A 56,465-nucleotide genomic window follows, 5' to 3' on the forward strand; every position below is an offset into this window, starting at 1 on the left:
GCGGTAGGTCTTCAGGTAGTCCCGCAGCCAGACGATGGAGTCGGCGTCGAGGTGGTTCGTCGGCTCGTCCAGGAGCAGGGTGTCGGCGTCCGAGAACAGGATGCGGGCGAGCTCGACCCGGCGACGCTGACCGCCGGAGAGCGTGTGCAGGGGCTGGCCGAGCACCCGGTCGGGGAGCCCGAGCGCGGCGGCGATGGTGGCGGCCTCGGCCTCGGCGGCGTATCCGCCCTTGGTGAGGAACTCCGTCTCCAGGCGCTCGTACTTCTTCATCGCCTTCTCGCGGGTGGCTCCCTGGCCGTTCGCCATCCGGTCCTCGTTCTCGCGCATCTTCCTCAGCACGGAGTCGAGGTCGCGGGCGGAGAGGATCCGGTCGCGGGCGAGGGTGTCGAGGTCGCCGGTGCGCGGGTCCTGCGGAAGGTAGCCGACCTCGCCGGAGCGGGTGATGGTGCCGGCAGCGGGGATGCCCTCACCCGCGAGGCACTTGGTGAGCGTGGTCTTGCCGGCGCCGTTGCGGCCGACCAGGCCGATGCGGTCGCCCTTGGCGATACGGAAGGAAGCGGACTCGATGAGTACGCGCGCGCCGGCGCGCAACTCGATGCCGGAAGCGGTGATCACGGACAGACTCCAGGGCGGGTGGGCGGCGGAAGGGACGGTCGCGGAAGCTTCGACGCCGTCTAATGCGCAAGGAGAATGGCCATGGAGGCCAGTCTAACCGGGCGGTGCAAGTGGTTGTGCCGCTGCCGGGGCGGGGGCCGCGGCCCCCGGGGAGGCTCCGGGGCGGGCCGCCCGGAGGCGATCGCGACAAAAGGGGCGAGTCATCGCGGAATGATCAATACTCGGCGCCAGGTGGCGCCGGCGGCGGGCCGGCGCCACGCCCGCACAGCCGAGGGTGATGGCTCATGCAGTTCGACGACGACGCCGATCTGGACACCTCCGAGGTCCGGGACGTGCGCGGCAGCCGCGTCCCCGGCGGCAGGGCGACCATCGGCGGCGGCATCGCGGGAATCATCGCGCTGATCCTCGGCCTGTTCTTCGGCGTCGGACCCGAGCAGCTCGGCCTCTCCTCGGGCGACACTGCCCCGGCCCCGACGGCCTCCACCCAGGCCGAGGTCGACCAGGCGTGCCGGCGGGGGTCGGATGCCAACACCCGCGAGGACTGCCGGATCGTCGCCGTGGTCAACAGCGTGCAGGACTACTGGCGTGCGGAGTTCCCGCGGCGGCAGGGGCGCTGGACCGACGCCCGCACCGTGATGTTCACCGGGCAGGTGGGCACCGCGTGCGGGGCCGCGACCGCGGCGGTGGGGCCGTTCTACTGTCCCGCCGACCGGCAGGTCTATCTGGACCTCGGCTTCTTCGACGACCTGCGGACGACGTTCGGGTCGACCGGCGGGCCGTTCGCCCAGGCGTACGTGGTGGCCCACGAGTACGGCCACCATGTTCAGAACCTGATGGGCACCCTCCAGCGCGCCCAGGACGGCCGGCAGGGTGCCAACAGCAACGCGGTGCGGGTGGAGCTCCAGGCCGACTGCTACGCCGGCGTCTGGGCACACCACGCCACGACCACCCCCGACGAGCGGACCGGCAGGCCGGTGCTGACGACGCTGACGGACGCCGACATCAGGGACGGCCTGGACGCGGCGGCGGCGGTCGGCGACGACCGGATCCAGGAGAGGTTCCAGGGCCGCGTCACCCCCGAGTCCTGGACGCACGGCTCGGCGGCGCAGCGCCAACAGTGGTTCTCCACGGGCTACCGGACCGGCGACATGGCGCGCTGCAACACCTTCGTCTGACGGTCCGGGCGGGGCTCCGGGCGTTGTCGGTGGCCGGTGCCAGACTGAGACCCAGATCACATCCCCACCGTCGAGCATGAAGGAGTGATCGGAATGGCACAGTCACCGAGCATCAGTCCGACCCTGGTCTATGCGGACGCCAAGGCGGCGATCAGGCAGCTCACCGAGGCCTTCGGCTTCACCGAGCACGCGGTCTACGAGGACGAGAACGGCCGGGTGGTCCATGCCGAGCTGATGTACGGCAACGGCATGGTGATGCTGGGCAGCAAGGGCACCGGCGGAGAGTTCGGCAAGCTGATGACGGACGCCGGGCCCGCCGGTGTCTTCGTCCACGTCGACGACGTCGACGCGCACCACGGCAGGGCCGTGGAGCACGGGGTGGACGTGGTGATGCCGCCGACCGATCAGGACTACGGGTCGCGGGACTACATGGCGCGCGACATCGAGGGCAATGTGTGGAGCTTCGGCACGTACGCCCCGGGATCGGCGTAACCGGAGGGGCCGGGACCCGGCCCCTCCGGTTACGGACGTCGCTCCTGGGCGCCGGGCCCGGAAGGGGGCTACGAGCCGCCGGTGTGCACCTGGAACGCCGCCCGGCGCACGGCCTTGGCGAGTGCCGGGTCCGGATGCGCGGCCGCGAGCGCGACCAGGACCTGGACGGTGCGGGGGTGACCGCCGGCCCGGACCTCGTCGAGGAGCGCCGGGACCGTGCCCTGGACCGCCGAGTCGAGGTGGCGCAGGAGGAGTTGGGGCTCACCGTGGTCGGCGACGGCCGCCGCGGTGTCCACCCAGAGCCAGGTGGCTTCCTCCCGGGTGAGGACCTCGGCGGCGTCCTCGGGGTCGGCCCCGTCGTACTCCGCGAGCCACAGCAGCGCGTAGGGGCGCAGCGAAGGCTCGTGCGCGGCGGCGCGGACCTCGCCCTCGGCAGGGGCGCCGACGACGCGCAGCGCCTCGAAGGCGAGGCCGCGCAGCAGGGCGTCCTCGCCGCGGGCGACACCGAGGAGTTCGGCGACGGCGCTGGAGACGGTACGGGCGGCCAGCCAGGCGCGGTACTCGGCGCGGGCCGGTCCCGGGGTGAGGCGGGCGCAGCCGCGGAGCATGTCCTCGGCCGACACCTCGATGTTGCCGGCGGGGCTCTGCGCGGCGACACAGATCTGTTCGAGCTTCACCCACACCGCCCAGTTGCCGAGCGGGGTGAGCGTGGCGGAGCCGCCCGCGTCGAGCGTCAGGGCGCCCACGGCGGACAGACCCTCCAGGGCCCAGTCGAGCAGCGGCGGCAGAGGGGCGGCCGAGGCGGCGGGGACGGGCTGCTCCTGGAGGCCGTACGGCACCTCGCAGCGCTCCTCGCGCAGTTCGGCGACGCGCTGCTCCAGCAGGTCGAGCAGCGCGGGCACCAGGACCGGGCCCGCGGAGAGCTGGAGGAGCGAGAGCAGTTGGGGGACGGCCTCGACGACCTCGGCGACCGCGGTGGGGGCGACGTCGGCGGGGGCCGGGTGGATCAGCGACCAGGCGTCGAAGAGGGCGACCCAGCCGCGCAGGACGGCCATGTCGTCGCGGTCCCAGGCGCGCAGACGCCAGCCGGGGCGTGCGGTGTCGCCGTGCAGTTCGACCAGACCGGCGAGACGGGCCCGGTCCCAGCCGGTGCGGACCTGGAGCGGAGTCAACTCCAGTGCGGCGGCGGCCCGTTCCTGCGCCCGGTCGGCGAGCGGAGCGGTGCTGGGGTCCCTTTCGACGGCCGCCCAGCGGGCGATGCGGACGGCGTCCGCGAGCACCGCCCGTGCCTGACGGGCGAGCTCCGCGGGCGGGGGTGTGCCCTCGGGGGGCCTGGGTGCCGGCCGGGTGCGCCGGGTCGTCACGGCCCGTCGTGCGGCGGCCAATGACCGCGGGCGGACAAGACGGAGTCTGGAGTTGCGCGCCAATTGCTCATCAGGCTTTCGGGACGTCACAGGGAGCAGTGTTCCCGCTGTCGGCCCGAAAGCCCAAACGGAACCTGGTGGGCCGCCTACAGGAGGGGCGTGAGGAAGCGGCGCAGCGCCTCTTCGTAGGGGGCCGGGCCGGCGTTCCACATGGCCGCGTGAGGGGCCTCGCGGACCGTCTGGAGGCTGACGAGATCGGGGCGGGCGTCCGCGAGGTCGCGCGAGCGCCGCCAGGGCGCGAGGGTGTCGTCGGGGCCGTGGAAGATCAGGGTGGGCACCGTCAGGGCCTGGGGCTCGGCGACCGCCCGCAGCCGGTCGCCGTACAGCCCCGTCCTGCCCTGTGCGGCCCGGACGGCCAGGGGCAGCAGGACGGCGGGGGTGTGGCGCGCGGAGGCCAGACCGCGCAGGGTGGCTTCCCAGTCGAGGACCGGGGAGTCGAGGACGAGGCCGCTGATCCGGTCGCGCAGACCGGAGTTTGCGGCGGCGTACAGGGCCATCGAGGCGCCGGTGGACCAGCCGTGGACGACGATCTGTTCGGCGCCGTGGCGTACGGCGTAGCGGATGGCGGCGTCGAGGTCGCGCCATTCCGAGTCGCCGAGGTGGTTGAGGCCGTCGGGGGGCCTGGGCGCGTCGGGGTCGCCGCGGTAGCCGATCCCGAGCACCGGGCAGCGCTGGCTCCGGAGGAACGGCAGCAGGTTCAGGGGGTGTTCGCGGGTGGTGCCGAGACCGTGCACGGCGATCACCCAGGTGCCGCGGATGCCCGGCACGAACCAGGCCGGCAGCGGGCCGAGTTCGCCGGGGACGCTGACCTCGGAGCAGTCGATGTCGAGCGCCTCCCGCGGGTCGCCGCGGTACAGCTGTGGCGTCATCCGGACCCGCGTGCCCGGACCGAGGGTGCCGAGGACGACCCGCTCCAGACGGCGCACGAGCGTGTCGGCCGCGTGCGGCACGTCGTCGAGCACCTGGCCGACGATGGCGTGGATGCCGGGGCCGACGAGGCCGTATCTGCCGGGGCGGCGGGACGCCAGGCTGCGCGTGAGCGTGACCTGGCCGGCGGCCACGGCGTGCACGGTGAGCTTCGGCTCTCCGGGCAGCGGGCGGCCGGGCGGCGCCTTGAGCGCGGCGTCGCTGGCGTAGCGGCCGGCCGCGAACGCGGCCGCGCCGGCACCTATCAGAGTGGTGACGGCCGCTGCCGTCGCTGTAGCCGGGCGCACTGCTCCAGTGTCGGTACCGGCGGGCCGCCCTGCCAGTGGACGGACGCCACCGGTGTCAGCGGCCCTGGCCGTAGCCCCGCAGCCGCTCCTCGACCTCGGCCAGCTGGGCGCCGGAGAGCAGGGTGGGCGTGCGGCCGGGCACCGAGGAGGCGGTCAGCCAGAGCCGGCACATCCACTCCAGCTGGGCGGTGCGGTCGTACGCCTGATCGAGCGTGTCACCGTGGGCGACGGTGCCGTGGTTCTGGAGCAGACAGGCGGTGCGGTTTTCCAGGGCCGCCCGCATGCCGGCCGCCAGCTCGTCCGAGCCGTAGAGGGCGTAGGGGGCGACGCGTACGGGTCCCCCTAGCGCCGCCGTCATGTAGTGGATCGGCGGCAGCGTGGGGACGAGGGTGGAGACGGCCGTGGCGTGCACGGCGTGGGTGTGCACCACGGCCCTCGCCGAGGTGCCGCGGTAGACCTCCAGGTGCAGCGGCAGCTCACTGGTGGGCTTGAGGTCGCCGAGGACCTGACGGCCGTCGAGGTCGACGCCGACGGCGTCCTCGGGGGTGAGCCGGTCGTAGGGCACTCCGCTCGGGGTGACCAGGACGAGATCGCCGGCCCGTACCGAGACGTTGCCCGATGTACCCACGACCAGGCCTTCCGCCGCCGTCCTGCGGGCCGTGGCCACGAGGTCGCGCCATGCCCGGTCGATGGTCTCCTGCCGCTCCGCATCGGTCATGCGGCGATCCTGCCAGGCCGCCACGGAGGGCCGGGGAGGGGCGGTGACACAGATCACGGAATGGACGTTCGACGCCGTGGAGAGGCCTGATCGCGCCACCGAGTGAAAGCGGAGCAGCGGACCCGCACTTGGAGACACCGCAAAGCCTGCCCCAGTTCATCTTCCGTTCATCCAGGTTTCCTAGGTTCCACTGGCCACTGACGTCCATAGATTGCCTGGGTAAATGGAACACATCACGCTGCTGCTCGCGATCGTGATCGTGACGGCTCTCGTGTTCGATTTCACGAACGGTTTCCACGACACCGCCAACTCGATGGCGACGACCATTTCGACGGGAGCCCTGAAACCCAAGACCGCGGTGGCCATGTCCGCCGTGCTCAACCTCGTCGGCGCGTTCCTGTCCGTGGAGGTCGCCAAGACGATCTCCAGCGGCATCGTCACCGAGTCAGGCATCACCCCGGAAGTCATCTTCGCGGCGCTGGTCGGCGCCATCCTCTGGAATCTGCTCACCTGGCTGATCGGCCTGCCCTCCAGCTCCTCGCACGCCCTCATGGGCGGACTGGTCGGCGCCACGATCGCCTCGGTCGGCGTCAGCGGCGTCAACGGCGGCACCGTCGTCACCAAGGTGCTGATCCCCGCGATCGCGGCCCCCCTGGTCGCGGGCATCGCCGCCTACCTCGCCTCCCGGCTGACCTACCGGATCGGCCGGAACACCGACGAGAAGACCACCGCCAAGGGCTACCGCGCCGGTCAGATCGCCTCGGCGGGCCTCGTCTCGCTGGCCCACGGCACCAACGACGCCCAGAAGACGATGGGCATCATCACGCTGGCCCTGGTCGCCGGCGGCGTCCTCTCCCCCGGGTCCAACCCCCCGATGTGGGTCATCCTCTCCGCCGGTCTCGCGATCGCGCTCGGCACCTATCTGGGCGGCTGGCGCATCATCCGCACCATGGGCAAGGGCCTGACCGACCTCCAGCCGCAGCAGGGCTTCGCCGCCCAGACCAGCGCGGCGAGCGTCATCCTCGCCTCCTCCAATCTCGGCTTCTCGCTGTCGACCACGCACTCCTGCTCCGGCGCGGTGATGGGCGCGGGCCTCGGCCGCAAGGGCGGCGTGGTCCGCTGGTCCACCGCCACCCGGATGTTCGTCGCCTGGGGTCTGACCCTGCCGGCGGCCGCGCTGGTGGCGGCGGGCTCGGAGTTCGTCACCCGCCAGGGCGACTGGGGCGTGGCGGCCGTCGTGGTCTTCCTGATCGGCTCCTGCGCCGCGATCTGGCTGGTCTCCCGCCGCCAGGTGGTCGACCACACCAACGTCAACGACACGAGCGCGGACGGCGAGCCCGCGGGTGTCGTGACCGCCGCCATCGCGGCCGTCACCCCGCCGCCGGCCGGCACCCCGGCCCAGGACCTCCAGACGACCATCCCGGCTCCGGCCCCCGAATCCGAGCCGGCCCGCACGGCCGCGGTGTAAGGACAGAAACAGCATGAGCATCGACTGGGCAGCTCTCGGCTCCGTCTTCGGCGTGAGCCTCGTCGCCACCGTGGCCCTGGTGGGTCTGTTCACCCTGGGCGTGGTGGGTCTGAGCAAGCAGGAATCGGCGTCCGCGCAGGGAGGATCGGCGACCCTGGCACGCACGGGCGCCTATGTGTGCTTCGCGCTCTGCGCGGCAGCGGTGACCTACGGGATCTACCTCATCGTCAGCTGACGCCACAGCGTCATCACGCGCATCCCGTGCCGGGCCGGGCACCCTTTGGGGTGACCGGCCCGGCTTTCGGGTGTGGGGCTCAGCACACTGTCCCGTCGCAGGTCAAAGGCAAGTTGACGCAGTTCGGGCGGCGTGGTGGACTGCCGGGGCCATCTACGGCGGCAGCAGAGGAAGCCGGTGCGAATCCGGCGCGGTCCCGCCACTGTCACCGGGGAGCAGTCCCCGGAAGCCAGGAACTCTCACCGCCGTTCACGTCGAACCAGGGCGCGGACACCCTGAGTGAGGACATATCGCCATGCCCGGCTGCGGTTCCGTTCCTGCTGTGAGTACGGCCCTGAGTTCACGGTCGCACCGAGGCGAGATCCCGGTCTGAACCCATGCGTGCCGACCGAGTGTTCGTGTACGGCTCCACCGCCGGCCTCGCCTGCGACCTGCTTCTCGGTGATCCCCGCCGGGGGCATCCGGTCGCGGCTTTCGGGCGGGCCGCGGAGGCCGTCGAGCGTGCGTTGTGGCGTGACCACCGCGGCCGGGGTGCGCTGCACACCCTGCTGTGCGCCGGGGGTGCGGCCGCCGCCGCGGCCCTCGTCGCACGCGGCGCACGGGGCAGTTCCGCCGCGTCCGTCGCCCTGACCGCGGCCGCCACCTGGTCGGTCGTCGGCGGGACGTCGCTCGGGCGCGAGGCCCGGGCCATCGGCGGGGCGCTCGCCGCCGGCGATGTGGAACTCGCCCGCGAACGGCTGCCGCATCTGTGCGGCCGCGATCCGCAGAGCCTGGACGAGCAGCAGATCGCGCGGGCCGTCGTCGAGTCCGTCGCCGAGAACACCTCCGACGCCGTGGTCGGCGCCCTGGTGTGGGGTGCGGTGGCGGGCGTGCCGGGCCTGGTGGGCTTCCGGGCGGTCAACACCCTGGACGCGATGGTCGGGCATCTCTCGTCCCGCTACCGGAAGTTCGGGTGGGCCTCGGCACGGCTGGACGACGTGGCCGGCTGGCCCGGTGCGCGGCTGACGGCCGGGCTCGCGGCGCTCACGGGTGCGGACGGCCGGGGGGCCGTACGTGCCTGGCGCGCCGACGCGGGCCGGCACCCCAGCCCCAACGCCGGGCCCGTGGAGGCCGCGTTCGCCGGGGCGCTCGGTGTCCGGCTCGGCGGAACGCTCTCGTACGGCGGACGGGTCGAACACCGGCCGGTCCTCAACGCCGAAGGGCGCGCCGTGGAGTTCGGCGACATCGAACGTGCCGTGCGGCTCTCCCGGCGCGTCGGCTTTCTGACGCTGGCGGTCTGCGCCGCGGGCCGCGTCACGGGTCACGCACTGCGCGCCCGGCGCGCACGAAGGAGGCGGGGATGACCGGGCGCAGAGGCGGCGGGCTGCTGGTCGCGGGCACCACGTCCGACGCGGGCAAGAGCGTCGTCACGGCCGGCATCTGCCGGTGGCTCGTACGCCAGGGCGTGAAGGTCGCCCCCTTCAAGGGGCAGAACATGTCCCTCAATTCGTTCGTGACACGTGAGGGCGCGGAGATCGGCCGAGCGCAGGCGATGCAGGCCCAGGCCGCGCGGGTGGAGCCGAGCGCCCTCATGAACCCGGTCCTGCTGAAGCCGGGCAGCGACCGCTCCAGCCAGGTCGTGCTGATGGGCAAGCCGGTCGGGGAACTCAGCGCCCGCGGCTACCACGGCGGCCGGCAGGAAGCCCTCCTCGGCACCGTCGTGGACTGCCTGGAGGAGCTGCGGGGCACGTATGAAGCCGTGATCTGCGAGGGGGCGGGCAGTCCGGCCGAGATCAATCTGCGGCGTACGGACATCGTGAACATGGGTGTCGCGCGGGCCGCGCGGCTTCCGGTGCTGGTGGTCGGGGACATCGACCGCGGCGGGGTGTTCGCCTCCTTCTTCGGTACGACGGCGCTGCTGAGCGCGGCCGACCAGGAGCTGATCGCGGGCTACCTGGTGAACAAGTTCCGCGGGGACGTGTCCCTGCTGGAGCCCGGCCTCGACATGCTGCACGGCCTCACCGGACGGCGGACGTACGGCGTTCTGCCCTATGCGCACGGGCTCGGCATCGACGAGGAGGACGGGCTGCGCGTCTCGCTGCGCGGCACGGTGCGGGAGTCGGTGCTCGCCCCGCCCGTCGGGGAGGACGTGCTGCGGGTCGCGGTCTGCGCCGTACCGCTGATGTCCAACTTCACCGACGTGGACGCGCTGGCGGCCGAACCGGGCGTCGTCGTGCGGTTCGTGGACCGCGCGGAGGAACTCGCCGACGCCGATCTGGTGATCGTGCCGGGCACCCGGGGCACGGTCAGGGCGCTCGACTGGCTCGTACAGCGGGGGCTCGCGGACGCCCTCGTACGGCGGGCCGCCGAGGGCCGGCCGGTGCTGGGCATCTGCGGCGGCTTCCAGATGCTCGCCGAGCACATCGACGACGAGGTCGAATCGCGGGCCGGAGCCGTCGACGGGCTCGGACTGCTGCCCGTCCGGGTGCGGTTCGCGGCCGAGAAGACCCTCGCCCGCCCGGTCGGTGAGGCACTGGGCGAGCCGGTCGAGGGCTACGAGATCCACCACGGCGTCGCCGACGTCCTCGGCGGCGAGGCCTTCCTGGACGGCTGCCGGGTCGGCGCGGTCTGGGGCACCCACTGGCACGGCTCGCTGGAGAGCGACGGCTTCCGCCGCGCGTTCCTGCGCGAGGTGGCCCGGACGGCGGGCCGCCGCTTCGTCCCCGCACCGGACACCTGCTTCGCCGCGCTGCGCGAGGAACAGCTCGACCGCCTCGGCGATCTGATCGAGGAACACACGGACACGGGTGCGCTGCTCCAGCTCATCGAGTCGGGCGCACCGGCAGGACTTCCCTTCATCCCACCTGGAGCGCCATGAGCACCGAGACCACCGTGCTGTTGCTGTCCACCGCCGACACGGATCTGCTGGCGGCCCGGGCCTCCGGGGCGCCGTACCGGATCGGGAACCCGACCCGTATCGACGTGGCCGAGGAGCTGCCCGCGCTGCTGGACGGCGTCTCCGTCGTCGTCGTACGCCTGCTGGGCGGCAGGCGCGCCTGGGAGGACGGGCTCGCGGCGCTCAAGGCGTCCGGCCTGCCGACCGTGCTGCTGGGCGGCGAGAGCGTGCCCGACGCCGAGTTGATGGCCGAGTCGACCGTGCACGCGGGGACGGTCGCGGAGGCTCTGCGCTATCTCGTCGAGGGCGGTCCCGCGAACCTCGTCCAGCTGGCCCGCTTCCTGACGGAGGACGTGCTGCCGGCCGGCCAGGGCCGCGCCACGGACACGCCGGGCAGGCACAGTGCCGAGCCGCGGAAGATGCCCGAGTGGGGTCTGCACGGCGACCGCGCCCACGTCGAGGGCAGGCCGACGGTCGGTGTGCTCTTCTACCGCGCCCACGAGCTGTCCGGGAACACCGGATTCGTCGACACGCTCTGCGACCGGATCGAGGCGCGCGGCGCCAACGCGCTGCCCGTCTACTGCGGTTCGCTGCGCGGAGCCGACGCGGAGCTGTACGAACTGCTCGGCCGCGCGGACGCCCTGATCGCGACCGTGCTCGCGGCCGGCGGCACGCGCGCCAGTGACGCCAGTGCGGGCGGGGACGACGAGGCCTGGGACATCGGGGCGCTCGCCGATCTCGACGTTCCCGTGCTCCAGGGACTGTGCCTGACCTCGTCCCGTGCCGCCTGGGAGGAGTCGGACGCGGCCCTGTCCCCGATGGACGCGGCGATGCAGGTGGCGATCCCCGAGTTCGACGGCCGGCTCATCACGGTGCCGTTCTCCTTCAAGGAGCAGGGGCCCGACGACGTACCGGTGTACGTGGCCGATCCCGAGCGGGCCGCGCGGGTCGCCGGAATCGCCGTGCGCCACGCGCGGCTGAAGCACAAGCCGAACGCCGAGAAGAAGCTCGCGGTCGTCTTCACCGCCTACCCGACGAAGCACTCCCGCGTCGGCAACGCCGTCGGACTGGACACGCCGGCGTCCGCGGTGCGCGTCCTGGACGCCCTGCGGGACGCGGGGTACCAGGTCGACGGCCACCCCGACGACGGCGACGAGCTGATCCACCGGCTCATCAACGCCGGTGGCCATGACGTGGAGTGGCTGACCGAGGAGCAACTGGCCGCCGCCCCGGCGCGGGTGCCGCTCGCGGACTACCGCGCCTGGTTCGACAAACTGGAGTCCTCGCTGCGCGCGAGCATGCTGGAGCACTGGGGCGAGCCGCCGGGCTCGCTCTACGTGGACGGCGACGAGATCGTGCTGGCGTCCCTGCAGTTCGGGAACGTCGTCGTGATGATCCAGCCGCCGCGCGGCTTCGGGGAGAACCCGATCGCGATCTACCACGACCCGGACATGCCGCCCTCGCACCACTACATGGCGGCCTACCGGTGGCTGGAGGAGTCGTTCGGCGCCGACGCGGTCGTGCACATGGGCAAGCACGGCACCATGGAGTGGCTGCCGGGCAAGGGGCTGGGACTGTCCGCGGGCTGCGGCCCCGACGCGGTGCTCGGTGAACTGCCGCTCGTCTACCCCTTCATCGTCAACGACCCCGGCGAGGGCACCCAGGCCAAGCGCCGTGGCCACGCGACCGTCGTGGACCATCTGGTGCCGCCGATGGCGCGCGCCGACACCTACGGCGACCTGGCCAAACTGGAGCAGCTGCTCGACGAGTACGCGCTCGTCAGCGATCTCGACCCGACGAAGGCACCGGCGGTACGGGCGCAGATCTGGACGCTGGTGAAGGCCGCCGAGCTGCACCACGACCTGCATGTCGACGAGCAGCCCGGCGACGACGACTTCGACTCGTTCGTCATGCACATCGACGGCTATCTCTGCGAGATCAAGGACGTCCAGATCCGCGACGGACTGCACATCCTGGGCGGCGGTCCCGAGGCGGAGGCGCGGGTCAACCTCGTTCTGGCCGTGCTGCGCGCCTCCCAGGTCTGGGGCGGCAACGCCAACGCGCTGCCGGGGCTGCGGGCCGCCCTCGCCGAGCACTTCGGACTGGTGGAGAAGGAGTTGCTGGGCGAGCCCGGCGCGCCGGTGAAGGTGCCCGTCGAACTCACCGAGCTGGTCGGGGGACCGGCGCGGACGGGCGCGGACGCGATCGACCTGCTGGAGCAGCTGTGCCGGCGGCTCGCGGAGGGCATGGAGGCGCGCGGCTGGGAGACGGCGGACGCCGCCGGGCTGGTGCGCGAGGTGCTGGGCACCGAACTGCCCGAGGCGGTCGCGGTGCTGGGGTTCGCCTGTACGGAGGTCGTACCGCGGCTCGCCCGGACGACGGACGAGATCGGCAACATCCTGCGGGCGCTGGACGGCGGATATGTCCCGGCGGGCCCGTCGGGCTCCCCGACGCGCGGCCTGGTCAACGTGTTGCCGACCGGACGGAACTTCTACTCGGTCGACCCCAAGGCCATCCCCTCGCGGCTGTCCTGGGAGGTCGGCCAGTCGCTCGCCGACTCGCTGGTCGCCCGCTATCTGACGGACACCGGCGGCTACCCGCGGTCCGTCGGCCTCACGGTCTGGGGCACCTCCGCGATGCGCACCCAGGGCGACGACATCGCCGAGATCCTCGCGCTGCTGGGCTGCCGCCCGGTGTGGGACGACGCTTCCCGCCGGGTGACCGGCTTCGACGTCGTACCGCTCGAGGAGCTGGGCCGGCCGCGCATCGACGTGACCGTGCGCATCTCCGGGTTCTTCCGGGACGCGTTCCCGCACGTGGTGGGGCTCATCGACGACGCGGTGCGGACGGTGGCCGAGCTCGACGAGCCGGCCGAGGCCAACTTCGTACGGGCGCACGCCGACGAGGACACGGCCGCCCACGGCGACCGGCGTCGGGCGACCGCTCGGATCTTCGGCTCCAAGCCGGGCGCGTACGGCGCGGGTCTGCTGCCGCTGATCGACGCGCGCAACTGGCGCAGCGACGCCGACCTGGCCGAGGTGTACGCGGTGTGGGGCGGTTACGCGTACGGGCGGGAGCTCGACGGCCGTGCCGCGCGCGGCGACATGGAGACCGCGTTCCGCCGGATCGCGGTCGCCGCGAAGAACGTCGACACCCGAGAGCACGACCTCGTCGACGCGGACGACTACTTCCAGTACCACGGCGGCATGGTGGCGATGGTGCGCCATCTGACGGGCACTTCGCCCGAGGCGTACGTCGGCGACTCGGCCACCCCGGATCAGGTGAAGACCCGGACGCTGGGCGAGGAGACGCACCGCGTCTTCCGGGCGCGGGTGGTCAACCCGCGCTGGATGGCCGCGATGCGGCGGCACGGCTACAAGGGCGCGTTCGAGATGGCCGCGACCGTGGACTACCTGTTCGGGTACGACGCCACGGCCGGGGTCGTCGACGACTGGATGTACGAGAAGTTGTCGGCGGAGTACGTCTTCGACCCGGAGAACCGGGAGTTCATGCAGAAGTCCAACCCCTGGGCGCTGCGCGGGATCTCGGAGCGGCTGCTGGAGGCGGCCGAGCGCGGACTGTGGGCGGAGCCGGACGCGGAGACGCTGGAGCGGTTGCGCGCGACATATCTGGAGCTCGAGGGCCAATTGGAGGGCGACGAGTGAACGGCTGCGCCACCGCCCCTGACACCGCGTCCGCGTCGAGGCCGAAGACCACCGAGGAGCCCGTATGAGTACCCCGTTCCCCTTCACCGCCGTGGTCGGGCAGGACGACCTACGCCTGGCGCTGCTGCTCAACGCGGTGTCCCCGCAGGTCGGCGGCGTGCTGGTGCGGGGCGAGAAGGGCACGGCCAAGTCCACCGCGGTACGCGCCCTGTCGGCCCTGATGCCCGAGGTGGACATCGTCGCCGGGTGCCGGTTCTCCTGCGACCCGGCGGCCCCCGACCCGGCCTGTCCGGACGGGCCGCACGAGGCGGGCGGTGCCGGCTCGCGGCCGGCCAGAATGGTCGAACTGCCCGTCGGGGCGTCCGAGGACCGGCTCGTCGGCGCGCTGGACATCGAGCGGGCGCTGGCCGAGGGCGTCAAGGCCTTCGAGCCCGGCCTCCTCGCGGACGCGCACCGCGGCATTCTGTACGTCGACGAAGTCAACCTGCTGCACGACCACTTGGTGGATCTGCTGCTGGACGCGGCGGCGATGGGTGCCTCGTACGTCGAGCGCGAGGGCGTCTCGGTGCGGCACGCCGCGCGCTTTTTGCTCGTCGGCACCATGAACCCCGAAGAGGGCGAGCTGCGGCCGCAGTTGCTGGACCGCTTCGGGCTCACGGTCGAGGTCGCCGCGTCGCGCGAGCCGGACCAGCGCGTCGAGGTGGTGCGGCGGCGCCTGGCGTACGACGACGATCCGGCCGGCTTCGCGGCCCGGTGGGCCGACGAGGAGACCTCGCTGCGGGCGCGGATCGTGGCCGCGCGGGCGCTCCTGCCCTCGGTGCGGCTCGGTGACGCGGCGCTGCGGCAGATCGCGGCCACCTGCGCGGCGTTCGAGGTGGACGGCATGCGCGCCGACATCGTGATGGCCCGCACGGCAACCGCGCTGGCCGCCTGGGCCGGGCGCACGGACGTCCTGTCGGAGGACGTCCGGCAGGCCGCTCTGCTGGCGCTCCCCCACCGGCGGCGGCGCAACCCGTTCGACGCGCCCGGCCTCGACGAGGACAAACTCGACGACACACTCCAGGAGTTCGGCGACGACGACCGCGGCGGGGCCGAGCCGGGCGAGGACGACGACCCCGACCCCGACCCGGACGGAGGCGGCGGTGGCCGCCCTCCGCAGGACGGGCCCGACGACGCGCCGTCGCCGGGGGACACGTCGGCACAGGACTCACCCGCACGCGAGGAGCAGGCCGAGGAGGGCCGTCCCCGGTCGGCGGGCGGCGGCGAGCAGCAGCCGGTTCGCGCCGGGGAACCGTTCCGTACCAAGGCGCTGAGCGTGCCGGGCATCGGCGAGGGCGCGGCGGGCCGCAGGTCGCGCGCCCGGACCGAGCACGGCCGTACGACCGGCGCCCGGCGGCCGCGTGGCGCGCTCACCAAGCTGCATCTGGCGGCGACCGTGCAGGCGGCGGCTCCACACCAGCGGGCACGCGGGCGCAGCGGCCGCGGTCTGGTGGTCCGCCGCGACGATCTGCGGCAGGCGACGCGGGAGGGACGCGAGGGCAACCTCGTGCTGTTCGTGGTCGACGCCTCGGGGTCGATGGCGGCGCGGCAGCGGATGACCGCGGTCAAGGGCGCGGTGCTCTCGCTGCTGCTGGACGCCTACCAGCGGCGGGACAAGGTCGGTCTGGTGACCTTCCGCGGCAAGGACGCGGAGGTGGCCCTGCCGCCGACCTCGTCGGTGGACGCGGCCGCCGCCCGGCTCGATCTGCTGCCGACGGGCGGCCGGACGCCGCTTGCGGCCGGACTGCTCAAGGCGCAGCACGTGCTGCGTGTGGAGCGGCTGCGCGATCCGTCGCGCCGGCCGCTGCTGGTCGTGGTGACCGACGGCCGGGCGACGGGCGGGGCCGAGCCGGTGGCGCTCGCCTCGCGGGCCGCGCGGCTGCACGCGGCCGAGGGGACGGCGGCGATCGTCGTCGACTGCGAGTCGGGTCCCGTGCGGCTCGGACTCGCAACCTCGCTCGCCGGTGACCTCGGCGGTACCGCCGTCACGCTCGACGAGCTGCGGGCCGACGCCATCGCCGGGCTCGTGAAGGACGTCCAGACCGCCAGGAGGGCCGCGTAATGCCGCAGGGACAGCCGTCCGTCGTACCGGACGACGGACTCACCACCCGCCAGCGCCGCAACCGTCCCCTCGTCGTCGTCCACACGGGCATCGGCAAGGGCAAGTCGACGGCCGCGTTCGGACTCGCGCTGCGCGCCTGGAACCAGGGCTGGCCCATCGGGGTGTTCCAGTTCGTCAAGTCGGCGAAGTGGAAGGTCGGCGAGGAGAACGCGCTGAAGGTGCTGGGGGCGTCCGGCGAGGGCGGCAGCGTGGACTGGCACAAGATGGGCGAGGGCTGGTCGTGGGTGCAGCGCGACAAGCAGCTCAACAACGAGGAGGCGGCGCGCGAGGGCTGGGAGCAGGTCAAGCGCGACCTGGCGTCCGAGACGTACCGGCTGTACGTCCTCGACGAGTTCGCCTACCCGATGCACTGGGGATGGGTGGACACCGACGAGGTGATCTCGGTGCTGCGGAACCGTCCCGGCGGTCAGCATGTGGTGATCACCGGACGCAACGCCCCCGCGGAACTGGTGGACTTCGCCGATCTGGTGACCGACATGTCCAAGGTGAAGCACCCGATGGACGCCGGTCAGAAGGGGCAGCGGGGCATCGAGTGGTAGCACGTCTCGTCGTCGCGGCCCCCTCGTCGGGCAGCGGCAAGACCACCGTCGCGACGGGCCTGATGGCGGCCCTCGCGGCGACGGGCCTCGCCGTGTCCGGACACAAGGTGGGCCCCGACTACATCGATCCGGGCTATCACGCGCTCGCGACGGGACGCCCGGGCCGCAATCTGGATGCGTACCTGTGCGGGCCGGAGCTGATGGCACCGCTGTTCGCGCACGGCGCGGCCGGGGCGGACGTCTCCGTGGTCGAGGGCGTGATGGGTCTGTACGACGGTGCCGCGGGCGCCGGGGAGCTGGCCTCGACGGCGCAGATCGCCAAGCTGCTGCGGGCGCCGGTGGTGCTGGTGGTCGACGCCTCCTCGCAGTCGCGGTCGGTGGCCGCGCTGGTGCACGGGTTCGTGAGCTGGGACCCGGAGGTGCGGATCGGGGGCGTGATCCTCAACAAGGTCGGCTCGGACCGGCACGAGGCGCTCCTGCGGGAGGCCGTCGAGGAGGCCGGGATGCCGGTGCTCGGCGTGCTGCGGCGGGCGGCTCCCGTGGAGACGCCGTCCCGGCATCTGGGTCTGGTGCCGGTGGCCGAGCGGCGGGGGGACGCGGTCGCCGCGGTCCGGGCGATGGCTGAACTGGTGCGCGCGGGCTGCGATCTGGAGAGCCTGTTGGCTCTGGCCCGCAGCGCGCCGGCGACGGTGTCGTCGCCGTGGAGCGCGGAGGAGGCCCGCGCCGGGCACGTTCCCCCCGCGCACGCGTCACCGACGGGCCCGGATACGGCCCGCCGCCCCGTCGTCGCGGTCGCGGGCGGTCCGGCCTTCACCTTCTCGTACGCCGAGCACGCCGAACTCCTCACCGCCGCCGGCGCCGACGTCGTCACCTTCGACCCGCTGCGGGACACACGGCTTCCCGAGGGGGCCGACGGGCTCGTCATCGGCGGCGGGTTCCCCGAGGTGTACGCGCCCGAGCTCAGCGCCAACGAGCCGCTGCGCCAGGCGGTCGGGGAACTGGCGCGCTCCGGTGCGCCCGTCGCCGCCGAGTGCGCCGGGCTGTTGTATCTCGCGCGCTCCCTGGACGGACAGAAGATGTGCGGTGTGCTGGACGCCGAGGCGCGGATGGGTGCGGCGCTGACCCTCGGGTACCGCGACGCCGTCGCCGTGAGCGACAGCTGTCTGGCCGTCGCCGGGACACGGCTGCGCGGGCACGAGTTCCACCGCACCGTCGTCGAACCGGGCGCCGGTTCCGCCGCCGCCTGGGGGATGCACCGGCCGGAGCGACGGCTCGAAGGATTCGTCCAGCAGGGCGTGCACGCGAGCTATCTGCACACGCACTGGGCCGCCGAGCCCGGGATCGCCCGTCGATTTATCGAGAGGTGTACACGATGAGCAGGCTGATCGGGGTCGGGGTCGGGCCCGGTGATCCGGAGTTGGTGACCGTCAAGGGCGTACGCGTCCTGCGGGAGGCCGATGTCGTTGTCGTGCCCGTCATGGAGACGGGCGAGCGGGGACGGGCCGAGGCGACCGTGCTGCACTACGTCGACGCCGCCAAGGTCGTGCGCATCGTCTTCGCGCTGAACGAGCGCACCGACCGGGCCCGGCGCGAGGCCGCGTGGGACGCGGCGGGGGCGCGGGTCGCCGAACTGCTGCGGGACGGCGGCAGCGTGGCGTTCGCGACGATCGGTGACCCCAACGTGTACTCGACGTTCACCTATCTCGCGCACACCATCGGCGAACTCGTTCCCGATACGGCCGTGGAGACCGTGCCCGGCATCACCGCGATGCAGGATCTGGCCGCCCGCAGCGGCGCGGTGCTGACCGAGGGCACCGAGCCGCTGACGCTGGTGCCGGTGACCGCGGGCGCCGCCGTGCTCAAGGACGCGCTGGACGGGCCGGGGACGGTCGTGGCGTACAAGTTCGGGCGACTCGCGGCGGAGGTGGCGACCGCGCTGCGGGAGACGGGCCGGACCGAGGGAGCGGTGTGGGGGTCGGCGCTCGGGCTGCCGGAGGAGTCGATCCGGCGGGCGTCCGAACTGACGGAGGGGCCGCTGCCGTATCTGTCGACCCTCATCGCCCCCGCCCCACGGGACGGCGCCCGGGGCGGCAAGTTGTGACCCCGCCACTGACGCCTGTCCGGGACTCGTCACTCGGCGATGCCCACCACCAGCCAGATGAAGCCGACCCCCGCGGCCGTGCACAGCAGGGTCGGCCTGGCCGGGTGGGTGTGGTGTGCCTCGGGGAGGATCTCGGCGGCGGCGAGATAGAGCAGGGCGCCGCCGAAGAACCCGAGATAGCTGCCGAGAAGTTCCATCGGAAGGGTGAACAGCAGGGTCGACGCCGCGCCGACGACGGGAGCGAGCGCGCCGGCGAAGAGCATCGCGACGGCCTTGGCCCTGGTGTTCCCGTACAGGCTGGTGATCGTGTACGTGTTGAAGCCGTCCGCGAAGTCGTGGGCGATGACGGCGAGCGCCACGGTGGTGCCCATCGCCCCGCCGACCTGGAACGCCGCGCCGATCGCGACACCGTCGAGCAGGCTGTGGCCCACCAGCGCCGCCGCGGCCGTCAGCCCCACCTGCGGGACCTTCTCCCGCTCGTCCGCCCCGTGCGCCGCCTGCCGGCTCGCCAGCAGACGTTCCACCAGGTGGGCCGTGAGGAAGCCGCCGACGAACAGCAGCAGCGCCTGCGGTACGCCGAACACCTCCTGCCCCGCCGCCTCCAGGGCCTCCGGGAGCAGGTCCAGGCCGACCACGCCGAGCATCAGCCCTCCGGCGAGGCCCAGCACGAGGTGGCGGCGGTCGGTGACGCGTTGCGCCGTCCACCCGCCGAACAGCGTCATCAGGAACGCGCCGAGCGCGACGAACACCGCCATGCGCCCTTGCTAGCGGATTGACCGCCTTCTTCGCACATCCCGGATTGCGATCCGTCGCAATCACCCGATTGACCCGAGAGGACCCCCGCTCATGGCCGATGCCGCCCTCCACGGCAAGGTGACCTTCGTCGGCGCCGGCCCCGGTGCCGCCGACCTGCTGACGTTCCGCGCCGCGCGTGCCATCGCCGACGCCGACATCGTGATCTGGGCGGCGAGCCTCGTACAGGCCGAGGTGCTCGACCACGCACGCGAGGGCGTCGAGATCCTCGATTCCGCGGCGCTGTCCCTGGAGGACGTCGTGGCCGTCTACCGGCGGGCGCACGACGAGGACCTGAAGGTCGCCCGTATCCACTCCGGCGACCCCGCCCTGTGGGGCGGTACCCAGGAACAGCTCGACCGCTGTGTGGAGCTGGGCATCGAGGTGGAGATCGTGCCGGGCGTCTCCTCGTTCTCGGCGGTCGCGGCGATCGCACAGCGCGAGCTGACGATCCCGGAGGTGGCGCAGTCCGTGATCCTGACGCGGCTCGGGGGCGGGAAGACGCCGATGCCGGAGGGCGAGGAGGTACGGGAGTTCGCCCGGCACGGCACGACGATGGCGCTGTTCCTGTCCGCGGCCCGTTCGGGCCAGTTGACGCAGGAGCTCCTGGAGGGCGGCTATCCGACGAGTACGCCCGTGGTGATCGCGTACCAGGCGACCTGGCCCGAGGAGCTGATCCTGCGCTGCACGCTCGGCACACTGGAGGAGACGGTCAAGGAGCACAAGCTCTGGAAGCACACGCTGTTCCTGGTCGGTCCGGCGCTCTCCGCCTCGGGGACCCGCTCGCACCTGTACCACCCGGGCCACTTCCACGGTTTCCGCAAGGCCGACCCCGCCGCCCGCAAGGCACTGCGCGCCCAGGGCGCCACCCCGTGATCACGGTCATCGGCACCGGGACCGGCACGCCGCCCTCCGTCCGGGACGCCGAGGCACTCGACGCGGCGACCCTGGTGGTGGGTGCGCGGCGGCATCTGGCGGCGGCCCGGGTGCCGGCCGCCGCCGAGCAGGTGGCGATGGGGCCGCTCGGGCCGGCGCTCGACGCGATCGAGAAGGCCCGGGCGGACGGTGCGGCGCGCGTCGTGGTGCTCGCCTCCGGTGACCCGGGGTTCTTCGGGATCGTCCGGGTGCTCGCCGAACGTTTCGGCGCGGACGCGCTGGACGTGCGGCCCGGCGCCGCGTCGGTGGCGGTCGCCTTCGCCCGGATCGGGCTGCCGTGGGACGACGCGGTCGTCGTCAGCGCACACGGCCGTGATCTGCGGACCGCGGTCAACGTGTGCCGTGCGCATCCCAAGACGGCGGTGCTGACCGGGCCGGGGGCGGGGGCGGCGGAGCTGGGTGCCGAGCTGGCGTACCGGTCCGCCGACCGTGTGCTCGTGGTGGCGTCGGCGCTCGGCGACCCGGAGCACGAGCGCGTCGAACGGCTCACCCCGGCGCAGGCCGCGGAGCGCGAGTGGGAGGCGGTGAGCGTGGTGCTGTGCCTGGACGAGAGCCGGTCGCTCGCCGCCGGTCAGCGCACCGTCGCCGGGCGGGACCTCGGGCCGTCCCGATGGGCACTGGACGAGAGCGCGTTCGCGCACCGCGACTCGATGATCACCAAGTTGGAGGTGCGGGCCCTCGCGCTGGCCCGGCTCGGGCCGCGTACCGGCGATCTCGTCTGGGACGTCGGCGCAGGCTCCGGCTCGGTGGCCGTGGAGTGCGCCCGGTTCGGCGCGGCGGTGGTGGCGGTGGAGAAGACCGCGGACGGCGTCGGACGGATCCGGGCCAACGCGGCCGCGCACGGCGTGGACGTCCGCGCGGTGCACGGGTCGGCGCCCACGGTGCTCTCCCAACTGCCGGACCCGGACGCCGTGTTCATCGGCGGTGGCGGTGCCGACCTGCCCTCCGTCGTCGCGGCCTCGGCCCGGCGAGCCCGCCGCACCGTCGTGGTCGCGCTGGCGGCGCTGGACCGGGTGCCCGCGGTGCGCGGCGCCCTGATCGCGGCTGGTTTCACCGCGGACGGCGTTCTGCTGAACTCGGCACGGCTGGCGCCGCTGCCGGGTGACGTGACGCGGCTGGCGGCCACGAATCCGGTCTTCCTGCTGTGGGGCGACCGCCCCGTACAAGCGCCTACCGAAGGAGCAGTTCAGTGATCGGCCTGATCTCCGCGACGGCGGCGGGCGCCGTCGCCCGCGACCGGCTCGCCGCCGCCTGGCCCGGCCGCACCCGGGTGTACGAAGGCCCGGTGCGCGACGCCGTGGAGCGCGCGTTCGCGGAGTGCGGGCAGTTGGTGTGCTTCCTCGCGACGGGCGCGGTGGTCCGGCTGGTCGCCCCGCTGCTCGCGGGCAAGACCGCGGATCCGGGCGTGGTGTGCGTCGACGAGGGGCAGCGGTACGCGGTGTCCCTGCTGGGCGGGCACGGCGGTGGCGCCAACGTGCTGGCGGAGCAGGTCGCGGATGTCCTCGGCTGCGAGCCGGTGGTGACGACCGCGACGGACGCGACGGGGGTGCCGGGCCTCGACACGCTCGGCTGGCCCGTGGAGGGCGCGGTGGCGTCCGTGACCCGGGCGGTGCTGGACGGCGACCCGGTGGAACTGCGGGCGGACGTGGTGTGGCCCCTGCCGTCGCTGCCCGCGCATGTGGGGCCCGCCGCCGGTGGCAGCGCGGTACTCCATGTCACGGACCGCGTCATCGACATCGGCGCCGGCGACGCGGTTCTGCGTCCGCCCTCACTGACCATCGGGGTCGGCGCGTCCTCCGGTGCGCCGGCGGACGAGATCGTCGGGTTGATCGAGGAGACACTGCGCGATGTCGGCCTGTCCGCGCTGAGCATCGGCGAACTGGCGACCGTGGACGCGAAGGCGTCGGAGCCGGGCATCGTGGCCGCCGCCGGGCACTTCGGCGTGCCGCTGGTGACCCACGCCGCCGAACGTCTCGCCGACATCGATGTGCCGAACCCGTCCGAGGCGCCCCTCGCCGCCGTGGGCACACCGTCGGTCGCGGAGGCCTCCGCGCTGGCGGGCGGCGGTCAACTCCTGGTGCCCAAGCGGAAGTCGAGCCCCGAAGGACGGGCCGCGATGGCGACCTGCGCGGTGGTCCGCAGGCGCCCGCGCGGCCGCCTCGCCGTGGTCGGACTCGGCCCCGGCGCCCGCGACCTGCTCACCCCGCGGGCTGCCGCCGAACTGCGGCGCGCCTCCGTGCTCGTCGGTCTCGACCAGTACGTCGACCAGATCCGCGACCTGCTGCGGCCCGGCACGCGCATCCTCGCGTCGGGGCTGGGCGCCGAGGAGGAACGGGCGCGCACCGCCGTCGCCGAGGCGTGCGCCGGTCATGCGGTCGCGCTCATCGGCAGCGGCGACGCGGGGGTGTACGCGATGGCCTCCCCGGCGCTCGCCGAGGCGTCGGACGACATCGACGTCGTCGGGGTGCCCGGGGTGACGGCGGCGCTGGCCGCGGCCTCGATCCTCGGCGCTCCGCTGGGCCACGACCATGTGTCGATCAGCCTCTCGGACCTGCACACGCCGTGGGAGGTCATCGAGCGGCGTGTGCGCGCGGCGGCCGAGGCGGACATCATCGTGACCTTCTACAACCCGCGCAGCCGGGGCCGGGACTGGCAGTTGCCGAAGGCACTGGCCATCCTCGCCGAGCACCGGGCGCCGGACACCCCGGTGGGCGTCGTGCGCAACGCGTCCCGGCCGGACGAATCCAGCCGCATGACGACCCTCGCCGGAGTGGATCCGGCGACGGTGGACATGATGACGGTCGTGACGGTCGGCAACACGGCCACCCGGGACATCGCGGGCCGCATGGTGACCCCCCGTGGCTACCGGTGGCAGTCATGACCCCGCGCACCGCCCCTTCCCCACGTCCCACGCCGCATCCCGGAGCCGCCCTGTGCACCGCGTCGTTCACCCCATCGAGCAGGAGTCGTTCCGGCGGCTGCGGGCGCGTCTGGACACGAGCGTCTTCCCGCCCCTGACCCGTGCCGTCGTGGAGCGCGTCGTCCACTCGGCCGCCGATCTGGACTACGCGGCCGATCTCGTCTGCGACGAGGCCTCGTTGACGGCGGCGCACGCCGCCCTGCACGCGGGCGCCCCCGTGGTGACCGATGTGGAAATGGTCGCCGCCGGGATCACCCGCCGCAAGACCGTCTGCCGGCTGAGGGACGCCACCGCCGGTCCCGGGCTCACCCGCTCCGCCCACGCCGTACGCCTCGCGTACGAGCAGGTCGGCCCGGGCGCCGTCTGGGTCGTCGGGTGCGCTCCCACCGCCCTGGAGGAACTACTGGTGCTCGACGCCGAGCCGGCGCTCGTCATCGGTCTGCCCGTCGGCTTCGTCGGAGCCGTCGAATCCAAGGCCGCGCTGCGCGAGAGCGGGCTGCCGGCCGTGAGCAATGTGTCCGAGAAAGGCGGCAGCGCCGTCGCCGCGGCGGCGCTGAACGCCCTGCTGTACCACCCCCACACCGAGGAGAACGCGTGACCACCCCGCCCGCACTGCTGATCGCCGGCCACGGCACCCGTGACGAAGCGGGGGCCGAGGCATTCCGGGACTTCGTACGGGAGCTGGGCCGCCGGCACCCCGAACTCCCCGTCGCCGGCGGCTTCATCGAGCTGTCCCCGCCGCCGCTCGGCGAAGCCGTCACCGAACTGGTGGAGCGGGGCGTGAAACGCTTCGCGGCGGTGCCGCTCATGCTGGTGTCCGCCGGGCACGCCAAGGGCGACATCCCGGCCGCGCTGGCCCGTGAGAAGGAGCGGCACCCCGGCATCTCGTACACCTACGGGCGTCCCCTCGGCCCGCATCCGTCGCTGCTGCGGGTGCTGGAGCGGCGGCTCGACGAGGCGCTCGGCGGTACCTCCCGCACCCCGGGCGACCGCGCCGACGTCACCGTGCTGCTGGTGGGCCGGGGTTCGACCGACCCGGACGCCAACGCCGAGGTGCTGAAGGCGGCCCGGCTGTTGTGGGAGGGCCGTGGTTACGCCGGCGTGGAGACGGCCTTCGTCTCGCTCGCCGCGCCCGACGTGCCGAGCGGGCTCGACCGGTGTGTGCTGCTGGGCGCGCGCCGCATCGTCGTGCTGCCGTACTTCCTGTTCACCGGAATCCTGCCGGAGCGGGTGCGCGCGCAGACGCAGGGCTGGGCGGAGGCGCACCCGGATGTGGAGGTGTTCTCGGCCGATGTCGTGGGCCCCACGGAGGAGTTGCTCGACCTGGTGATGGAGCGCTACCGCGAGGCGGTCGCCGGAGACATCCGGATGAACTGCGACACCTGCGTGTACCGCGTCGCGCTGCCGGGGTTCGAGGACAAGGTGGCGATGCCGCAGCAGCCGCACTTCCATCCGGACGACGACGGACATCACCACGGCCATCACCACAGCAGCCATGCACACGCACACTGACGGACACGATCTGCGTCACCACGGTGACGCGGAGGTGCGGGACGCGGCGTCGGGTCTGACCGATCTCGCGGTCAATGTGCGGACGGGCACTCCGCCGCCGTGGCTGCGCGAGCGCATAGCCGGTTCGCTGACGGGCCTCGCGGCCTACCCGGACGGGCGGTCCGCTCGCGCCGCCGTGGCCGCCCGGCACGGTCTTCCGGTGGAGCGGGTGCTGCTGACGGCGGGCGCGGCCGAGGCATTCGTGCTGCTGGCCCGCGCCCTGACGCTGCGTCATCCGCTGGTGGTGCATCCGCAGTTCACCGAGCCCGAGGCGGCGCTGCGGGACGCGGGCCACCAAGTTGTGCGACTGCTGCTGCGGGAGCAGGACGGCTTCCGGCTCGATCCCCCCGCGGTTCCGGACGCGGCCGATCTGGTGATGGTCGGCAATCCGACCAATCCCACGTCCGTCCTCCATCCGGCTGTCGCCGTCGAGCGGCTGGCCCGTCCGGGCCGGCTGCTGGTGGTGGACGAGGCGTTCATGGACGCCGTGCCGGACGAGTCCGAGAGCCTGGCGGACCGTACGGACGTCCCCGGGCTGGTCGTGCTGCGCAGCCTCACCAAGACCTGGGGGCTCGCGGGCCTGCGGATCGGCTATGTGCTGGCCGATCCGGGGACGATCGCGACGCTGGAGCGGGCACAGCCGCTGTGGCCGGTGTCGACGCCGGCCCTGGCGGCGGCGGAGGCGTGCATGAGTCCGGCGGCGCTGAAGGAGGCGGCGCAGGCGGCCACGCTGATCGCCGTGGAGCGCGCCCATCTGCTGGCGGGACTGGCGGAGTTCGACGAGGTACGGGTGGTGGAGGCGGCCGAGGCCCCCTTCGTCCTCGTCCATGTGCGTCGCGGCGCCGAGGTCCGCGAGCAGCTGCGCAGGCTGGGCTTCGCGGCCCGGCGGGGCGACACGTTCCCCGGGCTCGGGCCCGGCTGGCTGCGGCTCGCGGTGCGGGACAGGACGACGACCAACCGTTTTCTCCAGGCGCTGGACCAGGCGTTGACGATGGTCGGGTAGGGGGATGGCCGGCCAGGGGCCCGGGGTCCCCCCGGGCCCCGGATCCCTCCTTCCCCGTCCCCGGATCCGCTCCCCCGGGCCCGCGCTCCCCCCCGCCCCCCGGGCCGCACTTCCCCCGCCCCCGGGTCCGCGCTCCCCCGGCGCCGCCCCCCGGCTCGCTGTCGCGGCCCGTCCGTCCGCCCCCGGCTGGCTGTCGCGGGCGCTCCGGTCAGCCGCGCGCGCGGCTGCGGGCGACGACGACCGCGGCGCCGCCGAGCCCCAGCAGAAGCGCCGAACCGCCCGCGAGGTAGATCGTGGTGGCGCTGCCGCCGGTCTCGGCGAGGTTCTCCTGCGGGGCCTGCGTGGGCTCACCACCGGACTGCGCCTGGACGCCGGTGGTCGGCTCCTCCGTGGGCGCCTTCGAGGGCTCCTCCTTCTCCGGCTCCCGGGCCGTGGGCGTTTCGCAGGTCGCCTCGGCCAGGGTGACGGAACCGTTGACCTCCGCGACGTTCAGCTTGAGTGGGTTCACCGCGATCTCGAGTTCGAGGGCGGTGGCCGCCGCCGTACGGGACGTGACGCGGGTCGAGGAGAGTTCGAGCGTGACCTCGCCGACCCCGGGCACCTCGATCAGCGTCGGACCGCCTGCCGTGAGCGTGACCTTCTTGCCGAGCACCCGCACATGCCCGAGAAGGTTCGACTCGGCCACCGGCTTGCGGCCCGTCTCGCACACCGCCTTCGAGGTGACCTGCTGGATCTCGATGAGGGACAGCAGCGGCAGGCCGGGGACATGCACCTTGGCACGCGCCAGTGAGGTGTACCCCTCGGCCTTCTTGCGGTCGGCGGTGGCCTTCGCGGTGGCGACGTCAGCGCGCAGCACCTGGAAGGGCCTGCCGCCGTCGACCCCGTCCAACTCGACCGTGAGCGCGGTCTTGTCGGCACCGGCCGGGGCCTGTACTTCGTTGAGGGAGGCGCGGAGCGGGACATTGACGGTCTTGTTGAGCAGGGACACGTCGAGGCCGGTACGGAGCACGACCGCACTCGCCCGTCCCTCGCCGCCGCCGGTGGCGTGCGCCGGACCGGCCAGGGCGGCCGGCACGGCCATCAGCGCGACCGCGGCCGTGGCGGCCGCGCAGCGGCGTGCGGGCATGCGGAAGGCGTTGCTGTTCACGGTGGTGGAACCCCCACAGGAGACACGGCGTCGCCCGCCGCCCACGGGGACACGTGGGCGGCGGCGACCGAGACACCGGAATCTTTACGCACGGAGAGTGAACTGACAGACACCTGGCGTCGGTTCACCCCAAAGGGGGGTTTCCGTGACTGCATTCGATTCTTGATGCACGCACGTTCCCCCGACGCGCCGTGGACACCCCCGCCAGGGAGGTGCGCCGGTCCACCCGGGGTCGCGGACGGGTCGCGCACGGAAGTGCTTCAACGAACGGCCGGGGCGCCGGGTCACGCTCGGTCAACACGGTGACGCGGGCGCGGTCAACACGTTGGCGGGCCCGGTCGACACGGTGACGCGGGGCGCCGGCACGGTGACGCGGGCCTGGCGGCCCGGAGACGACGGCACGGGTCAGCTTGCGGTGTCCGTGCCGGTCTCTGTGTCCGTGCCGGAGTCGCGGTCCGGGACCGGCTCGGGGCGGCTGCGTGACGTGGGTGCCGTCAGCCGACGACCTGCCCGTTCAGGACCACCCGCCGCGGTGCCGCCAGCGCCCGCACGTCCGCCCGCGGATCCGTGCCGTACACGACGAGGTCCGCCGGAGCGCCCTCCTGGAGGGCAGGCCGGCCCAGCCACTCGCGTGCGCCCCACGCGGTCGCCGAGAGGGCCTCCACGGGCGGGATACCGGCCCGTACGAGCTCGGCCACCTCCGCCGCCACCAGGCCGTGGGCCAGCGAACCGCCCGCGTCCGTACCGACGAAGACCGGAACGCCCGCGTCGTACGCCGCGCGCACGGTGTCGTAGCGGCGCTCGTACAGCCGCCGCATATGGGCCGACCAGACGGGGAACCTGGACTCGCCGCCGGCCGCGAGCGCCGGGAACGTGGCGATGTTGACCAGGGTCGGGACGATGGCCACGCCGCGCTCCGCGAACAGCGGGATGGTGTCCTCGGTGAGTCCGGTCGCGTGCTCGATGCAGTCGATGCCGGCCTCGACCAGGTCACGCAGCGCGTCCTCGGCGAAGCAGTGCGCGGTGACCCGCGCGCCCAGTCGGTGCGCCTCGGCGATGGCGGCCTCGACGGCGCCGCGCGGCCAGCAGGCGGTCAGGTCGCCCGCCTCCCGGTCGATCCAGTCGCCGACGAGCTTGACCCAGCCGTCGCCGCGACGGGCCTCGGCGCCGACGTAGGCCACCAGGTCCTCGGGCTCGATCTCGTGGGCGAAGTTGCGGATGTAGCGGCGGGTGCGGGCGATGTGCCGGCCCGCCCTGATGATCTTCGGCAGATCGTCGCGGTCGTCGATCCAGCGGGTGTCGGAGGGGGATCCGGCGTCCCGGATGAGCAGCGTGCCCGCCTCACGGTCGGTGAGCGCCTGCTTCTCACTGGTCGCCTCGTCCACCGCGCCGTGGTGGTCCAGCCCGACGTGGCAGTGCGCGTCGACGAGGCCCGGGAGCACCCACCCCTCGACGGTCGTCGTCTCCCCGGACGGCCGGTCGTAGCTGACGCGTCCGTCGACGACCCACAGCTCGTCGCGGACGTCCTCCGGGCCGACGAGCACCCGCCCCTTCACATGCAGCGTCACGTGATCCCTCATGCCCAGCACTGTACGAGGGCGTGGGTAGGCTCGGCCGGGAGGACCGTGAACACCGCGACGAAGAAGGCACCACCGTGACGCACCCCCTGCTCGACCTGGCCCCGCTCACCGCCGCGCAGTTCGCCGGCATCGAACGGAGGGTCGCCGCGCTGCTCGGCACCGAGCAGGATGTGGTGATCATGCAGGGCGAGGCCCTGCTCCCGCTGGAGGGGTGCATCCGCGGTGCCGCGCGTCCGGGTTCCACCGCGCTGAACGTGGTGACCGGGCCGTACGGACAGACCTTCGGGAACTGGCTGCGGGACTGCGGCGCCCAGGTCGTCGACCTCGAGATCCCCTTCCACACGTCGGTCACCGCGGACCAGGTGGAGCAGGCGCTGTCCGCGCACCCGGAGATCGACTTCGTCTCGCTGGTGCACGCCGAGGCAGCCACGGGCAACACCAACCCCGTCGCCCCGATCGGTGAGGTCGTCCGCGCCCACGGTGCGCTCTTCATGCTCGACGCTGTGGCGTCGGTGGCGGCCGAGCCGCTGCTGCCGGACGCCTGGGGCGTGGATCTGTGCGTGATCGGCGCCCAGAAGGCGATGGGCGGCCCCGCCGGGGTCTCGGCGGTGTCGGTGAGCGAGCGCGCCTGGGAGCGGATTTCGGCCAATCCCGCGGCGCCGAGGCGCTCGTACCTCTCCCTGCTGGACTGGAAGGAGCGGTGGATCGACGGCGGCCGCAGCGCACTTCTGCACGCTCCCGCCCAGTTGGAGATGCTGGCGCTGGAGGCCTGTGTGGAGCGCATCGAGACGGAGGGTCTCGACGCGGTGACAGCCCGCCACGCCTCGGCGGCGACGGCCACCCGCGCGGGTGTCACGGCTCTCGGCGGCGGCCTCGAACCGTATGTGCACGAGGCGAGGGACGCTGCCCCGGTGGCGACGACCCTGCGCACCCCGCCCGGCGTGGACGCCGCCGAGCTGGTGGCCGGGGCGCTGGCCGCCGACCCCTCCCTGCCGCTGATCGCCGGTGGCGGCGCGCTGTCCAAGGAGATGATCCGGGTCAATCACTACGGCGTGGACGCCACCCGTGGCGTGGTGCAGTCCTCCCTCGCCGCGCTGGGTGCCGCGCTCGCGGAGACCGGCGTGCGGGCGGACCTGGAGGCCGCTCGCCGCGCGGTCACCGAAGCCTGGCGCTGAGGCCACGGGGCCCGGCGCCGGGATCCTGCCCCGGGGTCGGGCCCGCCTTTCCTGGAATTCTTCCGGAGAGTGAACGGCATTTCTCACAGCGTCAAAGTCCGCGCCAATAAAGCAATTCTAAGAATTCTTTTACCACTGGCAGCTTCCCGACTTCTCCTGCCCCCGTTGGACGACCCTAAACGTCCAGGATCCATCAAGAATCCGATGGGTGATTCGTGTGCATCTCGAAGTCGTTACGGACGTGTGACCGACCCCACAAAGCGCCCGATTCGCCGCCTATCTACCGGGCATATCGCCTCATATCGCCCCCTGCGCGCCCTAAGGCTCACGCACGCGCGATAACACATGAGGAGACTCCAGCCAACCCCTCGCGACAATGCATTTTTTGAATTTGCTCGGTAAATTGCATCGACATGACCGCCGCACAAGAAGACCTTGTACGAGCCACTTCCCCGAGCGAATTCACGGAGATCGACACCCCACGAGTGGAGGACGGAGCCGCGATCTGGCGCATTGCCCGCGACTCCGAGGTCCTGGACCTCAACTCCTCGTACAGCTACCTGCTGTGGTGTCGCGACTTCGCGGCCACATCTCTGGTGGCGCGTGACGCGAGCGGCGAGCCGATCGCCTTCGTCACCGGCTACGCCCGCCCCGACCGCCCCGAGACCCTGGTCGTCTGGCAGGTCGCCGTCGACCGGGAGCACCAGGGGCAGGGACTCGCCGGTGTGCTGCTGGACGCGCTGACCGTCAAGGTCACCGGCGACCGCGGCGTGACGCAGATCGAGACGACCATCACGCCGGACAACACGGCGTCCGACCGGTTGTTCACCTCCTACGCCAAGCGCCACGGCGCACGGCTCGAACGCGAAGTCCTCTTCGACGGCGATCTGTTCCCCGAGGGAACCCATCTGCCGGAAGTTCTGTACCGCATCGGCCCCATCTCCGCCTGATCCCCCCACTTCTGGAGACTGCTGTGACCATCACCCCGCCCGCCCTGAGTGTCTTCGAGACCCTGGAGTCGGAGGTGCGCAGCTACTGCCGCGGTTGGCCCGCAGTGTTCGACCGTGCGCAGGGCAGCTACCTCCACGACGAGGACGGCCACACCTACCTGGACTTCTTCGCCGGAGCCGGCTCGCTCAACTACGGACACAACAACCCGGTGCTGAAACGCGCGCTGATCGACTACATCGAGCGTGACGGCATCACCCACGGCCTGGACATGGCGACGGTGGCCAAACGGGCCTTCCTGGAGTCGTTCCAGAACGTGATCCTTCGGCCGCGCGATCTGCCGTACAAGGTCATGTTCCCCGGCCCGACGGGCACCAACGCCGTCGAGGCTGCCCTGAAACTGGCCCGTAAGGTCAAGGGCCGCGAGTCGGTCGTCTCGTTCACCAACGCCTTCCACGGCATGTCGCTCGGCTCCCTGGCCGTCACCGGCAACGCCTTCAAGCGGGCCGGCGCCGGCATTCCGCTGGTGCACGGCACGCCGATGCCGTTCGACAACTACTTCGACGGCCAGGTCCCCGACTTCCTGTGGTTCGAGCGGCTGCTGGAGGACCAGGGCTCCGGGCTCAACAAGCCGGCCGCCGTGATCGTCGAGACCGTGCAGGGCGAGGGCGGCATCAATGTCGCCCGGGCCGAGTGGCTGCGCGCGCTCCAGGACCTGTGCCACCGCCAGGACATGCTGCTGATCGTCGACGACATCCAGATGGGCTGCGGCCGTACCGGCGGCTTCTTCTCCTTCGAGGAGGCCGGCATCACCCCGGACATCGTGACGCTGTCGAAGTCGATCAGCGGCTACGGACTGCCCATGTCGCTCTGCCTGTTCAAGCCGGAGCTGGATGTCTGGGAGCCCGGCGAGCACAACGGCACCTTCCGCGGCAACAACCCCGCGTTCGTCACCGCCGCCGCCGCGCTCGACACCTACTGGGCCGACGGCCAGATGGAGAAGCAGACCCTCGCCCGCGGTGAGCAGGTCGAGCAGGCGCTGCTGGCCATCGTCGCCGAGAGCGGCGACACCGGGCTCAGCTTCCGTGGACGCGGACTGGTCTGGGGCCTGGAGTTCACCGACAAGCCGCGCGCATCGGCCGTCTGCGCCCGCGCGTTCGAGCTGGGGCTGCTGCTGGAGACCTCCGGCCCGGAGAGCGAGGTGGTCAAGCTGCTTCCCGCGCTCACCGTCACGCCCGACGAGCTCGACGAGGGCCTGCGCATCCTGGCCCGCGCGGTCCGCGAGACCGCCTGACACCCGTACCTGAAGGAAAGGCATCAACTCACCGTGCTAGTCCGATCGTTCAAGGACATCGAGAACACCGATCGCCATGTGCGCTCCGCATCCGGCACCTGGGAGAGCAAGCGCATCGTGCTCGCCAAGGAGAAGGTCGGTTTCTCGCTCCACGAGACCGTGCTGTACGCGGGTACGGAGACGTCGATGTGGTACGCGAACCACATCGAGGCCGTGCTCTGCGTGGAGGGTGAGGCCGAACTCACCGACGACGAGACCGGCGAGACCCACTGGATCGAGCCCGGCACGATGTACCTGCTGGACGGGCACGAGCGCCACACGCTCCGCCCGAAGACCGATTTCCGCTGTGTCTGTGTCTTCAACCCGCCCGTCACCGGACGGGAGGACCACGACGAGAACGGCGTCTACCCACTGCTCACCGAGGAGGGCTGAAGAATGACCACCGCCGCTGTACGCACCGATCTCTACCCGACCCGAGGCGTTGGCGAGGTGGTGACCCCCCGCCAGGACCCGGTCGTCTGGTCGCCGCCGGGCGCTCCGGGGCCGATCGACCAGAGTGATCTGACAGGCTTCGAGCGCGACGGATTCCTCACGGTCGAGGAGCTGATCTCGGACGACGAGGTCGCGCTCTACCGTGCCGAGCTGGACCGGCTGATCGCCGACCCGGCCGTCCGCGCCGACGAGCGCTCGATCATCGAGCCGACGTCGCAGGACGTGCGCTCGGTCTTCGAGGTCCACAAGCTGAGCGAGGTCTTCGCCTCGCTGGTGCGCGACGAGCGGGTGGTGGGCCGGGCCCGCCAGATCCTCGGCTCGGACGTGTACGTCCACCAGTCGCGGATCAATGTGAAGCCGGGCTTCGGCGCCTCGGGCTTCTACTGGCACTCGGACTTCGAGACCTGGCACGCCGAGGACGGGCTGCCGAACATGCGCACCGTCTCGGTCTCGATCGCGCTGACCGAGAACCGTGACACCAACGGCGGCCTGATGATCATGCCCGGTTCGCACAAGTCGTTCCTGGGCTGTGCGGGCGAGACGCCGAAGGACAACTACAAGAAGTCGCTGCAGATGCAGGACGCCGGTACACCCTCGGACGCCGCGCTGACCCGGTTCGCGGACCGGCACGGCATCCGGCTGTTCACCGGCCGGGCGGGGTCGGCGACCTGGTTCGACTGCAACTGCATGCACGGCTCCGGTGACAACATCACGCCGTACGCCCGCAGCAACGTCTTCATCGTGTTCAACAGTGTGGAGAACGCCGCGCAGGAGCCTTTCGCCGCTCCGGTGCCGCGTCCGGAGTTCATCGGGGCACGGGACTTCACCCCCGTGCGCTGACACGTCGTGCGCCGACACGTCGTGCGCCGACAGGCTTCCGCGGCCAAGGGCCCGGCGCCCCTCCTCGTGAGGGGCGCCGGGCCCTTGGCCGTACAACTGCCCTGGTGACTGGGGTACTTACCGGGCTACCGGGTCGGGTAGTCGGTGTACCCCTGATCGCCGCCACCGAAGAACGACGCGGTGTCCGGCGTGTTGTAGGGGCCCTCGGTCCGCAGCCGGGCGGGCAGGTCCGGGTTGGCGAGGAACAGCGCGCCGAAGGCGAGGATGTCGGCGATCCCGTCCTCGATCAACGGCAGGACACGGTGGTCGGTGGGGCCCTCCGTCACGGGGTTCAGGATGAGCGTGCCGCTGAACTGCTTGCGCAGGGCGAGGGTCACGTCCCGGGCACCCGCGTGGGTCTCGGTGACGTGCAGATAGCCGAGGCCCAGCGGTTCCAACTGCTCGACCAGCGCCGGGTAGAGGGCTTCCGTGTCGGTCTCCGCGATGTCGTTGTACACGTTGCCGGGCGAGAGCCGCAGTCCGGTGCGCTCGGCGCCGATGGCCGCGGCGACGGCCTTGGTCACCTCCACCGCGAAGCGGATGCGGTTCTCGACCGGACCTCCCCACTCGTCGGTGCGCAGGTTGGTGTTGGGCGCCAGGAACTGGTGGATGAGGTAACCGTTGGCGCCGTGCAGTTCGACGCCGTCGAAACCGGCCGCGACCGCGTTGCGCGCGGCGCCGGCGAAGTCGTCCACGACCGCGCGGATCTCCTCGGCGGTCAGCGCGCGCGGGGCGAGGAAGTCCTTCGGGCCCTCGTGCGTGAACAGCTGACCGGCGGCCGCCACGGCGGACGGTGCCACGCTGCTCCGGCCGTCGGGGAAGAGCACCGGGTGGCCGATGCGTCCGGCATGCATGATCTGGGCGAAGATCGTGCCGCCCTTCGCGTGCACGGCATCGGTGACCCTGCGCCAGGCGGCCACCTGCTCGTCACTGTGCAGTCCGGGGGTGTCGGGGTAGCCCTGTCCGGTCACGGACGGCTGGATGCCCTCGGTGATGATCAGCCCCGCACCGGCACGCTGGCTGTAGTACTCCACCGTGGAGTCGGTGACGGTCAGGCCGTCGCCGAACGCCCTGCTGCGGGTCATCGGCGCCATGGCGATGCGGTTGCCGAGCTGTGTACCGGCCAGGTCGATCGGGTCGAAGACGGTGGTCATGAGGGGCTCCCGGAGATTTATGTGGTCGGCCAAGTATCCGTGCCGAGTGCCACTGTAGCGGATTAATTGGCCGACCAAGGTAAAGTTGTCCGCGAGACTGTCCCCGACGACAGCACCTCGCCCGAGAAGGAGGGCCGATGATGTCCGAGACCGCGGCCGACCCCGCCTGTGCGGCCCCTCTGCCGGGCTCCGCGCTCGGCGGTCCCGTCAGCCATGCCGTGTCCCGGGTCGCCCGGCTGCACCGCATGGCCGCGGGCAAGCTCCTCAAGAGCGCGGGCCTCTACCCGGGGCAGGAGTTCGTGATGATGCACCTGTGGGACGCCGGGCCGGTGCGACAGTCCGAGCTGATCAAGGCCGTGGAGCTCGACCCGTCCACCGTCACCAAGATGCTCCAGCGGCTGGAGCAGGCCGGGCACGTCCGTCGCTCTCCCGACTCCGCCGACCGGCGCGCCGTCCTGATCGAGGCCACCGCCGACAGCTGCGCGCTGCACTCCGCGGTGGCGGAGGCCTGGACGAACCTGGAGGAGCACACGCTCCACGGGCTGAGCGCCGACGAACGCGCCGAACTGGTCCGGCTGCTGGCGAAGGTCGAGGAGAACCTCTGCGGGCAGTCCGGGGACTGCCCCGCCCGGACCGAGGGCGCGGCCGAGTAGTCCCTCGCCGGGGCCGAGGGCGCAGCCGAGTGGTCACTCGCCACTCCGCCCCGCCCCGCCCGGGCCGAGGGCGCAGCCGAGCAGTCACTCGCCACTCCGCCCCGCCCGGACCGATAGCGCGGCCGAACAGTCCCCGCCGCTCGGCCGCCCCCGCCGCTCAGCCCGCGAGCACGTCCAGAGCCCGGTCCACGTCGGCGGCCGAGTTGTAGAGGTGAAACGCGGCTCGGAGGTTCCCCGACCGGGCCGACACCACGACACCCGCGCGGGCGAGGTCGGCCACCCGGTCGTCGAGCCCCGGCACGGCGACGACGGCCGACTCGCCCGGCACGGCCTCGTACCCCAGCCGCGCCACTCCGTCACGGAACCGCCGGGCCAGCGCGGTGTCGTGGGCGTGCACGGCGTCGATGCCGATCTCCTCCAGCAGCGCGAGCGACTGCTCGGCCGCGTGGTAGGACGGGAAGGCCGGCGGCTCGTCGAAGCGGCGGGCCGAGCGGGCGAGCTCCCCGACCGGGCCGTAGATCGACCCGTTCTCGTCCTCGGCGGCGAACGGCCCCGCGTGGATCGGCACCACCGACCGCTGCGCGTCCTCGCCCACGGTCAGGAACGAGACCCCACGGGGGCACATCAGGAACTTGAACGCGCCCGTGACAGTGAAGTCCCACGCGTCCGCGTCCAGCGGCAGCCAGCCCGCCGACTGGCTGGCGTCGAGGAGTGTCCGGGCGCCATGCGCGGCCGCCGCGGCCCGCACCGCCGGCAGATCGGCGATCCGGCCGTCCGACGACTGCACCGAGGAGAGGGCGACCAGAGCCGTCCCGGGCCGCACCGCCTCCGCGAGAACGTCCAGCGGCACGAAGCGCAGCTTGAGGTCGCCGCGCACGGCGAACGGGGTGATCACCGAGGAGTAGTCGCCCTCCGGGAAGAGGATCTCCGAGCCGGGCGGAAAGGACTGCGCGACGAGTCCGACGTGCACCGCGACCGAACCGCCCACGGCCACCCGGGCCTCGTCCGTACCGGTCAGCCGGGCGAAGGACCGGCGGACGGCACCCACTCTCGGCCAGTCGCCGGCCCCGCCGGGCCGGCCGCCCACGAGCTCCTCGGCCAGTGCCGTGAGGGCATCGGCCGCGCGGCGGGGCAGCAGCCCGGCGCTACAGGTGTTCAGATACGTCTTGTCCGGCGCGAACGCGGCACCGCCCAGGGTCTCCATGAGATCACCCTGCGGTGCGGTCAACCGCAGGTCAACAGCGGATCGTTGAGGGGTACCCGTCAGCAATGCTTCATCGTCGGGCGCCCGCACCGCACGATCAGCGCTGCGGTACCTCGCAGGAGCCGTCGGTGTCGCACGCGGGAGCGTCCGCGCCGTCCACGGCGACGGGCGTGAGGGTCCGGCCCTGCCAGGCCTGCTCCAGCGCCTGGGTGAACAGTTCGGCCGGCTGACCGCCGGAGATGCCGTAGCGCCGGTCGAGAACGAAGAAGGGCACGCCGTTCGCGCCGAGCTCCGCGGCCTCGCGCTCGTCGGTCCGTACGTCGTCGGCGTACGCGTCCTCGTCGGTGAGCACCGCACGGGCCTCGTCCGCGTCCAGTCCCGCCTCGACCGCGAGCTCGACCAGCACCTCGGCGTCGAAGACCGAGCGCTCCTCGGCGAAGTTGGCGCGGTAGGCGAGGTCGAGCAGTTCGTCCTGACGGCCGCGGGCCTTGGCGAGGTGCAGCAGACGGTGGATGTCGAAGGTGCTGCCGTGGTCGCGCCCCTCGGTGCGGTAGCCGAGGCCCTCGGAGCGGGCGTTGGAGGCGACGTGCTCCTCCATGGCCTGTGCCTCCTCCCGGCTGCGCCCGTACTTCAGGGCCAGCATGTCGACGACGGGCGCGGTGTCGCCCTTGGCGCGGCCCGGGTCGAGCTCGAAGGACCGGTGCACGACCTCGACCTGGTCACGGTGGGCGAAGTCGGCGAGCCCCTTCTCGAAGCGCGCCTTGCCGATGTAGCACCACGGGCAGGCGATGTCGCTCCAGATCTCGACGCGCATGCTGATTCTCTCCAGGGTCCGGACGGTACGGAGGCCACCTCCGCTCCGACGTGAACACCCGCGGCACCCGGCTCATTCCACGCCGGGCGGCACGGTGAGCCGCAGCAACAGATGATCGCCCGAGAATGGCTCGTCCGGGTCGGGTCTCCAGCCGTGTGCGGCGTAGAAGTCCTGGGCGCGCCGGTTGTGCGCGAAGACCTCCAGCCGGGCCGTGGCCACGCCCGCCAGGCGCCAGCCCGCCACGCACGCCTGGTGCAGCGCGGTGCCGATACCGGCGCGCCAGAGCGCGGGGTGGACATGGAGCTGGGTGAGCGTCATGACGCCGTCGATCGCGCGGGAGGCCGCGACGCCCGCGAGGGCCCCGTCCCGTTCCGCGCAGATCACGGCACCGCGCTCGATGGCCGCCGCCCAGCCCGCGCGGGTGCGGGCGTGTTCGGCCGGGCCGCCGAAGGCCTCGTCCGGCAGGTGCCCGCGGTAGTAGGTGGCACGGGCCTCGGCGTGCAGGGCGGTGACGGCGTCGAGGTCGGCCAGGGCGGCTGGTCTGATCACGGTGCGGGGGACGTGTGCGGCAGGCCCCGCGGTTGCGGGCCGGGGTCAGGAACCGTCGCGCAGCCCGTCCGGCCAGCCCTCGCGGAACTCGATCTCGTCGAAGGTCACGACGCATCCCTCGCCGACCGGCGACTGGGCGAGGAACCCGACGAGAGCGGCGCCGGCCTGTTCCTCGGTGCCGAGCGCGAAGATCCGGACGAAGGTCCACCGCTTGCCGTCCGTCGACGCGTGGAAGGCGAAGGCCTTGCCCGTACGGCTGATCCGCAGCCAGACGCTGTCGCCCTCCACCTCGAAGGAGTTGGCGTCGTCGGAATAGCCGCGGGTCACCACCGTGCAGATGGTGGGCCTGTCCGGGGAGAGCTCCAGACAGAGCTTGGCCCACTCCCGCTCACCGACGTGCAGATACAGCACGCCGGCGTCGAAGGCAGCGGCGAACCCGACCGTGACGCGGGCGATCAGCTGGAAGTCCTCCTCCGGCCAGCCGAGCAGACGCGGCGCGTCGGAGGCGGGATCCAGTGAGTCGCCCGCGGGGGGCACGAAACGATCCTGCCGGGCTCCCGCCCAGCCGGTGAGCACCCCTTTCTCGTACGCCCAGTTGGCGTCGGGGCCGTAGGGGCGCAGCGGGAAGGGGAGTTCGGGCAGCTCGATGGAGTCGGTCACCCGCTCAGCTTGCTGGAGTCTCGCGGCGTCCGTCCACCCGACGCGGCAGACCGAGCGGGTTACCGTCCCGCAACTCGGGCGGAAGGAGCGCCTCCGGAGTCGTCTGGTAGGTGACCGGCCGCAGCCACCGCTCGATCGCGGTGGCGCCGACCGACGTGGAGGTGGAGGTGGTCGCCGGGTAGGGCCCGCCGTGGTGCTGGGCGGGTGCGACGGCGACACCGGTCGGCCAGCCGTCCACCAGCACCCGGCCCGCGAGCGGGGTGAGTTCGGCGAGCAGCTCGGCCCCGCGGCCCTCCCCCGCGGCCTCGGCGGCCGAGAGGTGCAGGGTGGCGGTGAGATTGCCGGGCAGGCGCCCGAGCACGGCGGTGATCTCGTCGTCCGAGTCGTACCGCGCGACCACGGTGACCGGGCCGAAGCACTCCTCCAGGAGCAGATCGTGCGGACCGTCGGCGGTGAGCAGCCGCGCCGGCAGGGACAGGAAGCCGGCGCTCACGGTGTGATCACCGCCGGACCCGGGGGTGATCGGGGCCTCGACGAACGGCAGGTCCGCCCGCTCCCGTACGCCCTCGACGAAGGCGCCGCGCATCCGGTGGTCGAGCATCACGCCGGGCTCGGTCTCGCTGACCGCGTCCGTCAGCGACTTCAGCATCCGGTCGCCCGCGTCGCCGGCCGGGGCCAGGACGAAGCCGGGCTTGGTGCAGAACTGCCCCTCCCCGAGGGTCATGGAGCCCGCGAGTCCGGAGCCGATCTGCTCGGCGCGTTCGGCGGCGGCCTCCTCGGTGATCACCACCGGGTTGAGCGAGCCGAGTTCGCCGTGGAAGGGGATGGGGGCGGGGCGGGCCGCGGCGGCGTCGAAGAGGGCGCGTCCGCCGCGTACGGAACCGGTGAAGCCGGCCGCGGCGACCAGCGGGTGCCGGACGAGTTCGACGCCGGCCTCGAAGCCGTGCACGAGGCTCAGCACGTCCTCGGGCAGACCGACCTGCTTCGCGGCCCTGCGCAGCACGGACGCGCACAGCTCGGCGGTAGCCGGATGGTCGGGGTGGGCCTTGACGACGACCGGGCAGCCCGCGGCGAGCGCGCTGGCGGTGTCGCCGCCGGGCACGGAGAAGGCGAGCGGGAAGTTGCTGGCGGCATAGACGGCGACGACACCGAGGGGGATCTTGTAGCGGCGCAGGTCGGGCCACGGCGGGGTGCGGTTCGCGTCCGCGTGGTCGATGTGGATGTCGAGATACGCACCCTCGTCGACGACTTCGGCGAACGCCCGCAACTGCGCTGTGGTGCGCGCGAGTTCACCGGTGAGACGGGTGGGGCCGAGCGCGGTCTCGGCGTCGGCCGCTTCGATGACGTGCTCGCGGGCCTCGTCGAGCAGGTCGGCGGCGGTGCGGAGCAGACGCGCGCGTACACTCCGGTCGGCGAGGGCGGGGCGGGCGGCGTGGGCGGAACGGACCACGCGGTCGATCTCCTCGGCCGTCGACTCCACCGCAACCTGCTCCCGCGGGTTCCCGGTTCGGGGGTCGACACTCCAGACTGATGCTGCTGCCACCGCGGTTTCCTTCCCGGTCTTCTTGCCACCCACCAGGAGTTGTTCGGTATTCTGAACAGCGTTCCCGATGGTGAATGTACGGGGACTCTATTTCCGGGCGTTCTGCGCGGTCAAGAAGGAGCGAGAGCAATGTCGACGGCGGATTCTGGTGGGGCACAGGTCAAGTCCGCGGTGCGGACGGTAGAACTGCTCGAGTACTTCGCCGGACGCCCCGGCATGCACTCCCTGGCCGCGGTCCAGGAGGCCGTCGGCTACCCGAAGTCCAGCCTCTACATGCTGTTGCGGACCCTGGTCGAGCTGGGCTGGGTGGAGACCGACGCCACCGGCACGCGCTACGGCATCGGCGTGCGCGCGCTGCTGGTCGGCACCTCCTACATCGACGGCGACGAGGTCGTGGCGGCCGCCCGGCCGACGCTGGACCGGCTCTCCGACGACACCACCGAGACCATCCACCTCGCCCGCCTCGACGGGACGAACGTCGTCTACCTCGCCACCCGGCAGTCGCAGCACTACCTGCGCCCCTTCACCCGCGTCGGCCGCAGGCTGCCGGCCCATTCCACCTCGCTCGGCAAGGCCCTGCTCGCCACCCACAGCGACGAGCAGGTGCGCAAGATGCTCCCGGAGACCCTGTCGTCCCTGACCGAGCACACCCTCACCGACCGCGAGAAGCTCATCGAGGAACTGCACCTCATCCGCGAGCAGGGCTACGCCGTGGACCGCGAGGAGAACACCCTCGGGCTGCGCTGTTTCGGCATCGCGATCCCCTACCGCACACCGGCCCGTGACGCGATCAGCTGCTCGGTCCCGGTGGCCCGGCTCACCCCCGCCCACGAGCAGATGATCAAGGACGCACTGTTCGACGCGCGCGACCGCCTCACCCTCGCGACGCGCAGACTCTGACCGTCCGGCTCACACTCGCGACGCGACCGTCCGCCTCACCCTCGCGACGCGCAGACTCTGACCGTCCGGCACACGCCTCCGTCGCGCAGGCTCTCGGCTGACGCATTTGTCGCGCAGGCTCCGACTCGCATGCCCCCGGCCGCACGCGCTGACAGACCGCACCCGCCCCGGCCGCACGCGCCGACGACCCACCGCACCCGCGCGATCCGCAGGCTCCGGCGACCCGCCTCCGCCGCGCGGCGGAGGCGGTTCCTCATCACGCACGAGGTGCGCACGGTCACCGCCCGGGAGCGTGGAGCCATGACCCGGACACCTCTCGCCCCCGCGCCTCCCGCCACGGTACGGCCGTCACGCGCCACCGCCGTCCTGCGCGCCGTGGCGATCGCCGCCTGCGTCCCGTACGTCGCCCTGAAGACCGCGTGGATGGCGGGCAGCACCATCGGCATACCCGAGGGGAGCGTCCTGCTGGACAGCCGCGCGACGCTGGGACTCGTCAACGGCGTCACCGTCCTGATGGACTCGGCCGTCGTGGTCCTCGCGCTGCTGCTCACCCGGCCGTGGGGGCTGCGGGTGCGGACCTGGCTGCTCGCCTTCCCCCTCTGGGTCGCCGCCGGGCTGCTCTCGCCGATCATGGCCGGCTACCCGCTCCAGCTGCTCGTCTCCGCCCTCGGCGGGACGACGTCCGCGGACACCGCCGTCGAGCCGTTCCTCGACGACTGGGTCTTCGGCGTCGTCTACAGCGGCTTCATCCTCCAGGGCCTCGCCCTCGGCGCACTCTTCGTCCGTTACGCCCGCCGTCGCTGGGCTGCCCTGTGGCAGGGCCGGCTGCGGGACCTGCCGGCCCCGCCTTCCGTCAGGGCGGCGGCAGTTGCGGGCGCGCTCGCCTCGCTGCTGCCGGCCGTGACGCATCTGCTGTGGATGTGTGGTGCGACGTTCGGCCTCTCGGCCCGCCGGATCGACGAGCGCGCCGCCGACTTCCACGTACTGGAGGGCGTACGCCTCGCCTTCGTCCTCACCGCCGTCGCCGGAACCCTTCTCCTCGCCTTCGGCCGCGCACGCGCCTCCTCGCTGCCGGTGAAGGTCCCGCTCGGGGCGGCATGGGTCGGCTCCGGCGCTCTCGCGGCCTGGGGCGGCTGGCTGTTGCTCGCCTCGCTGACGCCGCAGGACGACCGGTTCAACCGCTCCACCGGTCTGCTCCCTCTGACCTACGCTGTCGAGATGATCGCGGGCGTCCTCCTCATCGGCGCCGTCGTCTCCCAACTGCGGCGGCGCGGCGCGTGACAGAGCGTGCGACAGCCCTGCTCCGGGCCTGGACGAGGGCGCTGTTCGGCTCCCGGGCCAGGCTGCGCTGGCTGCATCTCGTCCTGGGCGGCGCGCTGTTGATGCCGTACTGGCTCGTCGGCACCGTGGTGATCGGCCCGATCGTGGGTTCCGACAACGCCTTCACCGGCTCGCTGCCCCACCAGTTCGGTGCGTACGCGGTCGCGCTGCCGATCGCCGCGCTGACCGCACTGTTCCCGCCGGCCAGGCCGCTGTCGGTGGCGGCGGCGAGGGCGCTGTGCGGGGTGCCGGGGCAGCTGCTCGCGGACGGACCGGCGCACTCGCGTGCGGCGCGGGGACGGACCTCGGTCTGGTTCACGCTCCACATCGGGCTCGGGGGCCTGATCAGCGGGGCGTCGCTCGCGCTGCCGCCGTTCGCGGTGACGCTGATGCTGCTGCCGCTCTCCGGCGCGGTGCGGGAGTGGGTCCGGGCCCCGGACTACCCCGCCTGGCACCTCGCCCTGTTCCCGTTCGCCGGGATCGCGATGCTCCTGGCGCTCGCGGCCTGTGTCGCGGCGGCCGGCGCGCTACTGGCCCGCCTGGCACCCGTACTCCTCGGCCCCACCCCCGCCGACCGGCTCGCCGCCGCCGAACACCGCGCCACCGAGCTGGCCGAGCGCAACCGCCTCGCCCGCGAACTGCACGACTCGGTGGGCCACGCGCTCAGTGCGGTGACCTTGCAGGCCGGTGCGGCGCGCAGGGTCCTGGACACCGATGTGGAGTTCGTCCGCGAGGCGCTGGCCGCGATCGAGGAGACCACCCGGCGTACGGTCGGCGAACTCGACTCCGTCCTCGGCCTGTTGCGGCGCGGCGAGCAGGACGAGGGCACGGCGGCCACCGGTCCCGCACTCGACGCTCTGGACGGGCTGATATCCCGCAGCGGGGTGCCCGTGTCGCTGACCGCGGAGGGCGACCGGGCGGCCGTGCCCGCGCCCGTCTCGCGCGAGGCGTACCGGATCGTCCAGGAAGGGCTCAGCAACGCCCTGCGCCATGCCGGGGCGCGCCCGGTGTCCCTGCGGATCGCCGTGCGCGGCGAGGAGTTGGAGATCACGATGGAGAACCCGCTGCCCGCCAGGGCCGCGACGGTTCGTCCGGGAGGCGGCCGTGGTGTCCGCGGCATCGCCGAACGGGCCGCGCTGCTGGGCGGGGACGCCCACGCCGGACCCCGCGGCGAGGTGTGGCGGCTGCACGCCCGGCTGCCACTGGGCGGTGCCCGGTGACTGCGGTGCGGATCGTCCTCGCCGACGACGAGCGCATGGTCCGCACGGCGCTGCGGGTCATTCTGGACGCCGAGCCCGGCCTGGAGGTGGTCGGCGAGGCGGCGACCGGCGCCGAGGCCGTGTCGGTGGTGCGTGCGCTGCGGCCCGACGTGGTGCTGATGGATGTGCGGATGCCGGAGATCGACGGCATCCGGGCGACCGAGCAGATCCTCGCCACCCTCGCCGACCCGCCGCGGATCGTCGTGGTGACGACGTTCGAGAACGACTCCTATGTGTACGACGCGCTGCGGGCCGGCGCCGCCGGCTTTCTGCTCAAGCGGGCCAGGGCGGAGGACCTGGTGCAGGCGGTACGGCTGGTCGCCCGCAGCGACTCGCTCCTGTTCCCGGCCGCGGTGCGCTCGCTCGCCGCGGAGTACGGCCGGCAGCGGGCCGCCGCTCCCCCGCCGTGGGCGGCGCGGCTCACCGGGCGGGAGGCCGAGGTGCTGCGGCTGATGGCGACGGGGCTGACGAACGCGGAGATCGCCGGGCGGATGGGGGTGGGACCGGCGACCACGAAGACGCATGTGGCCTCCGTGCTGGCGAAGACGGGTACGCGGGACCGCACCCAGGCGGTGATCGCGGCGTACGAGTCGGGGTTCGTGTCGCCGCGCTGAGGGTCCGCGCAGGGAGGTCGTCCGGCCGGGGACGCCCGCCGGGCAACGCCGCCGGGCAGATGAGTAAATCCTGAGAAAAGGGGGCACAGGGGAACGTCCCGCCCCGTTCCTCTCGTCCCTTGCATGGGATGAACAAGACGATCAGGAACGCCGCCGCCTTCTGTCTGCTGCTGGTGCTCGCCCTGCTGGTGCGGGTCACCTGGGTGCAGGCGTACGAGGCCAAGGCTCTCGCGGACAACGACCACAACCGACGGAAGATCATCGCGCAGTACGCTCAGCCGCTCGGCGACATCATCGTGGCCGGATCGCCGGTCACGGGTTCCCAGCGGACCACCGGCGGTGATCTGGCGTACAAACGCACCTACACCGACGGCGCGCTGTACTCGGCCGTCACCGGCTACAGCTCGCAGGCGTACGGGTCCACCCAGCTCGAGGGCATCCACAGCGAGCTCCTGGGGGCACCTGCGGGGCAGGGCTCCGGAGGCACCGACGCCCGGCTGAAGAATCCCCTCGACGCGCTCACCGGCAAGCGGCAGAAGCCGGGCGACGTGCTGACCACGATCGATCCGGCGGTGCAGAAGGCGGCCTACGAGGCGCTCGGCGACACCAAGGGCGCGGCGGTCGCCATCGACCCGAAGACGGGCAGCATCCTCGGGATGGTGAGCACGCCCTCCTACGATCCCTCGACGATTTCCGGTACGTCGGACTCGGCCGCCTGGAAGAAGCTGCTCGACGACCCGGACAAGCCCCTGGTCAACAGGGCGCTGCGGCAGCCGCTGCCGCCCGGCTCGACGTTCAAGCTGGTCGTCGCCGCCGCCGCGCTGGAGGACGGGCTGTACGGCTCGGTGGACGAGAAGACCCAGAGCCCCGACCCGTACACCCTCCCCGGCACGACGACGGTGCTGAAGAACGAGAACACCTCCGCGCCCTGCGAGAACGCCACCATCCGCACGGCGCTCCAGTACTCCTGCAACAACGTCTTCGCCAAGCTGGCCGCCGACCTGGGCCAGGACAAGGTCCGGGAGACGGCGGAGAAGTTCGGCTTCAACGACAAGGAGCAGGACGTCCCGGTGCGGGCCTACCCCAGTGTCTACCCGAGCGGCATGGACAAGGCGCAGACGGCGCTGACGGGCATCGGCCAGTTCGACGTGACGGCGACCCCGCTGCAGATGGCCATGGTCTCGGCCGCGATCGCCAACGGCGGCGTGATGGAGTCACCGCACATGGTCGCGAAGACCGTGGACGGCGACGGCAACACCCTGGAGTCGTACGAGGACGGCCCGTCGGAGCGGATCGTCTCGGAGTCGGTGGCCGAGGAACTTCGCAGCGCGATGGTCACGGTCGTGGACGAGGGCACCGGCACCAACGCGCGCATCGACGGCGCCGAGGTCGGCGGCAAGACGGGCACGGCGCAGCACGGTGAGAACAACAGCAAGACGCCGTACGCGTGGTTCACGTCGTACGCCAAGAGCTCCGAGAGCGGGAAGGAGGTCGCGGTGGCCGTCCTGATCGAGGACTCGGGCGCGGCCCGTTCGGAGGTCAGCGGCAACGGCCTGGCGGCTCCGATCGCGCAGAAGATGATGAAGGCGGCGCTGACGTAGGGGTGTCGGGACAGGGCCGCCGGACGTCGCCGGCGGTCCCGGTCGGCACGGCACACAGCGCCACGGTCGAGCGCGGCCGAGCCTAGGAGACTCCGAGGAGTTGCTCGATCGGGTCGATGGCGAAGTACACCGCGAACAGCGCCGCCGTGCCCCACAGCAGCCAGTGCACCTCGCGTGCCTTGCCCAGCACCGCCTTGATGACGACGTACGCGATGAAGCCCGCGCCGATGCCGTTGGTGATGGAGTACGTGAACGGCATGACCGCGATCGTCAGGAACGCGGGGATGGCGATCTCGTACCGCTCCCAGTCGATGTGCCGCACCCGGGCCATCAGCAGGAAGCCGACGGCGACCAGCGCCGGTGCGGCCGCCTGGGCGGGGACGACGGTCAGCAGCGGGGTGAGGAAGAGCGCGAGGCCGAAGAGGGCGCCGGTGACCACGGAGGCGAGGCCGGTACGCGCGCCCTCGCCCACACCGGCGGCCGACTCGATGTACGAGGTGTTGGAGGAGGCGGACGCGACCCCGCCGGCCGCCGCGGCGGCGCCGTCGATCAGCAGGACCCGGCCGAGGTTCGGGACCTTGCCGTCCTCGTCCAGCAGGCCGGCCTCGCCGGAGATGCCGACGACCGTGCCCATGGTGTCGAAGAAGTCGCTGAGGATCAGGGTGAAGACCAGCAGCGCCAGCGTGACGACGCCGATCTGCTCGAACGCGCCGAACAGGCTGAAGGCGCCGACGAGTCCGAAGTCGGGCGCGGCCACGACGTCGTCGGGCACGGCCGGCACGGTCAGGCCCCAGGCGAGGCGGTCGACGGTGGCGAGTTCGTTGACGACGATCGCGACGACGGTCGTCACGACGATGGAGATCAGGATCGCGCCCTTGATCCTGCGTGCCATCAGCGCGACGGTGAGCAGCACCCCGACGCAGAAGACGAGCACCGGCCAGCCGGAGAGCTGACCACTGCCGCCGAGCTGCACCGGCACAGTGCCCTCGTCGCCGGGGATGCGGGTGACGAATCCGGCGTCGACGAACCCGATGAAGGCGATGAAGAGTCCGATGCCGACGCTGATCGCCTGCTTCAGCGAGGAGGGGATGGCGTGCATGATCGCCTCGCGCAGTCCGGTGACGACCAGGACGCAGATGAGGATGCCTTCGAGCACCACGAGACCCATCGCGTCGGGCCAGCTCATCAGCGGGGCTATCTGGAAGGCGACGACGGCGTTGAGCCCGAGTCCGGCGGCGACGGCGAGCGGGAGATTCCCGCCGAGGCCCATGATCGCCGTCATCACGGCCGCCACCAGCGCGGTGGAGGTGGCCAGTTCGGCGGCGGAGAGCTGGTGGCCGAACTTGTCCTCGGCGCTGCCGAGGATGATCGGGTTGAGCACGAGGATGTAGGCCATCGTGAAGAACGTGGCGAAGCCGCCGCGGATCTCCCGCGCAAAGGTCGAGCCTCGTGCGCTGATGCGGAAGTACTGGTCGACCTGTGCGGACATGGCTCTCCTCGGGGACGGTCCGGCCGGTGAAGACAGCTGGATTGTGCCCCTGGGGCGAGCGTTTCAGGTCAACCGTGTGTAACGTCCGCCCACCGCTTGAGCGTCGCGACCGCGGCCGTCTCCTGGTCCGCGGGCAGATCCGTGAGCTGTGCCGCGTGGTTGGTGCCGGGAACCACGTAGCGGTACGAGTCGTGGCGGCTCGGGGTGAACTGCTCCGCGCTCCACGGGTCGTTCTCGCCGTAGACGAACATCATCCGCCGGCCGCTGGTCCACACCCAGCGGTCCACGTCCGCCATGGGTCCGCCGTCGTACGCGCCGCGCATCGCGGCCGGTAGCACCGAGTCCGGCCGGTAGAGCCCGGGGTGGCGGCGGACACCGCGGAGATGCGGGAACGCGAGGTCCGCCCAGCCGAGTTGGGTGGCGGCCTGCCGGTAGTAGGGCCCCGAGCCGTGCGTGCCGAGGCTCTCGTCCTTGTACACGTGCAGTCCGTGCTTCTTCGACCAGTCGTAGAGCTCGTCGTCGTCGGCGGTCCGCGCGTCGGGGACGTCCGGGCAGTCGTCGGCGCTGCCGCCCTGCCAGAAGTTCCAGACCTGGTCGAGCACCGCGAACTCGTAGGCGCGGTCCGTGGTGCCGAGGGTCTCCTCGAAGGTGTCGCCGCTGTCCCGGGCGTCCGCCTCGAACATCGGCAGCAGTCGCTCACGCCGGACCAGCATCTCGCGCTGCACGGCGTCGAGTGCCCGGCGGCACTCGGCCGTGCCGATGGTCGCGAAGAAGCGGTCGTAGGCGCTGTCGTCCGCGTTGTCGGCGTCGTTCGGCGCCACGAAGGCGACGACGGCGTCGAGATCGCCGGGGTAGTACCGCTCGTGGTGGGTCGCCGTCATACCGCCCTTGCTCGCCCCCGTGCCCAGCCACCGGCCGCGTTCGATGACGCGCAGCGCCTGCGTCACCCGGTGCTCGTCGCTCGCCTCCTGCCAGACGGTGAGCTTGGACCAGTCGTCCCCGGCCGCGCCCACGGGCCGGGAGGCGCCGAAGTAGCGGTGCTCCACGGAGACCTGGTTGGCGTCGAGCACCTTGGTGACCTGGGCGGTCCCGGAGGCCAGGGTGTAGCCGCCGGTGTGCAGCACCGTGGGCCGGTCGGTCGCCTTGTGCCAGAGGGTGAGCCGCTGGGTGAAGCTGCCGCGCTGCGGCCGGCGGTGATCGACGGGTTGGGCGTAGGTGAGCGCGTAGTGCGGGTGGCCCTGCTTCTCGCCCACCGCGACGACCGTCATACCGGGGATGCGCTCCAGCTGCCCGCGGATGCCGTCGGAGTCGGCCCGCGCGCTCGCCTCTCCGGTGAACTGCGCCGTGACCAGGGTCAGTACGGCGCCCAGCAGTGCGGCGGGCCTCGTGGAACGCAACAGCGGTACCCCTTGAGTACGACGACGGGCAGGGCGCATCGTACGCCGGACGCCCGCCGGGGCCGCGGCTCAACCCGCGTACGGGTCGGGGTTCCTGCCCGGCCGGGCGAGGAAGGCGAAGTCGCAGCCGGTGTCGGCCTGCGTGATCTGCTCGCCGTAGAGCGCGCCGTACCCTCGTTCGTACCGCTCGGGCGGTGGTGTCCAGGCCGCCCGCCGCTCGGCGAGCTCCGCGTCCGGCACCTCCAGCCGCAGGGTCCGGGCCCCGACGTCCAGGGTGATCGGGTCGCCGCTGCGGACGAGGGCCAGCGGCCCCCGATGTGCGACTCGGGGGCGATGTGGAGGCCGCAGGTGCCGTAACTCGTGCCGCTCATCCGGGCGTCGGAGATCCGGACCATGTCGCGTACGCCCTGCCGGAGCAGATGGCCGGGCAGCGGCAGCATGCCGTACTCGGGCATGCCGGGACCACCTCGGGGGCCCGCGCCCTGGAGCACCAGCACATGGTCGGCGGTGATGCCGAGCGCCGGGTCAGGGCCCGCCGGTCGACGGATGTAGGTCACCTGCCCGATCCGCCGCGGCCTCCTCAGCCGTCACGCTGACCCGCACGACGGGATCGGGAGAGGCGGGTGGGCTGTGGGCCGGCGGGTGGGTGCGGTGCTGCGGGACCGCAATGCGGGGCTGTATCTGGCCGGCGTGGTCGTGTCGGGCTTCGGCTCGTCCGCGATGTGGCTGGTGTCCGGCATCTGGGTCAAGTCGCTGACCGGGTCGGACAGCCTGGCGGCGCTGACGACGTTCGCGATGTGGGCTCCGGTGCTGGCCGGCCCGCTGCTGGGGACGGTCGCGGACCGGGTCCGCCGCCGGCCACTGCTGATCCGCACCAACCTCGCGATGTCCCTGCTCCTGCTGCCGTTGCTGTCGGTGGACTCGGCGTCGCGGGTGTGGATCCTGTTCGCCGTCCTCGTCGTCTACGGGATGAGCACCGTCGTGCACGACGCGGCGGAGGCGGGACTGGTCGCGACGGTGGTGGACAGCAGACTGCTCGGCGACTTCAACGGGCTGCGGATGACGGCCAACGAGGGCGTGAAACTGATGGCGCCGCTCGCCGGGGCGAGTCTCTTCGCCCGGTTCGGCGGCGCCTCGGTCGCGCTGCTGGACGCGGTGTCGTTCGCGCTGGCCGCCGTCATCTTCATGACCCTGCGGGTACCGGAGGAGCGGCCGGACCGCCCGGCCGCGGGCACCTGGCGGTCGGAGACCGCCGCGGGCATGCGGTATCTGTGGCACTCGCCGGTGCTGCGCCCCCTGGTGTCGGCCGGTGGCGCGGTCATGCTGCTGGCGGGCCTGAACGGTGCGCTGATCTTCGCCGTCACCGACGACGTGCTCGGCCGCTCCCCCGCGTACGTGGGCGTGCTGTACGCGGTGCAGGGCGTCGGGTCGGTGATCAGCGGACTTCTCGCCGGCCCGCTGCTGCGGAGGATGCCGGAGCGGACGTACGCGGCGGCCGGCACCGCGCTGTTCGCCGTGGCGGTGGCGCTGCGCTCACTGCCGTTCGACGCGGCGGCGCCGGCGTGCAGTGCGGCGATCGGGCTGGGGCTGCCGTGCGTCCTGGTCGCGGCGCTGACAGCGGTACAGCGGGAGACGCCGGACGCACGGCTCGGCCGCACGGCCGCCACCGCGAACACCCTGGTCTTCGCCCCGAACGCGGTGGCGCTCGCGGCGGGTGCGGGGCTGGTCGCGGTGGCCGACGTGCGGGTGCTGCTGTGGGTCACGGGGGCGGCGGGACTGGTGCCGGTACTGGCTCTGCGAGGGCGGCGCGGCGCGCACGTCCCCGCGGGAACCTGAGACCGGCCGGTCACCACGACCTGCCTCAGCCGACCCTCAGACCACCCGTGCCAACGCTTCCGCCACCAGCTCCAGGTCCGCGTCCGACGCCAACCCCGCGTGGTACAGCCGCAGTTCCGTCGCCCCGAGTTCCGCTGCCCGCGCGGCGTCCTCGGCCAGCGTGCCCGGGCTGCCGCCCATCCCGCCGACCACGGTGAGGTTGGCGGCCAGGACGTCCGTGTTCCCGCGGCGGTCCGCGAAGGGCTTCAGCAGCTGCGCGCCACCGGTGCACGGCACCACCACTCCGTCCGCGACGGACAGGATGTGCGCCGGGTCGACGCCCGCGTTGGCCCCGCAGTGGTACGACACGGGGTCGGCGTGCAGCAGCACCTGGAAGCCGTCGGGGGCCGCTGCCCGCACGGCGGCGACCGTGTCCTCCTGGAGCGTCCGTGCGGTGCGTGTCCTGAAGTCGAGTGTCGCCGCGGCGAGTTCGGCGCCCAGCAGCTTGTCGATGCTCGCGTCCCCCGGTGCCCGCCCCGCCCAGACCGGCTCCAGCGCCGTCCGCACGGCGGCCGCCAGCACGGAGGGTTCCGGGCCGCGCTGCCGGTATCCCTCGCGGCAGGCGGAGCAGAAGCACAGGGACATCAGATACTGGGCCGCGTCACCGAGGCCCACGCCGGCGATCTTGTCGTGGGCGTGCAGATGGGCGAGGCCGTACCAGCCGCAGGACTCGAGCTCGGTGCCACGCGCGCCGGGCCGCGCCGCCGCCTCGGCGGCGAGGTTCACGACCAGCTCCCGGACGGCGGGCCGCGCGATGCAGGGCGCCCAGGGATAGCGGTCGCCGTACGCGTTGACGACGGAGCTGTCCGGATGCTCGGCGCCCAGCCGGGAGTTGTGGGCGAGGACCACCCAGGTGTGCACCTCCAGGCCGGCGTCGGCGAGGGCGGCCGCCGCCTCACCGTACGCGTCGCCGGACGCCCAGACTCCGGGGGCGTACGGCCGCAGCTCGCGCCCCGCCCACCGTTCCTCGTCCATCTCGTAGAGCACGGCGGCGTGTTCGGCGGTGACGATGCGGTGCCGTGGGTGGCGGGGGGTCAGCGCGCGGGTGGAGTGGTAGGCGGCGGCGAGGGTGACCTGCCGGACACCGAGGCCGGCGACGCGGGCAGCGGCGTCCGGGTCCCCGACGACGTCCCAGGGGTAGAGGAAGACGGAGGTCTTCACGCGAGCTCCTCCAGCAGCGCCCGGCCGCGTTCGATGAGTGCGGCCAGCGCCTTGACGTGGGCCTCGGACGGCTCACTGAGCGGCGGGCGCACCTCGCCGACGCCGAGCCCTTCGAGGCGTACGCCGGCTTTCACGAGCGAGACGGCGTAGCCGCGGCCCAGGTTGCGCAGTTCGACCAGGGGCACATAGAAGCCGTCGAGCAGCCGGTTCACGGTCTTGTCGTCGCCCGACGCCAGGGCCCGGTGGAAGGCGATGGCGATGTCGGGGGCGAAGGCGAAGACGGCGGAGGAGTAGAGAGAGATGCCGATGCCGCGGTAGGCGAGGCCGGTGAGTTCGGCGGTGGGCAGCCCGTTGAAGTAGAGGAACTCCCGCTCGGGGGCGTCCCGGCGGACGGCGCTGACGATCCGCTGCATCAGGTCGAGGTCGCCGTAGCCGTCCTTGAGGCCGATGATCCCGTCGGTCGTGGCGAGTCCGACGACGGTCTCGGGGGTGAAGAGGGCGTTGTCGCGCTGGTAGACGATGACGTCGAGCGAGGTCGCCGCGGCCAGCTCGGTGTAGTGGCGCAGCAGTCCGGCCTGGTCGGCGACGACGAGGTAGGGCGGCATGGCGAGCAGCCCGTCGGCGCCCGCCTCCTCGGCGGTCCGCGCGTACTGGACGGCGAGGGCGGTGCCGTAGCCCGCTCCGGCGACGACGGGCACCGCGCCCGCGGTCTCGTCCACCGCCGCGGCGACGCATTGCCCGAACTCCTCGCGGGTGAGGGCGTGGAACTCGCCCGTCCCGCAGCAGGCGAACACCGCCGCGGCGCCGGCGTCGACGCCGGCGCGCACATGGGCCCGGAGGGTGTCGAGATCGACGGAGCCGTCCGCTCCGTACGGGGTGACGGGGAAGAACAGCGGTCCTTGGACCCGGGTGAGCCGGGCGGCGAGCGGGGCTGTGGTCACGGGCGCTCCCTGGGCCGTGCACCGAGCCTCCGCGACTCGTGCACAATTCTGATCGACGTCCATATCTCTGAACGCCGCCACGCTAGGGCAGCCGGACGGGGCAGGTCAAGACGGAAAACCGCAACTCAGAGGCGGAGCCGGACCGTCCGGGCCACACTTGACGGTGCCGCGATGACTCCCTAGCGTGTCCATGCATGTGAATGCTGTCTACGGACCTGAGCATTTCAAGGAGAACCCTCCATGCCCGATCCCCGCACCGTCCTGCTCACCGGCGCAGCCGGCGGCCTCGGCACGCTGATGCGGGGACTGCTTCCCGCGTACGGCTACGAGCTCCGGCTCTTCGACGCCACCCCGATCGAGGGGGAGCCGGAGGCCGTCACCGCCGACCTGGCCGACAAGGAGGCGTTGCGGGAGGCGGTCCGCGGTGTCGACGCGGTCATCCATCTGGCGGGCATCTCGCTGGAAGCCCCCTTCGAGAAGATCCTGCGCGCCAACATCGAGGGCACGTACAACCTCTACGAGGCGGCCCGCGAGGAGGGCGTCCGGCGCGTGGTCTTCGCCTCCAGCAACCACGCCGTCGGCTTCACCCCGCGCCCGCGGGGCGAGGCCCCGATCGCCCCGTCCGCGCTCATCCCGATCGACACCCCCCGCCGGCCGGACACGTACTACGGCCTGTCCAAGTGCTTCGGCGAGGACCTGGCCCAGCTCTACTGGGACCAGCACGGCGTGGAGACCGTCTCGGTGCGCATCGGCTCCTGCTTCATGGAGCCCACGTCGGTGCGGATGCTCTCGGTGTGGATGAGCCCCGGCGACGGCGCACGCCTCTTCCACGCCGCCCTGACCGCCGAGGAGGTGGGCCACTCCGTCGTCTACGGCTCGTCCGCCAACACCCGGCTGTGGTGGGACCTCTCGACGGCGCGCGCGCTCGGGTACGAGCCGCAGGACGACTCGGAGCAGTACGCGGAGAAGCTCGTCGCCGAACAGGGCGAACTGGACCCGGACAACCCGGACCACGCGTATCTGGGGGGCCACTTCGTCACCAACCCGCCCCTGTGGCCGTACTGACCGGCCCCGTACCGCCACTTCACCCTCCCGAACGGCCCCGGGCCGGGACGAATATTCGCGTGCCGGGAGTGCCGCGCACCGGCCAGGATGTCGGCCATGGCGAGACCTTTCGGATTCACGTACGAACAGCGCGGCGACGGCAGCGTCGTCATCACCCACCGCGGCCGGTCGGCGGGCACCCTGCGCGGTCCGCGCGCCGAGAAGTTCCTGGCGGAGGTGGGGTCCGGTGACGCGCAGCTGGTGATGGCCCGCTGGACCGGCGCGTACAAGTTCGGGAACGAGCGGGTGGCCGGAAATCACCCCCGCAACCGGTGAGAACGGTAAGGGAACGGTAAAGCGCCCTCGCTCGTTACCCCTGGCATGACAGCTATGACCCCCGGCTCGAACATCCCTCTCTCCGCCGCTCGCGTGGCGGTGGACGTCGCCGCCCCGGTGCGGCTCGACGTTTCGGGCCTGCTGCTCACCGGCGACGGCAAGGTGCGCTCCGATGACGATTTCATCTTCTACAACCAGCCGGCGGGCCCCGGTGTGAGTCACCGCTCCGGCGGCGGCACCGCCCCGGACGCGATCATCGTGGACACCGCCGCCGTCCCGCCCGGCATCGAGAAGATCGTCGTGACGGCGAGCCCCGACGCCGCCGGACAGACCTTCCAGGGCATCGAGCCGACCGCCACCATCCGCAACGCCGACGACGGCAGCGCGCTCGCCACCTTCACCCCGCCGCAGCTCGGCTCCGAGACGGCGCTCGTCATCGTGGAGATCTATCTGCGCAACGGCGCCTGGAAGGCCCGTGCGGTCGGCCAGGGGTACTCCAACGGACTGGCGGGAATCGCCACCGACTTCGGCGTCTCGGTCGACGAGGAGCCCGCGGCGGCCCCCGCGCCTGCGGCTCCCGCGGCCCAGCCCGCCCCGGTCGCACCCGCCGCGCCCGACCCGCGGATCGCCCAGGCCCCTCCGGCCCCTGCCGCTCCCCCGGCGGCTCCGGCCCCCGGCGCCGGGAAGATCAACCTCGACAAGGGCCGCGTCAGTCTCCAGAAGAACCAGACGGTGTCCCTGGTCAAGGGCGGCCGTCCGCTGCTGTCCCAGGTCAAGATGGGCCTCGGCTGGGAGCCCGCCTACCGCGGCAAGGACATCGACCTCGACGCCTCGGTCATCGCGTACGGCCCCAACCGCAACCACCTGGACAGCTGCTACTTCGGCAAACTGACCATCCTGAACGGCGCGATCAAGCACTCCGGCGACAATCTGACGGGCGAGGGCGCGGGTGACGACGAGGTGATCGTCGTGGACCTCGGCAGGCTCCCGGCGGACGCCACCGGCCTGGTCTTCACGGTGAACTCCTTCTCGGGCCAGAAGTTCACCGAGGTCGCCAAGGCCTACTGCCGGCTGATCGACGCGGCGTCGGGCGAGGAGCTGGTGCGCTTCGACCTCACCGGCGCGGAGCCGCAGACCGGCGTGATGATGGCGAAGCTGATCAAGCAGTTCTCCGGCGAGTGGGAGATGACCGCCATCGGGGACTTCGTGAAGTCCCGGACCGTGCGCGGCATGGTGAAGCCCGCCGCTCAGGCCCTGTAACCGCAGCCGCCGGGCCCTCCGTCGTTCGCATCGACGTCGGGCCCGGCGGCGGTGGAGCTCAGAGCTTGGCCAGCTTGGAGTAAGGGCTCGGAATTCTTCCCTTGCGACCGGAGAAATCGACGAGCACAGCAGCGTTGTCACCCTCGACTGCGATGACTCTGCCGAGGCCGAACTGGTCGTGCGAGACCCGGTCACCCACTTCGTACTGCTCGATCGGCGGGGCTGCCGGGGCCGTTCTGTTGAAGGGACTGGAGGGCAGATGGCGCCGGGATCCGGCTGACTTGGTCATTACCGTGAGTATGGCCCCTCGGGCCGCATCAGAACAACGCGCTGTAGGCATTGAGCGCCGGCTGCCCGCCCAGATGGGCATAAAGCACGACAGCCCCGGACCCGATTTCTCCCCGTTCGACCAGGTCGATGAGCCCTGCCATGGATTTACCCTCGTACACCGGGTCCGTCACCATTCCTTCCGTACGGGCCGCGAGTCGCATGGCGTCCAGCGTCGCCTTGTCGGGGATGCCGTAGGTGCCCGCGTGGTAGCGCTCGTCGAGTTCGATCTCCTCGTCCCGCAGTTCCCGCTCCACCCCCACGAGGGAGGCGGTGTTCCGGGCGATACGGCCGATCTGCTCGCGGGTGCGGTCCGGAGCCGCCGAGGCGTCGATCCCGAGGACCCGGCGCGGGCGCCCGCCCGCCTCTTCGAGCGCGGCGAACCCGGCGATCATCCCGGCCTGGGTGCTGCCGGTGACCGAGCAGACCACGATCGTGTCGAAGAAGACGTCCAGCTCCCTCTCCTGTTCGGCGACCTCGTACGCCCAGTTCGCGAAGCCGAGTCCGCCGAGCGGGTGGTCGGAGGCGCCTGCGGGGATGGCGTAGGGGCGGCCGCCGGCCTCCTCGACCTCGCGCAGCGCCTGCTCGAAGCTCTCCTTGACGCCGATCCCGAATCCGGCGCGCACCAGACGGACGTCCGCACCCGCGAGCCGGCTGATGAGGATGTTGCCGACCTTGTCGTAGACCGCGTCCGGCCAGTCCACCCAGCTCTCCTGCACCAGCACGCAGGCCAGCCCGGTGCGGGCGGCGACGGCCGCGACCTGGCGGGTGTGGTTCGACTGGACGCCGCCGATCGACACGAGCGTGTCGCATCCCCGGGCGAGCGCGTCGGCGACGAGGTACTCCAGCTTGCGGGTCTTGTTGCCGCCGTAGGCGAGGGGCGAATTGCAGTCCTCGCGCTTGGCCCACAGCTCCGCTCCGCCGAGGTGGCGGGTGAGACGTTCGAGGCGGTGCACCGGGGAGGG

Annotated in this window: 51 protein-coding genes, 1 pseudogene and 1 riboswitch (2 of these 53 running past the window's edge); of the genes and pseudogenes, 32 read left to right on the forward strand and 20 right to left on the reverse strand. The window is 72.4% G+C overall.

The genetic code is table 11. From position 1 onward, the window contains the following. Nucleotides 1-615: the start of an ABC-F family ATP-binding cassette domain-containing protein gene (locus tag ABTX78_RS22840; RefSeq protein ID WP_352208636.1), read on the reverse strand. The gene continues 984 nt to the left of window position 1, outside the view; the window shows 615 of its 1,599 coding nt (coding positions 1-615); its start codon is at nucleotides 613-615; the stop codon falls past the left edge of the window. Nucleotides 616-899: 284 nt separating this feature from the next. Between ABTX78_RS22840 and ypfJ the strand changes: the two genes are divergently transcribed. Further along, a complete protein-coding gene (gene ypfJ, locus ABTX78_RS22845) occupies nucleotides 900-1,790 on the forward strand; it encodes a KPN_02809 family neutral zinc metallopeptidase (RefSeq protein WP_352208637.1) in 891 nt (296 codons plus the stop codon). A gap of 93 nt (nucleotides 1,791-1,883) precedes the next feature. Next, nucleotides 1,884-2,282, forward strand: coding sequence for a VOC family protein (locus tag ABTX78_RS22850; protein WP_352208638.1), 399 nt, complete (start codon nucleotides 1,884-1,886; stop codon nucleotides 2,280-2,282). 68 nt (nucleotides 2,283-2,350) lie between these two features. On the opposite strand, the gene ABTX78_RS22855 is transcribed toward ABTX78_RS22850, so the two are convergent. The 3 genes from ABTX78_RS22855 to ABTX78_RS22865 are packed head-to-tail and all read right to left on the reverse strand — an operon-like array spanning nucleotide 2,351 to nucleotide 5,638. Continuing rightward, on the reverse strand, nucleotides 2,351-3,736 hold the full coding sequence (locus tag ABTX78_RS22855) for a hypothetical protein (RefSeq protein ID WP_502993936.1): 1,386 nt from the start codon (nucleotides 3,734-3,736) through the stop codon (nucleotides 2,351-2,353). A 56-nt stretch (nucleotides 3,737-3,792) separates the two neighbouring features. Next, nucleotides 3,793-4,920, reverse strand: a complete 1,128-nt coding sequence (locus ABTX78_RS22860; RefSeq protein ID WP_352208640.1) for an alpha/beta hydrolase — start codon at nucleotides 4,918-4,920, stop codon at nucleotides 3,793-3,795. A 55-nt stretch (nucleotides 4,921-4,975) separates the two neighbouring features. Then, nucleotides 4,976-5,638 (reverse strand): class II aldolase/adducin family protein, encoded by a 663-nt coding sequence (locus tag ABTX78_RS22865; RefSeq protein ID WP_352208641.1) that lies wholly within the window; start codon nucleotides 5,636-5,638, stop codon nucleotides 4,976-4,978. Nucleotides 5,639-5,861: 223 nt separating this feature from the next. Between ABTX78_RS22865 and ABTX78_RS22870 the strand changes: the two genes are divergently transcribed. From ABTX78_RS22870 to cobI, 9 genes are all read left to right on the forward strand, one after another. After that, nucleotides 5,862-7,106: an inorganic phosphate transporter gene (locus ABTX78_RS22870; protein ID WP_352208642.1), complete on the forward strand. Its 1,245-nt coding sequence runs from the start codon at nucleotides 5,862-5,864 to the stop codon at nucleotides 7,104-7,106. 13 nt (nucleotides 7,107-7,119) lie between these two features. Further along, nucleotides 7,120-7,341 carry a hypothetical protein gene (locus ABTX78_RS22875; RefSeq protein WP_352208643.1) on the forward strand — a complete coding sequence of 74 codons (222 nt, stop codon included), beginning with the start codon at nucleotides 7,120-7,122 and terminating at the stop codon, nucleotides 7,339-7,341. A gap of 119 nt (nucleotides 7,342-7,460) precedes the next feature. Beyond that, a riboswitch (cobalamin riboswitch) is annotated at nucleotides 7,461-7,599 on the forward strand. A gap of 119 nt (nucleotides 7,600-7,718) precedes the next feature. Further along, a complete protein-coding gene (locus ABTX78_RS22880; protein ID WP_352208644.1) occupies nucleotides 7,719-8,684 on the forward strand; it encodes a cobalamin biosynthesis protein in 966 nt (321 codons plus the stop codon). Then, nucleotides 8,681-10,198, forward strand: coding sequence for a cobyric acid synthase (locus ABTX78_RS22885; RefSeq protein ID WP_352208645.1), 1,518 nt, complete (start codon nucleotides 8,681-8,683; stop codon nucleotides 10,196-10,198). The genes ABTX78_RS22880 and ABTX78_RS22885 overlap by 4 nt, the downstream gene beginning before the upstream one ends. Then, entirely contained in the window at nucleotides 10,195-13,881 is a 3,687-nt protein-coding gene (cobN, locus tag ABTX78_RS22890) for a cobaltochelatase subunit CobN (protein ID WP_352208646.1), read from the forward strand. The genes ABTX78_RS22885 and cobN overlap by 4 nt, the downstream gene beginning before the upstream one ends. Before the next feature lie 64 nt (nucleotides 13,882-13,945). Further along, the gene (locus ABTX78_RS22895) at nucleotides 13,946-15,982 is read left to right on the forward strand and encodes a putative cobaltochelatase (RefSeq protein WP_352208647.1); all 2,037 of its coding nucleotides are present in this window, start codon (nucleotides 13,946-13,948) and stop codon (nucleotides 15,980-15,982) included. Next, nucleotides 15,982-16,581, forward strand: a complete 600-nt coding sequence (cobO, locus tag ABTX78_RS22900) for a cob(I)yrinic acid a,c-diamide adenosyltransferase (RefSeq protein ID WP_352208648.1) — start codon at nucleotides 15,982-15,984, stop codon at nucleotides 16,579-16,581. Before ABTX78_RS22895 ends, cobO begins: the two co-directional genes overlap by 1 nt. Then, on the forward strand, nucleotides 16,575-17,957 hold the full coding sequence (locus ABTX78_RS22905; RefSeq protein ID WP_352208649.1) for a cobyrinic acid a,c-diamide synthase CobB: 1,383 nt from the start codon (nucleotides 16,575-16,577) through the stop codon (nucleotides 17,955-17,957). The genes cobO and ABTX78_RS22905 overlap by 7 nt, the downstream gene beginning before the upstream one ends. After that, a complete protein-coding gene (gene cobI, locus ABTX78_RS22910; protein ID WP_352208650.1) occupies nucleotides 17,954-18,682 on the forward strand; it encodes a precorrin-2 C(20)-methyltransferase in 729 nt (242 codons plus the stop codon). The genes ABTX78_RS22905 and cobI overlap by 4 nt, the downstream gene beginning before the upstream one ends. 29 nt (nucleotides 18,683-18,711) lie before the next feature. On the opposite strand, the gene ABTX78_RS22915 is transcribed toward cobI, so the two are convergent. Beyond that, a complete protein-coding gene (locus ABTX78_RS22915) occupies nucleotides 18,712-19,437 on the reverse strand; it encodes a ZIP family metal transporter (RefSeq protein WP_352208651.1) in 726 nt (241 codons plus the stop codon). A 91-nt stretch (nucleotides 19,438-19,528) separates the two neighbouring features. On the opposite strand from ABTX78_RS22915, the gene cobM reads away from it, so the two are divergent. The 6 genes from cobM to cobC are packed head-to-tail and all read left to right on the forward strand — an operon-like array spanning nucleotide 19,529 to nucleotide 25,884. Next, the gene (gene cobM, locus ABTX78_RS22920; RefSeq protein ID WP_352208652.1) at nucleotides 19,529-20,350 is read left to right on the forward strand and encodes a precorrin-4 C(11)-methyltransferase; all 822 of its coding nucleotides are present in this window, start codon (nucleotides 19,529-19,531) and stop codon (nucleotides 20,348-20,350) included. Further along, entirely contained in the window at nucleotides 20,347-21,603 is a 1,257-nt protein-coding gene (gene cbiE / locus ABTX78_RS22925; protein WP_352208653.1) for a precorrin-6y C5,15-methyltransferase (decarboxylating) subunit CbiE, read from the forward strand. Before cobM ends, cbiE begins: the two co-directional genes overlap by 4 nt. Further along, on the forward strand, nucleotides 21,600-23,291 hold the full coding sequence (gene cobJ, locus ABTX78_RS22930; protein WP_352208654.1) for a precorrin-3B C(17)-methyltransferase: 1,692 nt from the start codon (nucleotides 21,600-21,602) through the stop codon (nucleotides 23,289-23,291). Before cbiE ends, cobJ begins: the two co-directional genes overlap by 4 nt. A 52-nt stretch (nucleotides 23,292-23,343) precedes the next feature. Next, on the forward strand, nucleotides 23,344-23,928 hold the full coding sequence (locus ABTX78_RS22935) for a precorrin-8X methylmutase (protein WP_352208655.1): 585 nt from the start codon (nucleotides 23,344-23,346) through the stop codon (nucleotides 23,926-23,928). After that, nucleotides 23,925-24,842 (forward strand): sirohydrochlorin chelatase, encoded by a 918-nt coding sequence (locus ABTX78_RS22940; protein WP_352208656.1) that lies wholly within the window; start codon nucleotides 23,925-23,927, stop codon nucleotides 24,840-24,842. Before ABTX78_RS22935 ends, ABTX78_RS22940 begins: the two co-directional genes overlap by 4 nt. After that, the gene (gene cobC / locus ABTX78_RS22945) at nucleotides 24,826-25,884 is read left to right on the forward strand and encodes an Rv2231c family histidinol phosphate aminotransferase CobC (protein WP_352208657.1); all 1,059 of its coding nucleotides are present in this window, start codon (nucleotides 24,826-24,828) and stop codon (nucleotides 25,882-25,884) included. The genes ABTX78_RS22940 and cobC overlap by 17 nt, the downstream gene beginning before the upstream one ends. A gap of 208 nt (nucleotides 25,885-26,092) precedes the next feature. Here the strand turns inward: cobC and ABTX78_RS22950 are convergent, their stop codons facing one another. Next, the gene (locus tag ABTX78_RS22950) at nucleotides 26,093-27,031 is read right to left on the reverse strand and encodes an SCO1860 family LAETG-anchored protein (RefSeq protein WP_352208658.1); all 939 of its coding nucleotides are present in this window, start codon (nucleotides 27,029-27,031) and stop codon (nucleotides 26,093-26,095) included. Nucleotides 27,032-27,525: 494 nt separating this feature from the next. Beyond that, nucleotides 27,526-28,611, reverse strand: a complete 1,086-nt coding sequence (locus tag ABTX78_RS22955) for an amidohydrolase family protein (protein WP_352208659.1) — start codon at nucleotides 28,609-28,611, stop codon at nucleotides 27,526-27,528. Between the two features lie 74 nt (nucleotides 28,612-28,685). Between ABTX78_RS22955 and ABTX78_RS22960 the strand changes: the two genes are divergently transcribed. From ABTX78_RS22960 to thpD, 5 genes are all read left to right on the forward strand, one after another. Beyond that, the gene (locus tag ABTX78_RS22960) at nucleotides 28,686-29,786 is read left to right on the forward strand and encodes a pyridoxal-phosphate-dependent aminotransferase family protein (protein WP_352208660.1); all 1,101 of its coding nucleotides are present in this window, start codon (nucleotides 28,686-28,688) and stop codon (nucleotides 29,784-29,786) included. A 413-nt stretch (nucleotides 29,787-30,199) separates the two neighbouring features. After that, nucleotides 30,200-30,736 carry a diaminobutyrate acetyltransferase gene (gene ectA, locus ABTX78_RS22965; protein ID WP_352208661.1) on the forward strand — a complete coding sequence of 179 codons (537 nt, stop codon included), beginning with the start codon at nucleotides 30,200-30,202 and terminating at the stop codon, nucleotides 30,734-30,736. A gap of 23 nt (nucleotides 30,737-30,759) precedes the next feature. Next, on the forward strand, nucleotides 30,760-32,028 hold the full coding sequence (gene ectB / locus ABTX78_RS22970; RefSeq protein WP_327684907.1) for a diaminobutyrate--2-oxoglutarate transaminase: 1,269 nt from the start codon (nucleotides 30,760-30,762) through the stop codon (nucleotides 32,026-32,028). 33 nt (nucleotides 32,029-32,061) lie between these two features. Beyond that, nucleotides 32,062-32,460: an ectoine synthase gene (locus ABTX78_RS22975; protein WP_313947081.1), complete on the forward strand. Its 399-nt coding sequence runs from the start codon at nucleotides 32,062-32,064 to the stop codon at nucleotides 32,458-32,460. Nucleotides 32,461-32,463: 3 nt separating this feature from the next. Then, nucleotides 32,464-33,360: an ectoine hydroxylase gene (gene thpD / locus ABTX78_RS22980; RefSeq protein WP_352208662.1), complete on the forward strand. Its 897-nt coding sequence runs from the start codon at nucleotides 32,464-32,466 to the stop codon at nucleotides 33,358-33,360. A 125-nt stretch (nucleotides 33,361-33,485) separates the two neighbouring features. Here the strand turns inward: thpD and ABTX78_RS22985 are convergent, their stop codons facing one another. Further along, on the reverse strand, nucleotides 33,486-34,553 hold the full coding sequence (locus ABTX78_RS22985) for an alkene reductase (protein WP_352208663.1): 1,068 nt from the start codon (nucleotides 34,551-34,553) through the stop codon (nucleotides 33,486-33,488). 137 nt (nucleotides 34,554-34,690) lie between these two features. Here ABTX78_RS22985 and ABTX78_RS22990 point away from each other — a divergent pair, with 137 nt between their 5' ends. Next, nucleotides 34,691-35,206 carry a MarR family winged helix-turn-helix transcriptional regulator gene (locus ABTX78_RS22990; protein ID WP_352208664.1) on the forward strand — a complete coding sequence of 172 codons (516 nt, stop codon included), beginning with the start codon at nucleotides 34,691-34,693 and terminating at the stop codon, nucleotides 35,204-35,206. Nucleotides 35,207-35,363: 157 nt separating this feature from the next. Here the strand turns inward: ABTX78_RS22990 and ABTX78_RS22995 are convergent, their stop codons facing one another. From ABTX78_RS22995 to ABTX78_RS23015, 5 genes are all read right to left on the reverse strand, one after another. Next, nucleotides 35,364-36,410 carry an aminotransferase class V-fold PLP-dependent enzyme gene (locus ABTX78_RS22995; RefSeq protein ID WP_352208665.1) on the reverse strand — a complete coding sequence of 349 codons (1,047 nt, stop codon included), beginning with the start codon at nucleotides 36,408-36,410 and terminating at the stop codon, nucleotides 35,364-35,366. 97 nt (nucleotides 36,411-36,507) lie between these two features. Further along, the gene (locus ABTX78_RS23000) at nucleotides 36,508-37,224 is read right to left on the reverse strand and encodes a DsbA family oxidoreductase (RefSeq protein ID WP_352208666.1); all 717 of its coding nucleotides are present in this window, start codon (nucleotides 37,222-37,224) and stop codon (nucleotides 36,508-36,510) included. 72 nt (nucleotides 37,225-37,296) lie between these two features. Beyond that, a complete protein-coding gene (locus ABTX78_RS23005; RefSeq protein WP_352208667.1) occupies nucleotides 37,297-37,773 on the reverse strand; it encodes a GNAT family N-acetyltransferase in 477 nt (158 codons plus the stop codon). Between the two features lie 45 nt (nucleotides 37,774-37,818). Further along, nucleotides 37,819-38,433, reverse strand: coding sequence for a DUF1349 domain-containing protein (locus ABTX78_RS23010; RefSeq protein WP_352208668.1), 615 nt, complete (start codon nucleotides 38,431-38,433; stop codon nucleotides 37,819-37,821). A 4-nt stretch (nucleotides 38,434-38,437) separates the two neighbouring features. Then, nucleotides 38,438-39,976 (reverse strand): aldehyde dehydrogenase (NADP(+)), encoded by a 1,539-nt coding sequence (locus ABTX78_RS23015; RefSeq protein ID WP_352208669.1) that lies wholly within the window; start codon nucleotides 39,974-39,976, stop codon nucleotides 38,438-38,440. A gap of 129 nt (nucleotides 39,977-40,105) precedes the next feature. Between ABTX78_RS23015 and ABTX78_RS23020 the strand changes: the two genes are divergently transcribed. From ABTX78_RS23020 to ABTX78_RS23040, 5 genes are all read left to right on the forward strand, one after another. Beyond that, complete coding sequence (locus ABTX78_RS23020; protein ID WP_313947072.1) at nucleotides 40,106-40,876, forward strand: IclR family transcriptional regulator; 771 nt, start codon at nucleotides 40,106-40,108, stop codon at nucleotides 40,874-40,876. Between the two features lie 300 nt (nucleotides 40,877-41,176). Beyond that, on the forward strand, nucleotides 41,177-42,157 hold the full coding sequence (locus ABTX78_RS23025; protein ID WP_352208670.1) for a hypothetical protein: 981 nt from the start codon (nucleotides 41,177-41,179) through the stop codon (nucleotides 42,155-42,157). Further along, entirely contained in the window at nucleotides 42,154-43,416 is a 1,263-nt protein-coding gene (locus ABTX78_RS23030; protein ID WP_352208671.1) for a sensor histidine kinase, read from the forward strand. The genes ABTX78_RS23025 and ABTX78_RS23030 overlap by 4 nt, the downstream gene beginning before the upstream one ends. Nucleotides 43,417-43,451: 35 nt before the next feature. Next, nucleotides 43,452-44,069, forward strand: a complete 618-nt coding sequence (locus ABTX78_RS23035) for a response regulator (protein ID WP_502993941.1) — start codon at nucleotides 43,452-43,454, stop codon at nucleotides 44,067-44,069. 128 nt (nucleotides 44,070-44,197) lie between these two features. Beyond that, nucleotides 44,198-45,670, forward strand: coding sequence for a peptidoglycan D,D-transpeptidase FtsI family protein (locus tag ABTX78_RS23040; protein WP_352208672.1), 1,473 nt, complete (start codon nucleotides 44,198-44,200; stop codon nucleotides 45,668-45,670). An 82-nt stretch (nucleotides 45,671-45,752) separates the two neighbouring features. On the opposite strand, the gene ABTX78_RS23045 is transcribed toward ABTX78_RS23040, so the two are convergent. The 3 genes and pseudogenes from ABTX78_RS23045 to ABTX78_RS23055 all read right to left on the reverse strand — a co-directional run. Next, nucleotides 45,753-47,159: an NCS2 family permease gene (locus ABTX78_RS23045; RefSeq protein ID WP_352208673.1), complete on the reverse strand. Its 1,407-nt coding sequence runs from the start codon at nucleotides 47,157-47,159 to the stop codon at nucleotides 45,753-45,755. A gap of 68 nt (nucleotides 47,160-47,227) precedes the next feature. Next, nucleotides 47,228-48,556 carry a S28 family serine protease gene (locus ABTX78_RS23050; RefSeq protein WP_352208674.1) on the reverse strand — a complete coding sequence of 443 codons (1,329 nt, stop codon included), beginning with the start codon at nucleotides 48,554-48,556 and terminating at the stop codon, nucleotides 47,228-47,230. 69 nt (nucleotides 48,557-48,625) lie between these two features. Beyond that, a pseudogene (locus ABTX78_RS23055) lies at nucleotides 48,626-49,083 on the reverse strand (dihydroxy-acid dehydratase); the annotation flags it as partial. Between the two features lie 103 nt (nucleotides 49,084-49,186). Here ABTX78_RS23055 and ABTX78_RS23060 point away from each other — a divergent pair. Next, entirely contained in the window at nucleotides 49,187-50,392 is a 1,206-nt protein-coding gene (locus tag ABTX78_RS23060) for an MFS transporter (protein ID WP_352208675.1), read from the forward strand. Between the two features lie 36 nt (nucleotides 50,393-50,428). Here ABTX78_RS23060 and ABTX78_RS23065 read toward each other — a convergent pair whose 3' ends face one another. Together ABTX78_RS23065 and ABTX78_RS23070 are read right to left on the reverse strand one after the other, a co-directional pair. Next, a complete protein-coding gene (locus tag ABTX78_RS23065; protein WP_352208676.1) occupies nucleotides 50,429-51,592 on the reverse strand; it encodes a hypothetical protein in 1,164 nt (387 codons plus the stop codon). Continuing rightward, nucleotides 51,589-52,533, reverse strand: coding sequence for a 5-dehydro-4-deoxyglucarate dehydratase (locus tag ABTX78_RS23070; protein WP_352208677.1), 945 nt, complete (start codon nucleotides 52,531-52,533; stop codon nucleotides 51,589-51,591). The genes ABTX78_RS23065 and ABTX78_RS23070 overlap by 4 nt, the downstream gene beginning before the upstream one ends. 240 nt (nucleotides 52,534-52,773) lie before the next feature. On the opposite strand from ABTX78_RS23070, the gene ABTX78_RS23075 reads away from it, so the two are divergent. The 3 genes from ABTX78_RS23075 to ABTX78_RS23085 all read left to right on the forward strand — a co-directional run bounded on the left by ABTX78_RS23075 (nucleotide 52,774) and on the right by ABTX78_RS23085 (nucleotide 55,173). Next, nucleotides 52,774-53,598: an NAD-dependent epimerase/dehydratase family protein gene (locus ABTX78_RS23075; RefSeq protein ID WP_352208678.1), complete on the forward strand. Its 825-nt coding sequence runs from the start codon at nucleotides 52,774-52,776 to the stop codon at nucleotides 53,596-53,598. Nucleotides 53,599-53,694: 96 nt separating this feature from the next. Beyond that, a complete protein-coding gene (locus ABTX78_RS23080; RefSeq protein ID WP_352208679.1) occupies nucleotides 53,695-53,913 on the forward strand; it encodes a hypothetical protein in 219 nt (72 codons plus the stop codon). Nucleotides 53,914-53,958: 45 nt separating this feature from the next. Continuing rightward, nucleotides 53,959-55,173: a TerD family protein gene (locus ABTX78_RS23085; protein WP_352208680.1), complete on the forward strand. Its 1,215-nt coding sequence runs from the start codon at nucleotides 53,959-53,961 to the stop codon at nucleotides 55,171-55,173. A 58-nt stretch (nucleotides 55,174-55,231) separates the two neighbouring features. On the opposite strand, the gene ABTX78_RS23090 is transcribed toward ABTX78_RS23085, so the two are convergent. Together ABTX78_RS23090 and ABTX78_RS23095 are read right to left on the reverse strand one after the other, a co-directional pair. Next, nucleotides 55,232-55,462, reverse strand: coding sequence for a hypothetical protein (locus ABTX78_RS23090; protein WP_313947053.1), 231 nt, complete (start codon nucleotides 55,460-55,462; stop codon nucleotides 55,232-55,234). A 28-nt stretch (nucleotides 55,463-55,490) separates the two neighbouring features. After that, nucleotides 55,491-56,465, reverse strand: partial view of a 1-aminocyclopropane-1-carboxylate deaminase gene (locus ABTX78_RS23095; protein ID WP_352208681.1) — the 3' portion only. The gene runs 42 nt beyond the window's last position; the window shows 975 of its 1,017 coding nt (coding positions 43-1,017); its start codon lies beyond the right edge, outside the window; the stop codon is at nucleotides 55,491-55,493.

The sequence above is a fragment of the Streptomyces sp. NPDC096193 genome (genome assembly GCF_040302905.1).
GTDB lineage: Bacteria > Actinomycetota > Actinomycetes > Streptomycetales > Streptomycetaceae > Streptomyces.

Excerpts from the sequence above, each read along its gene's own strand:
- ABTX78_RS22955 (WP_352208659.1), bottom strand. The coding sequence starts at position 28,611 with ATGAGGGATCACGTGACGCTGCATGTGAAGGGGCGGGTGCTCGTCGGC.
- ABTX78_RS23090 (WP_313947053.1), bottom strand. The coding sequence starts at position 55,462 with ATGACCAAGTCAGCCGGATCCCGGCGCCATCTGCCCTCCAGTCCCTTC.
- ABTX78_RS23085 (WP_352208680.1), top strand. The coding sequence starts at position 53,959 with ATGACAGCTATGACCCCCGGCTCGAACATCCCTCTCTCCGCCGCTCGC.
- ABTX78_RS23075 (WP_352208678.1), top strand. The coding sequence starts at position 52,774 with ATGCCCGATCCCCGCACCGTCCTGCTCACCGGCGCAGCCGGCGGCCTC.
- ABTX78_RS23045 (WP_352208673.1), bottom strand. The coding sequence starts at position 47,159 with ATGTCCGCACAGGTCGACCAGTACTTCCGCATCAGCGCACGAGGCTCG.
- cobO (WP_352208648.1), top strand. The coding sequence starts at position 15,982 with ATGCCGCAGGGACAGCCGTCCGTCGTACCGGACGACGGACTCACCACC.
- ectA (WP_352208661.1), top strand. The coding sequence starts at position 30,200 with ATGACCGCCGCACAAGAAGACCTTGTACGAGCCACTTCCCCGAGCGAA.
- ABTX78_RS22870 (WP_352208642.1), top strand. The coding sequence starts at position 5,862 with ATGGAACACATCACGCTGCTGCTCGCGATCGTGATCGTGACGGCTCTC.
- ABTX78_RS23040 (WP_352208672.1), top strand. The coding sequence starts at position 44,198 with ATGAACAAGACGATCAGGAACGCCGCCGCCTTCTGTCTGCTGCTGGTG.
- thpD (WP_352208662.1), top strand. The coding sequence starts at position 32,464 with ATGACCACCGCCGCTGTACGCACCGATCTCTACCCGACCCGAGGCGTT.
- ABTX78_RS23080 (WP_352208679.1), top strand. The coding sequence starts at position 53,695 with ATGGCGAGACCTTTCGGATTCACGTACGAACAGCGCGGCGACGGCAGC.
- ABTX78_RS22915 (WP_352208651.1), bottom strand. The coding sequence starts at position 19,437 with ATGGCGGTGTTCGTCGCGCTCGGCGCGTTCCTGATGACGCTGTTCGGC.
- ABTX78_RS23020 (WP_313947072.1), top strand. The coding sequence starts at position 40,106 with ATGTCGACGGCGGATTCTGGTGGGGCACAGGTCAAGTCCGCGGTGCGG.
- ABTX78_RS22990 (WP_352208664.1), top strand. The coding sequence starts at position 34,691 with ATGATGTCCGAGACCGCGGCCGACCCCGCCTGTGCGGCCCCTCTGCCG.
- ABTX78_RS22985 (WP_352208663.1), bottom strand. The coding sequence starts at position 34,553 with ATGACCACCGTCTTCGACCCGATCGACCTGGCCGGTACACAGCTCGGC.
- ABTX78_RS22995 (WP_352208665.1), bottom strand. The coding sequence starts at position 36,410 with ATGGAGACCCTGGGCGGTGCCGCGTTCGCGCCGGACAAGACGTATCTG.
- ABTX78_RS23000 (WP_352208666.1), bottom strand. The coding sequence starts at position 37,224 with ATGCGCGTCGAGATCTGGAGCGACATCGCCTGCCCGTGGTGCTACATC.
- ypfJ (WP_352208637.1), top strand. The coding sequence starts at position 900 with ATGCAGTTCGACGACGACGCCGATCTGGACACCTCCGAGGTCCGGGAC.
- cobN (WP_352208646.1), top strand. The coding sequence starts at position 10,195 with ATGAGCACCGAGACCACCGTGCTGTTGCTGTCCACCGCCGACACGGAT.
- ABTX78_RS22895 (WP_352208647.1), top strand. The coding sequence starts at position 13,946 with ATGAGTACCCCGTTCCCCTTCACCGCCGTGGTCGGGCAGGACGACCTA.
- cobC (WP_352208657.1), top strand. The coding sequence starts at position 24,826 with ATGCACACGCACACTGACGGACACGATCTGCGTCACCACGGTGACGCG.
- ABTX78_RS23025 (WP_352208670.1), top strand. The coding sequence starts at position 41,177 with ATGACCCGGACACCTCTCGCCCCCGCGCCTCCCGCCACGGTACGGCCG.
- ABTX78_RS22865 (WP_352208641.1), bottom strand. The coding sequence starts at position 5,638 with ATGACCGATGCGGAGCGGCAGGAGACCATCGACCGGGCATGGCGCGAC.
- ABTX78_RS22850 (WP_352208638.1), top strand. The coding sequence starts at position 1,884 with ATGGCACAGTCACCGAGCATCAGTCCGACCCTGGTCTATGCGGACGCC.
- cobI (WP_352208650.1), top strand. The coding sequence starts at position 17,954 with ATGAGCAGGCTGATCGGGGTCGGGGTCGGGCCCGGTGATCCGGAGTTG.
- cobM (WP_352208652.1), top strand. The coding sequence starts at position 19,529 with ATGGCCGATGCCGCCCTCCACGGCAAGGTGACCTTCGTCGGCGCCGGC.
- ABTX78_RS22880 (WP_352208644.1), top strand. The coding sequence starts at position 7,719 with ATGCGTGCCGACCGAGTGTTCGTGTACGGCTCCACCGCCGGCCTCGCC.
- ABTX78_RS23035 (WP_502993941.1), top strand. The coding sequence starts at position 43,452 with ATGGTCCGCACGGCGCTGCGGGTCATTCTGGACGCCGAGCCCGGCCTG.
- ABTX78_RS22885 (WP_352208645.1), top strand. The coding sequence starts at position 8,681 with ATGACCGGGCGCAGAGGCGGCGGGCTGCTGGTCGCGGGCACCACGTCC.
- ABTX78_RS22875 (WP_352208643.1), top strand. The coding sequence starts at position 7,120 with ATGAGCATCGACTGGGCAGCTCTCGGCTCCGTCTTCGGCGTGAGCCTC.